The following is a 57,483-nucleotide window of genomic DNA, read 5'->3' as shown; positions in this document are numbered from 1 at the left end:
TCCGGATCAGCGACGACATCACCCTGCGGGTCGGCCGGTACGGCCCGTACGTCGAGCGCGCCTCCGCCGTCGAGGGCGAGCCCGGCCAGCGCGCCGACATCCCCGACGAGCTGCCGCCGGACGAGCTCACCGTCGAGCTGGCCGAGGAGCTGCTGGCCAAGCCCAGCGGTGACTTCGAGCTCGGCCAGGACCCGGTCAGCGGCAACCTGCTGGTCGCCAAGGACGGCCGGTACGGCCCGTACGTCACCGAGATCCTGCCCGAGGGCACGCCGAAGACCGGCAAGAACGCCGTCAAGCCGCGAACCGCGTCGTTGCTGAAGTCGATGGCGCTGGACACCGTCACCCTGGACGACGCGCTGAAGCTGCTGTCGCTGCCGCGCGTGGTCGGGACGGACCCGGAGGGCGTGGAGATCACCGCGCAGAACGGCCGCTACGGCCCGTACCTCAAGAAGGGCACCGACTCGCGCTCGCTCACCAGCGAGGAGCAGATGTTCACGGTCACCCTGGAGGAGGCCCTGGCCATCTACGCGCAGCCGAAGCAGCGCGGCCGGGCCGCCGCCGCGCCGCCGCTCAAGGAGCTGGGCACCGACCCGGTCAGCGAGCGCCCGGTGGTGGTGAAGGACGGCCGGTTCGGACCGTACGTCACCGACGGCGAGACCAACGCCACGCTCCGTAAGGACGACGAGGTCGAGACGATCACGCCCGAGCGCGGCTACGAGCTCCTCGCCGAGAAGCGGGCGCGCGGGCCGGTGAAGAAGACGGCGAAAAAGGCCCCGGCGAAGAAGGCCACCGCGGCCAAGAAGACGGCGACCAAGACCGCGGCGAAGAAGACCGCCACGGCCAAGACCGCCGCCAAGAAGACGACCACGGCCAAGACGGCGACCGCCAAGAAGACGGCGGCGAAGAAGACGGCCGCGAGCAAGACCGCCGCCACCGACGAGGGCTGACCTCTCGCCGGCGGCACCGGGCCCGCGTCTCCCCTCCGGAGGCGCGGGCCCGCGGCCGTCGAAGGAGGGGCCGGCGGTGTCGGTGGAGGGGCCCGCTGACCTCTCGGTGGAGGGCCGCCGTCTTCGAAGGAGCGGTCAACGAGCTGTGCGGGGTGCGTCACAACCCTGCAATGACAACGATCCGGAAGGCCGCTCACCCTTTTGCGGCAACCGCCGACCGCTACGCTGACCGTATGACGAGCGAGGAGCAGCCCACCCCCAGCGCCGCCGCGGCCGCCAGAGCCGGCACGCCCGAGCTGCCCGAGGTCGCGCCCGCCGGCACCCCCGGCGAGCGGGCCCGCGCGCTGCTGCGGCTGCGCCCCTACCGCCGGCTCTGGACCACCCAGCTGATCGGCGGCACCGCCGACCGGCTCGGCCTGTTGGTGCTGCTCGCGCTCACCGTGATCGCCGCCGCGCTCGGCGGGCAGTTCGGTGACCTGCCGCGCAGCCTCGCCTTCGCGGTCGCCGCCGTCATGGCCGTCCGGCTGGCCGCCACCGTCCTGGTCGGTGCCGCCCTGCTCGGCCCGGTGCACGGGCTGCTCAACGGGAAGCTCGACCGGCGCTGGACGATGCTCGGCGCCGATCTGCTGCGGGCCGTGCTGATCGGCGTCGCGCCGTGGTGGATCGTCTGGCTGGGCTCCGGCGCCAAGCCCTCCGGCACCGCGACCTACCTGCTGCTCGGCACCGTCTTCGTGACCGGTGCCGCCGAGCGGGTCTGGGCCATCGCCAAGGCCGCCGCCGCCCCGGCGCTGCTGCCGCCGGCCAACCCCTTCGCGCCCGCCGCCGAGCAGCGCCCGTCCGCCGCCAACCTGGACACCGTCCGGACGCTGGACCGGCGCACCGGCTGGGCCACCGTGCCGCTCGCGGCGGCCGCGCTCGTCGCCCTCACGCTGCTCAACAACATCTTCGCGGCGGCCGGCTCGGACTGGCTGCGCGCCCACCAGACCACGTTCGCCGCGCTCGGTGCGGCCGTGCTGTTCGCGGTCTCGGCCGTCCGGATCTACCAGCACGAGCTGCCCGGCGGTCCGGTCTCCGCCGCCCCGCACTCCCCGCTGCAGGGCCTGCGCGCCCCGACCGATGCAACCCCCGGGCCCGCGCTGAGCAAGGGCCGCACCGGCTCCGCCCCGTACTTCACCTTCGCGGTCGCCGCGGCCTACGCCTCGATGGCCGGGGTCGCCGCGCTCGCGCTGCTGACCGCTGCCGAGCACCGGGCCGGGCCGATCGGCTACGGCCTGCTGGTCCTCGCCGCGGCCGGCGCGCCCGCGCTCGGCGCCCGGCTCACCCGCGTCACCCTGCCCTCGCTCTCCCGTCGCCGGCTGCTCGCGCTCGCCCTGCTGGCCGAGGGCGTCGCGCTGATCCTGGCCGGCCTGGTGCTGGACTTCGTCCTCGTCCTGCTGCTGACCGTGCTGGCCGGCCTGGCCGCCGGCATCGTGATCTCGGCCGGCCGCACCCTGCTCGCCCAGGAGGTCGAGGAGGCCCGGCTCCCGAAGGTCGACGAGCACCTGTACGCGGTGCTGCGGGTCGTCGTGGGCGCCGCGCTGGTGGTCGTCCCGCTGATCGCCGCCGCCTACGGGGACGTCCAGTACGGGACCGTCGAGCCCGGCTCGTTCACCTTCATCCACGGCGGCGCGGCCCTCGCGGTCGCCACGGCCGGCCTGCTGACCCTGGTGCTCGCCGCCGTGGTGCTGCTCAGGACCGACGACCGGCGGGGCACCGCCCCGTTCGCCCGTGACCTGGTGGACGCCGTCCGCGGCGCGGCCGGGCCGGCCCCGCACCGCACCACCGGCACCGGCTTCTTCATCGCCCTGGAGGGCGGCGACGGCGCCGGCAAGTCCACCCAGGCCCAGGCGCTCGCCGAGTGGATCCGGGGAAAGGGCCACGAGGTGGTGCTCACCCGCGAGCCCGGCGGCAGCCCGGTCGGCCAGCGGCTGCGCGGGCTCGTCCTGGACGTCGGCAACACCGGCCTGTCGCACCGCGCCGAGGCGCTGATCTACGCCGCCGACCGCGCCGAGCACGTCGAGAACGTCATCCGCCCGGCGCTGGCCCGCGGCGCGGTGGTGATCACCGACCGGTACATGGACTCCTCGATCGCCTACCAGGGCGCCGGCCGTGATCTCGCTGCCACCGAGGTGGCCCGGATCTCGCGCTGGGCGACCGGCGGGCTGGTGCCCGACCTGACCGTCGTCCTGGACGTCGACCCCACCAGGGCCCGGGAGCGCTTCACGGAGGCGCTGGACCGGCTGGAGTCCGAGCCGACCGAGTTCCACCAGCGGGTCCGGTCCGGCTTCCTCGCCCTGGCAGCCGCCGACCCCGCGCGCTACCTGGTCGTCGACGGCAGCCAGCAGCCCGGCTTCGTGACCACGGCGATCCGTCACCGGCTCGACCGCGAGCTGCCGCTCTCCGACCAGGAGAAGGCCGCCCGCGCCGAGCAGGAGCGGCTCGCCCGCGAGGCGGCGGAGCGTCGTGCGGCCGAGGAGGCGCAGAAGAAGGCCGAGGCGGAGGCCGCCGAGCGCAAGCGGCAGGAGCTGCTGGAGCAGCTCCGGGCCGAGCAGGCGGAGAAGGAGCGACTCGCCAAGGAGGAGGCCGAGCGCATCGCCGCCGAGGCGGCGCGCAAGGCTGCCGAGGAGGCCCGCCGCAAGGCGGAGGAGGAAGCCCGCCGGCGTGCCGAGGAGGAGGCCAGGCAGCGCGCCGCCGAGGAGGCCCGGCTCGCCGCAGAGGCGGCCGAGCGCAAGCGGCTCGCCGACGAGGCGGCCGCCCAGGCGGAGCTCCAGCGGCAGCGGGAGCTGGCGCGCGAGGAGCAGCGGCGGCGTGCCGAGGAGGCGCTGCAGCGTGCCGAGGAGGCCCGGCTGGCTCAGGCCGCGGCGCTCGCCGCGGCGGCTGCGGCGGCCGAGAGCGCGGCCGACCGGGCCGACCGGGCTGACCGTCCGATGCCGGGCGATGCGGTGACCACCGAGCTGCGGATGGTGAAGGACCCGGACGACGCCACCCAGGAGATCTCCGAGCGGGACCGCCGGGCGGCGGTCCGGGCGGCGGAGGCGGGCGGTGCGGCCGCTGCCGGTAAGAGCGAGGCCGACGCGACGGCGAAGCTGCCGGTCGTTCCCGCCGCTCCGGCGGACGAGACGGCCGTGCTGCCCCGGGTGCCCGCGGCGGACCGGACCGAGGTACTGCCGCGGGTCGAGCCGGCCGGGCCGGCCGACCGGGTGCCGCCGGGCCTGTGGCGGGACGACCGGGACGACCGCGCCGGGCAGGCCGCGTCGGAACGGCCGGTCGACACCACCCGGGAGCTGCCGGTGGTCGAGGAGACGCAGCAGACCCCCGAACCGCGTCCGCGGCCGTCCTGGGCCGAGGAGACCCCGATGGACGACCTGCCGAGCCTGACCGACACCCTGCTCGGCTCGCGTGACGAGTGGGCCCGTTGGGATCACACCGGCCCGGCCGAGCAGGGCCCGCAGGACCCGCGCCTCGCCTACGGCGGCGACGCGGCCGGTCACGGCGGCGTGGACGGCGGCGGCCAGGCCGGCCAGAGCGGTCCGGACGACCAGGGCGGCAAGGGCAAGGGCCGACGCTGGCGGCGCCGGGGCTGACCCGGCCGGGGACGGAAGAGTCAGGACGGTCCGGGACGGACACCTCGGAAGCCCGGGACGGACGGCTCAGGACGGCCCGGGGGGACGGCTCGGGACGGGCTCCGGGAGAGACGGCGGGCGGTGCGGCCGGGGCGTTGCTCCGGCGGCACCGCCCGCCGTCGTACCGGGCACGTATGCTCGACCGCGGGGAGCGGAGACCGGGCCGGGCATGAGCACCGGGGCGGTCCGCACGAGGCAGTCCGTACCGAGCTTGGGAGCAGCAGTGGCCGTCTGGGACGACCTGGTGGGCCAGGAGCGGGTGGTCGAGCAGCTGACCGCCGCCGCCCGGGCGGCCGGGGCGACGGTCGCCGCCGGCCGCGGGGCCGCGCCGGAGCCGGGCGGCAACGCCTCGCTGATGACGCACGCCTGGCTGTTCACCGGGCCGCCCGGGGCCGGCCAGACCACCGCCGCCCGCGCCTTCGCCGCCGCCCTCCAGTGCACCAGCCCGGACCTCGCGCTCGGCGGCACGCCCGGCTGCGGGTTCTGCGACGGCTGCCACACCGTGCTGGCGGGCAGTCATGCGGACGTGAAGTACGTGCGCACCGACGGCCTGTCGATCGGCGTCGGCGACATGCGTGACCTGGTGCTGCGCGCCTCCAGCTACCCGACCGGCGGCCGCTGGTCGGTGATCCTGGTCGACGCCGCCCACCGGCTCACCGAGGCCGCCGCCAACGCCCTGCTCAAGGGCGTGGAGGAGCCCTCGCCGCGCACCGTCTGGCTGCTCTGCGCGCCCTCCGTCCAGGACGTCCTGCCGACCATCCGCTCGCGCTGCCGCCTGCTGGTGCTGCGCCAGCCCGCCGCCGAGGCCGTCGCCGACATGCTGGTGAGCCGTGACGGCGTCGACCCGGGGACGGCCCGGCTGGCCGCGCTCGCCGGCCAGGGGGACATCGAGCGCTCCCGCCGGCTGGCCGTCGACGACGAGGTCCGGACCCGCCGGGCCGAGGTGCTGCGGATCCCGCTGGAGGTCGCCGACATCGGCGGCTGCCTTTCCGCCGCCCAGCGGCTGGTCGACACCGCCAAGGCCGACGCCGAGGCGCTCGCCGAGACCCAGGACGCCAAGGAGACCGACGATCTCAAGGCCGCGTACGGCGCGGCCGAGGGAAGCAAGGCGCCGCGCGGCATGGCCGGGGCCGTCAAGGAGCTGGAGAAGCGGCAGAAGAGCCGTGCCACCCGCACCCGCCGGGAGACACTCGGCGTCGCCCTGCTCGACCTGCTGAGCTTCTACCGGGACGTGCTCGCCCTGCAGCTCGGCTCGACGGGCGCGCTGTCCAACGAGGACCAGCGGTCGGCGCTGGACCGGGTCGCCCAGGCCGGTCCACCGGAGGGCACGCTGCGCCGGATCGAGGCGGTGCTCGCCTGCCGGCAGGCGTTGGACCGCAACGTCGACCCGCTGCTCGCGGTAGAGGCGATGACGGTCGCGCTGCGGGCGGGTTAGCGCGCGACGCCTCGCGGCGGGCTGCGCGGCTCCACGGGCTGTACGGGCTGTACGGGCTGCACGGCGCTCAACGGGACTTCACGGGGCTCCGGGGGCTCACGGGGTCCGGGGGCTCGGGGACTCACGGGGCTCCGGGGTAGGGCTTCCCGCGCTAGTGGCGTGTCCCACCTTCGAGTGAACGGGCCGTACGCGCCGGGCACACCCACGTGTGACCGCCGGGTCGTCTTGCACGCTGGGGCCGACTGCGCCCCGACGCCGGGGCCGTCGCGTCCCGTCCGGCGCCGGGCCCCACCGGTCGTCCGGCCCTCCTCCCGAGGCGGTGCGTCCCATGGTCCGTTCGCTCCTCGTCGTTCCCCTGCTGGCCGCCGCCGGGGGCGGTGTCTGGCTCGCGCGCGGCGCCCTGCTGCGCTGGCGCGACCTGCGGGCCGCCGAGACCTACGAGCTCACCGGTGACCAGCGGCCGATGCTGCTGCGCGCGGCCGGCGCGATGGTGTGCGGGGTCTGCGTCACGGCGCTGACGCTGCTGACGGCCCTGGGGACGTTCGGCGGCCTCGGGTCCCAGGACCCGCGCTCCGGCTCCGCGGAGTTCGGTGCCGACTCCGACGCCGCGGTGGGCAGCGGCGCCGAAGGTGCGCGGCCGGCGGCTCCGCCGACCCCCGAGGCCGCACCGGTGACCGCCTCCGCCACCCCGGCCGGTGCCACCACCCCCGCCCCCGCGCCGGTGGCCAGCCGTTTCGACAGCGTCGGCCACCCCGCCGGCGGCGAGCTGCTGCAGTCCGCCGTGCTCGGCCCGGACGGCCACCCGCGCAACGTCCGGGTCTGGCTGCCGGCCGAGTACGCCAAGGACCCGAACGCGCGCTTCCCGGTGGTCGTGATGCACGCCGCCACCCCGCGCACGACCGCCGACGTCGAAGTCCCCGACGTCTTCGAGGGCCTCGGCTCCGCCGTCCAGACCGGCAAGGCCCGCCCGTTCATCCTGGTTGCCCCGGAGGCGCCGAACGGCACGGCGCACCCCTGCGAGCTGGTCGCCGCCGCCCCGCAGGCCGTCGCCGACGACGCGGCGCTGCGCACCACCATCGCCGCCACCTTCCGCACCCTGCCGCCCGGCCCGGCCTCCTGGGGCGCGCTCGGCGTCGAGGGCGGCGCACCCTGCGCCGCCGCCGCCGCCCTGGCCCGCCCCGACCTGTACGGCGCGGCGGCCGCGGTCTCCGGCCGGTACGACAACACCGCACTGGCCCAGACCGGTGCCGAGGCCCCCGCCAACGCCGCCCCCAAGCTGCTGCTGGCCGCGGCCAAGGCCGACAGCGCCGGCCTGGACGCGGCCCGCAAGCTGCAGGCCGCACTGCGCGGCGGCACCGGCGCGGCGGCCCGCGCCGACGTGCGGATCTCCGACAATGTGCAGGACTACACGGCGGACCGGGAACGGCTGCGGCTGGTCCGGCAGGCGGCGCAGTACCTGGCCGAGACGCTGGCCAAGGCGTCCTGAGCTGCGGCCGAGCCGCCCTGCGCGGTGCACCGGCGGGCACTACGCTTCGCCGTACCCGGGCGTCGGCAGCGGCCGCGGCCCCGTACCCGAGGGCCGAGGGGAACAGATGAGGGCGGAGCGGGAGCGGATGAGGCCAGAACGGGAGCGGCGCGGGACGGCGGTGGCCGCGGTGGTGGCCGCCGGGTTGCTGATCGGCGGGTGCAGCTCCAGCTCGTCCACGCCGCACGTCTCCTCCTCGGACACCGTCGCGCCCGGCTCGCCCTCGTCCCCCTCGTCCCCCGGCGCGGGGCCGGCCTCCCGCCCCGGGGTCACACCGCTGGAGCCGCTGCCGGCGGCCGTCCCCGCAGCGCTGGCGCCGTACTACGGGCAGCGGCTCGCCTGGCAGCCGTGCGACGAAGGCTTCGAGTGCACCACCTTCACGGTGCCGCTGGACTACGGCCACCCGGCGGGCGGGGACCTCACCCTGTCGGCCGTCCGTGCCCCCGCCGTCCCGGCCGGCTCCGGTACGGGCTCTGCCGGCCGGCTCGGCTCGCTGCTCCTCAACCCCGGCGGCCCCGGCGGCTCCGCGGTCGACTACGTGGAGGCCGTCGCCAGGACGTACGACAGCGGGGTGCGCGCCCGGTACGACCTCGTCGGCGTCGACCCGCGCGGCGTCGGCCGCAGCTCCCCGGTGACCTGCCTCGGCGGCGACCGGATGGACGCGTACACCGCCGCCGACATCACCCCCGACGACCAGGCCGAGATCGACGCCCTGGTCGCCGCCGACAAGGAGTTCGCCGAAGGCTGCCGGCAGCGGGCCGGCGACCGGCTCGGCCACCTGAGCACCGTCGAGACCGCCCGCGACATGGACGTGCTGCGCGCGCTGCTCGGCGACGAGAAGCTCAACTACGTCGGCAAGTCGTACGGGACCTTCCTCGGCGCCACCTACGCCGGGCTCTTCCCGAGCCGCACCGGCCGGATCGTGCTGGACGGCGCGATGGACCCGTCACTGGACGCGCTCACCGGCAACCGCACCCAGGCCGGCGGCTTCGAGACCGCCTGGGCGGCCTTCGCCAAGGACTGCGCCCAGCACGACGACTGCCCGCTCGGCCGGACCGAGCAGCAGGCCGGCGAGCAGCTCACCGCCCTGTTCAGGACGATCGACGCCCAGCCGCTGCCGACCACCGACGGCCGCCGGCTGACCGAGGCCCAGGCCACGACCGGTGTGATCCAGGCCATGTACGCCGACTTCCTGTGGCCCCGGCTGCGCACCGCGCTCGCCGACGCCAGGAGCGGCGACGGCACCGGCCTGCTCAAGCTGTCGGACTCGTACTACGAACGCGGCTCGGGCGGCTCGTACCCCAATCTGATGTTCGCCAACATGGCGGTGAACTGCCTGGACCTGCCCGCGCCGTTCACCGGGCCCGCCGGAGTCCAGCAGGCGGTGCCGCAGTTCGAGCAGACCTCGCCGCAGTTCGGCCGCGACATGGCCTGGATGGCGTTGCCCTGCACGTACTGGCCGGTGAAGGCCACGGGAGCGGCACACACCATCCGCGCCGCCGGAGCCGCGCCGATCGTCGTCGTCGGCACCACCCGCGACCCGGCCACCCCGTACGCGTGGGCGCAGTCGCTGGCCGGGCAGCTGGAGTCCGGCCGGCTGCTGACCTACGAGGGCGACGGGCACACCGCGTACGGCCGGCACGACGCCTGCGTGGACGGCGCGGTCAACCGGTACCTGCTGGGCGGGGAGGCACCGGAGCAGGGGAAGCGCTGCGGTTCGTAGGGCGCGGTGCCGGGGTGGGGGAGAGGGCGGTAATTTCCGCTTCAACTGTCGGCCGGTACGACGTTACGATGAGCGCCCCGCCACCCCTGTCACCCCTCACCGGAGCGCACCGTGCTCGGAGTCAACGACCTGGCGACGTACATCCTCGGCGCCCTCGTCATCATCCTCCTCCCCGGCCCCAACTCCCTGTACGTGCTGTCCGTCGCCGCCCGCAAGGGCGTCCGGACCGGCTACACCGCCGCGGCCGGCGTGTTCGTCGGCGACCTCACCCTGATCAGCCTCACCTCGCTGGGCGCCGCCTCGCTGCTGGAGGCCAACCCGGCGGTCTTCGCCGTGGTGAAGTTCGGCGGCGCCGCCTACCTGCTCTGGATCGGTATCGGCATGCTCCGCGCCGCCCGCCAGCTCTGGCGCGAACGCCGGGCCGCCGCCACCGCGGCCCCCGACGCCGCCGCACCCGCCGCGGAGCCCGCCGAGCGCCCGTTCCGCCGAGCCCTGGTGATCAGCCTGCTGAACCCCAAGGCCATCCTGTTCCTCCTCTCGTTCTTCACCCAGTTCGTGGACCCCTCCTACGGGCAGCCCGCGCTCTCCTTCGCCCTCCTCGGCGGAATCCTGCAGACCTTCAGCCTGCTCTACCTCTCCATGCTGATCTTCGCGGGCACCACCCTCGCCACCGCCTTCCGCCGCCGCAAGCGCCTCTCCGCCGGTCTCACCAGCGGCGTCGCCGTCCTCTTCGCCGGCTTCGCCGCCAAACTCGCCGTCTCCTCCGCCTGATCCCCCCGCCCCGGCAACCCGTTACGGATCACCCGCGAACCTGTGTAGACTGGCCCGCGTTGCGACCGCGCGTTGCAGCGGCGCCGCCTTAGCTCAGTTGGCCAGAGCAACGCACTCGTAATGCGTAGGTCATGGGTTCGAATCCCATAGGCGGCTCAGGAGTTGAAGGCCCGGTCGGTTCACCGACCGGGCCTTTGGCGTTCACGGTGTGCGCCGGGGGCGGTTCGGGCCGCCGCGTGGGTGGGGGTTTCAGGCCGCCTGGTGGTGCCTGGGGGCCGGTTCCGGCTCGGGCGGTGGGGGAGGGGTGGCCGGGCGGTTCGCGGTGGGCCGCAGCAGGGCGGCGACCACGGCCGCGCCTGCCAGTGCGGTGAGGGCCGCGACGAGCATGGTGTGGTCCAGCGCGGTGGCGAAGGCCGTCCGGATCAGGGACTCCGGGGTGCCGGCCGGGGTCTGGCCGGTGCTCAGGACGCGGGCGGCGGCGGCCGGGTCGGGGACTCCGGGGCGGCCGGCCAGTGTGGTGCGCAGCCCGTCGTCCAGGATCAGGCCGAAGACCGCGATGCCGAGGGCCTGGCCCAGCTGGCGGAAGGTGTTGAGGGCGCCGCCGGCCATGCCACCGCGCTCGGGCGGGACGGCGGACATTGCGCTTGCGGCCAGGACGGGGCTGACCGCGCCCACGCCGAGGCCGGTCAGGGCGAGGCCGGGCAGCAGGGCCGTCCACCCTGAGGAGCCGTCCAGGGTGCACTGGAGGAGGGCGCCGGCGCCGATCACGGCGAGGCCGCCGCCGAGCGGGACCGCGGCCGGCAGGGTGGCCAGCCGGCGGCCGGCCACGGCGGAGACGACGAAGGTGACGGCGCTCATCGGCAGCATGGTGAGCCCGGCGGCCAGCGGGCCCTGGCCGAGCACCGCCTGCAGCCAGAGCGAGGTGTAGGGGAGGTAGGAGAACGCGGCGGCGGAGTAGACCAGGCCGCAGAGCATCACGCCGGTGAAGGTCGGGCGGCGGAACAGCGCGAGGTCCAGCAGCGGGTGCGGGCTGCGTGCCTCGATCAGCAGGAACGCGGCGAGGGCGACGACGGCGAGTGCGGCGAGGGCGAGGACCGGCGTCGACGTCCAGCCGTCGGCGCCGCCCCGGACCAGCACCAGGACGAGCGCACCGGCCGCGACGGTGAAGGCGGCGGCGCCGGGCAGGTCGGTCCGGCGGGCGGCGGGGTCGCGGGACTCCGGCAGGGTGCGCAGGGTGAGTGCGACGGCGGCGACGCTGATCGGCAGGTTGACCAGGAAGATCGACCGCCAGCCCAGGTACTCCGTCAGCACCCCGCCGGCGATCGGCCCGATGGCGGCCGCCGCACCGCTGACGGCGCCCCAGACCCCGAACGCGACGGCGCGGTCGCGGCCCCGGTAGGCGAGGTTGAGCAGGGCCATCGCGGTGGCGAACATCGCCGCGCCGCCGGCCGCCTGGACCACCCGGGCGGCGACCAGCACCGGGCCGTTCGGGGCCAGTCCGCAGGCCAGCGAGGCCAGCGCGAAGACGACCAGCCCGGTGGTGTAGACCCGGCGGCGCCCGTGCCGGTCGGCCAGCGCGCCGAGGCCGAGCATCAGGGCGGCCAGCGCGAGTGCGTAGCCGTCCAGCACCCACTGCAGGCCGGCGAAGTCCATGCCCAGTGCGGTGCCCATGTCGGGCAGCGCCACGATCACGATGCTGACGTCGGTCAGCAGCATGAAGACCCCCAGGCTGACCGCGACCAGCGGCCACCACTTCCGCATCCCCGTACTCCTCGTTCCGTTGCCCGGCCAGGGAGGCCGGGGCTCCGCCACTCTGGGCCCGGGGTGGGATGCTGCGCCGGACAGCGGTGATGATCCGACGGATTTCGACACTCACTACAGTCCTACTGGTGGAAATCGTGATGCTGGACGATCTGGACCGCGCGCTGCTGCACGCCCTGCACGTGGACGGCCGGGCGCCGTACCGGCGGATCGCCGAGGTCCTCGGGGTGTCCGACCAGACCGTGGCCCGTCGTTACCACCGGCTGCGCGCCGACGGCGTCCTGCGGGTGGTGGGGAGGACCAGGGCCCGGATGCTCGGCGAGGTCGACTGGCTGACCCGGGTCCGCTGCGTACCGGACGCGGCGGCGGCGATCGCGGAGGCGCTGGCCCGCCGGCCGGAGACGTCCTGGGTGAGCCTGCTCTCGGGCGGCGGCGAGATCGTCTGCAACACCCGCTCCCCGGCCCGGCCGGACCGTGAGGAGCTGCTGCTGGGAAAGCTGCCGCGGACACCCCGGGTGCTCTCGGTCAGCGCGCACTACCTGTTGCGGACCTTCGTCGGCGGGACGGCGGCGTGGAGCGGGCGCACCTCGGCGCTGACCTCCGCACAGGTGGCCCGGCTGCGGTGCGCCTCGCGGGCCGCGGACGGGGAGGGCGCGGAGGCCTCGGAGGCTCCGGGCGCGCCGGTGGTGCCGGACGAGCTGGACCGAGGTCTGCTGGCGGCGCTGGCGGAGGACGGGCGGACGCCGCTCGCCGAACTGGCGGCCCGGACCGGGGGGTCGGAGGCGACGGTTCGGCGCCGGCTGGCCGCGCTGACCCGGTCGGGACTGCTCTATTTCGACGTGGACGTGGAGCCCCGGCGGCTCGGTTTCGAGATCGAGGCGTTCTGCTGGCTGACGGTGGCTCCCGGCCGCCTGACGGCCGTGGCCCAGGCGGTGGCGGACCACCCCGAGGTGGGCTTCGCCGCCGCGACCACCGGGCCGACCAATCTGGTGGCGGGCCTGGTCTGCCGGGACATCGAGGCGTTCTACGGCTATCTGACGGACCGGCTGGGGGGCTTGGACGGGGTCGGCGCGCTGGAGACGGCGCCGGTGATCCGGAGCGTCAAACGGGCTGGGCTGCTCATCCGATGATCAAAGGTATTTGCTCGGATTCTGCGCCACCCTGGCCGATAGTTTGTCTACTTATTATCCGACAAATTTTGACGCTTGTGATTCTTCTCTAAAATCCCTCGCATGACCGTCCGGGCACCGTTAGTATCGGAACGATTGCTTTCGGTGAGCGATCGGTGCTGGGCCGCGAAGGGGTAGCTGTGACTTGGAAGCTGCGCGCCGTGCTGCGTCATGTCGCCTATCCGACCCTGCTGGTCACCGTGGTGTCGATATCGGTCGCGGCCCTGCGCTGGCGGTGGGATCTCGGGCGCACGAGCCAGGTCTTCCTGCTCGGCACCATCGGCTGTCTGACGGCTCTGGAACGGTTGATTCCGTACGAACCCGCATGGCAGCCGAGCCTCGGCGAATGGGGCTGGTACGGCGTCTACTTCGTTCTGACGATGATCGGCGGGGCGCTGGCACAGCTGCCGGTGACGGCCGCGGTCGGGTGGCTGGCGCCGCCCCACCCGACGCTGCCGCTCTGGGCGGAGATCCCGGCGGCGCTGCTGCTCGGCTCGCTGGCCAACTACCTGATGCACCGTTGGAGCCACAGCAATCCGTGGCTCTGGCGGCTGCACGGGGTGCACCACGTGCCCGAGAAGGTCAACGTCGCCAACAACGGGGTCAACCACATCGTCGACGTGCTGGTCACGCAGGGCACCGTCCAGATCTCGCTCGCGCTGGCGGGTTTCTCGGCGGAGTCGGTGTTCGTGGTGGGCCTGTTCGTGGTCGCCCAGGGCTATTTCGTGCACGCCAATGTCGATGTCCGGCTCGGTGTTCTCAACCACGTCTTCGCGGGTCCGGAGCAGCACCGGCTGCACCACAGCGTCGACGTGGCGGAGGCCGGGCACTACGGCTCCGACCTCTCCGTCTGGGACCACGCCTTCGGCAGCTTCACCTGGCAACCGGGCCGCCGGCCGGCCGCGGTGGGTCTGCATCGTCCGTCCGAGTTCCCCCGGACGGACGAGGTGATCGCCAGTCATCTCCGCGCCTGGCGTCGGCCGGTGCGGCCGGTCCGGGCCGACGACTCCCCGGCCTGACCGCCCGCTGTCCCGGCGGCCCACGCCGAAGTCCACCTGTCCGCGCCCTCCCCGAGCTCCGGCCTGTCCCCTACCGGCCTGTCCCTATCGGCCTGCCTCCATCGGCCGTCCCTCCTGTCCCTCCCTACCGGCCCGCCCGTCTCTCAGGCCGGCCCGGCTCCGCCCTGCCCGGAGCCGGCCACGGCCGCCTTCCCCATGCCCGCGCGGCCTCCCACGCCCGTGCCGTGCGCGCGAACGCAGCGACACAAGGACTCGACCATGACGGATTCACGCCTCGCCGCCGTCCCCGCTCCCTCTGATTCCCCAACCGACTCCCCAGCCGACTCCCTGGCCCCCTCCGCCCCTGCCGCCACCGCCACCGCCCCTGCCGCCACCGCCACCGCCACCGCCGCCACCGCGGCCCACGCCGCCGATGCCGACGGCCCGGAGCGGATCGCGATCATCGGCATCGGCTGCCGGCTGCCGGGCAGCGCCAACGACCACCGGTCGTTCTGGCAGAACCTGGTCGACGGCAAGGACTGCCTCACCCCGACCCCGCGCAGCCGGTACGACGTGGCCACCCTGGGCAGCCGGGACAAGGCCAAGCCGGGCCGGCTGGTGGGCGGCCGGGGCGGCTACATCGACGGCTTCGACGAGTTCGACCCGGCGTTCTTCGGGATCAGCGGCCGCGAGGCCGACCACATGGACCCGCAGCAGCGGAAGCTGCTGGAGGTGGCCTGGGAGGCGCTGGAGGACGGCGGGCAGAAGCCGGCCGAGCTGGCGGGGCGTGAAGTCGGCGTCTACGTCGGCGCGTTCACGCTGGACTACAAGATCGTGCAGTTCTCGGACCTCTCGTTCGAGACCCTGGCCGCGCACACGGCCACCGGCACGATGATGACGATGGTGTCGAACCGGATCTCGCACTGCTTCGACTTCCGCGGCCCCAGCGTCTCGCTCGACACCGCCTGCAGTTCCTCCCTGGTCGCCGTCCACCTCGCCGCCCAGAGCCTGTTGCGCGGCGAGACCGACCTCGCGCTGGCCGGTGGCACCCTCCTGCACATCGCGCCGCAGTACACGATCGCCGAGACCAAGGGCGGCTTCCTCTCCCCGGAGGGCCGCTCGCGCACCTTCGACGCCTCGGCGGACGGCTACGTGCGGGCCGAGGGCGTCGCCGTGGTCGCGCTCAAACGGCTCTCCGACGCCCGGCGCGACGGCGACCCGATCCATGCCGTCATCATCGGCAGCGGGGTCAACCAGGACGGCCGCACCAACGGCATCACCGTGCCCAACCCGGACGCCCAGGTCACGTTGATCGAGCGGGTCTGCGCCGAGGCCGGGATCACGCCCGGCAGCCTGCAGTACGTCGAGGCGCACGGCACCTCCACCCCGGTCGGCGACCCGATCGAGGCGAACGCGCTGGCCCGGGCGCTGGCCATCGGCCGCCGGCCCGGCGACGCCTGCTACGTCGGCTCGGTCAAGACCAACATCGGGCACACCGAGTCCGCCTCCGGTCTGGCCGGGCTGATCAAGTCCGCGCTGGCGCTGAAGCACCGGCTGATCCCGCCGCACATCAACCTGGAACGGCTGAACCCGGCGATCGACCCGGCCACGCTGCCGTACCGGATCCCGACCGAGCCGACCCCCTGGCCCGCGCACGAGGGCCCGGCCCGGGCCGGCGTCAACTCCTTCGGCTTCGGCGGGACCAACGCCCACGTCCTGCTGGAAGCCGCCCCCGAGGCCGCCGCCCCCGAGGCCGCCCCGGAGAACGCCGCCGAGCCGGAGAACGCCCTGGCGGGGCGGCGGCCGGGCGGGTACACCGTCCTGCCGCTCACAGCCCGGGACGCGGCGGCGCTGCCGGAGCTGGCCGCCGGCATCCAGGGCGAGCTGGCCGGCGTCCGCGGCGGCACCCCGGCCCGGCCGGCCGACCTCGGCCACACCCTGGCCCACCGCCGCCAGCACCTCGATGCCCGGCTCTCCGTGGTGTACGACTCGCGGGAGTCGCTGGACGAGGCGCTCACCGCCTACCTGCGCGGCGAGCCGCACCCGCGGGTGCTGACCGGCCGGCGCCGTGAGGCCCGGCACCGCAGGCTGGCCTGGGTCTTCACCGGCATGGGCCCGCAGTGGTGGGCGATGGGCCGGCAGCTGTTCACGACCGAGCCGGTCTACCGGGAGGCCGTCGAGGCCTGCGCCGAGCACCTCGCCGAGCTGACCGGCTGGTCCCTGACCGAGGAGCTGGCCGCCGACGAGGCGCACTCCCGGATGTCCGAGACCTGGCTCGCCCAGCCCGCCAATTTCGCCGTCCAGGTCGGCCTGGCCGCGCTCTGGCGCAGCCGCGGCGTCCGCCCGGACGCGATCGTCGGCCACTCCACCGGCGAGGTCGCCGCCTTCCACGAGGCCGGCGTCTACGACCTGGCCGACGCGGTCAAGGTGGTGGTGCACCGCAGCCGGCTCCAGCAGAAGCTGGCCGGCACCGGCGGCATGCTGGCCGTCGCGCTCTCCGAGGCCGAGGCGCTCCGCCGGCTCCGCCCGTACGGCGACGCGGTCTCGGTGGCCGCGGTCAACAGTCCGGGCTCGCTCACCCTCGCGGGGGACGAGACGGTGCTGGAGGAGCTGGCCGCCGCACTCACCGCCGAGCAGGTCTTCGCCCGCCCGCTGACCGTCGAGGTGCCGTACCACAGCGCCCGGATGGAGCTGATCAAGGACGAGCTGCTGGAGTCGCTGGCCGACCTCAAGGCCCGCCCCGCCCGGGTGCCGCTCTACCTGACCGGCCAGGAGGGCACCGCGTACGGCACCGAGCTGGACGCCGCCTACTGGTGGCGCAACGTGCGCGACAGCGTCCGCTTCCAGCAGGCGGTGGAGCGGCTCGCCGACGACGGGTTCAGCCTCTTCCTGGAGATCGGGCCGCACCCGGTGCTCGGCCGCTCGATCCAGGAGACGGTGGCGGCCCGCCCCGGCGACGCCGACCGCCCCGAGGTCCGCACCCTGGCCTCGATCCGCCGCCAGGAGGACGAGCAGGCCGCCTTCACCGCCTCGCTGGCCGCCCTGCACAACCTCGGCGTCGAGGTCGACTGGTCGGTGCTCCAGCCCGCCGGGCGGCCCGTCCCGCTGCCGCGCTACCCCTTCAAGCGGGAGCGGCACTGGGTGGAGCCCCGGCCGGTCGAGCAGGTCCGGCAGGGCCGGCTGGACCACCCGCTGCTGGGACGCCGCCTCGACGGCGCCGAACCGGCCTGGGAGGCCCGGCCGGACGCCGAGGCGCTGCCGTACCTGGGGGACCACCGGATCCAGGGCCAGGTGCTCTTCCCCGCCGCCGGCTACCTGGAGATGGCCGTCCAGGCGGTCCGCGCGCTGACCGGCGGCACCGACGCCGCGCTGGCCGGCATCGAGCTGCGCAAGGCGCTCTTCCTGCCCGACGACGAGAGCCGCGCCGTCCGGCTGACCCTCTCCGCCGAGAACGGCACCTTCACCATCAGCACCACCGGCCGCGGCGACGGGCAGGAGCGCACCGTCCACGCCGCCGGTACCGTCCGCCCCGGGCAGCGTCGCCGCCCCGGCCACCGGCTGGACGCCGACGCCGTCCGCGGCCGCGCCGCCCGGCACCTGGCCGGTCCCGACTGCTACACCGCCCTGGCCGGGCTGGGCTACCACTACGGCCCGGCCTTCCAGGGCATCCACGAGGTCTGGATCGGCCCCGGCGAGGCGCTGGCCGCCGTCCGGCCGACGGCGGCGATCGCCGGGCAGGGCGCCGGCCACCAGGTGCACCCGGTGCTGATGGACGCCTTCTTCCAGACCCTGCTGACGCCCCAGCTGCTGGTGGACGGCCCGGCCGGCACCGGCATCAAGCTGCCGCTGGCGATCGACGAAGTCCGGCTGGACGCCGTCGGCGAGCGCCCGCTCTGGGTGCACGCCACCGTCACCCGCGACGGCGGGGACGAACTGGTCGGCGACATCGCCGTCTACGACGAGGACGGCGTGCCGCTCGGCGGGATCACCGGCTTCCGGGCCGCCGACGTGGAGAAGGCCGCCACCGCCGTCGGCCTCGCCACCATCGACGGCTGGCTCGCCGAGCCCGTCTGGACGGAGCTGCCGGACGAGCCTGGCACCCCCGACCTGCTGGCCGAACATCCCGACCACTGGCTGCTGTTCGCCGACACCCAGGGCGTGGCCGAGGAGCTGGCCGCCCGGATCACCGCCCGCGGCGGCAGCTGCACGCTGGTCCGCCCCGGCCCCGGCTACTGCCCCGCCGCCGACGGGCGGGCGGCCACCGTCGAGCCCGGCTCCGCCGCGGACCTCCGCCGGCTGCTGGCCGACCGCCGGGCCGGGGGAGCCCCCGACCCGGCCGCCGTCGTGCACCTCTGGAACCTCGACCGGCCCGCGCTGGCCGGCGCCGACCACGCCGCCGTGGCCGGCCACACCGGCACCGGCGCGTACAGCCTGATCGCGCTGGCCACCCTGCTGCCCGCCGAACTCCCCGAGGCCCGGCTGCACATCGTCACCCGCACCGCCCAGGCCACCGCCCCCGGCGAGCCGGTCGAGCCGCTCGGCGCCCCCGCCTGGGGCATCGGCCGGGTGCTGCGCCACCAGGAGCTGCCCGGCCACCCAGGCAAGCTCGTCGACCTCGGCCCGGCCGGCCCGCCCGCCGAGGAGGCGGCCGCGCTGCTGCGCGAGTTCGGGCTCGCCGACGAGGACGAGATCGCGCTGCGGGCCGGCCGCCGGCTGACCAGCCGGCTGCGCCCCGCCGAGGGCCTGACCGGACCGCTGCCGCCGAGCCTGCGCCCGGACGGCGCCTACCTGGTGACGGGCGCGTTCGGCGCGCTCGGCCGGCTGCTCTGCCGCACGCTGGTACGCCGCGGCGCCCGCCGGCTGATCCTGGTCGGCCGCAGCCCGCTGCCGCCGCGCGAGCAGTGGCGCGGTCTCGACCCGGAGAGCCCGGCCGGCCGCAACGCCGCCTTCCTGCGCGAGCTGGAGGCGCTCGGCGCCCTGCCCGTCCCGGTGCCGCTGGACGTCACCGACGAAGCGGCGCTGGCCGCCTGGCTGGCCGAGTACCGGGCGCTGGACTCGCCGCCGATCCGGGGCGTCTTCCACCTGGCCGGGCAGGTCCGCGACACCCTGGTGCCGGAGCTGGACCGCGAGGTGTTCGACGCCGTCCACGGCCCCAAGGTGCTGGGCGCCTTCGCCCTGCACCGCCGGCTCGCCGACGAGCCGCTCGACCACTTCGTGCTGTTCGCCTCGATCGCCTCGCTGCTGACCACCGCCGGCCAGACCAACTACGCCGCGGGCAACGCCTTCCTGGACGCGCTGGCGCACCACCGCCGGGCGCTCGGCCTGCCCGCGCTCAGCATCGACTGGGGCCCGTGGGCCACCGGCATGATCGAGGAGCTCGGCCTGATCGACCACTACCGCAACAGCCGCGGCATGAGCTCGCTCGCGCCCGAGGCCGGGATGGCCGTGCTGGAGCGGGTGCTCGGCCAGGACCGCGCGCAGCTTCTGGTCGCCACCGTGGTCGACTGGCCGGTCTTCCTCTCCTGGTACCCGGCCCCGCCGCCGCTGGTCGCCGACCTGGCCGCCGCCGCCCGGGAGAGCGTCCCGGTGCCGCGGCAGAGCAGCCTGCTGGACGCGCTGCGGGCGGCCGGGGAGGAGGAGCGCCGGGCGCTGCTCACCGCGCGGTTCACCGTGCTGGCCGCCGCGGTGCTGCGGGTTCCCGCCGAGCAGATCGGGCCGACCACCGGCCTGAGCGGCCTCGGCCTGGACTCGCTCCTCGCGATGGAGCTGCGGGCCCGGCTCAACACCGAACTCGGCACCGCCCTCCCGGTGGTGGCGCTGCTCTCCGACGCGCCGGTGGCCGAGCTGGTCGACCGGCTGCACACGGGCCTCGCCGAGCTGATCGAGGAGGACGGCACGAGCGCGGCCGGGGCCGGGATCGTCCGGTACGAGGACGAGTCGAGCCACCCGCTGACGCAGAACCAGAAGGCGCTCTGGTTCCTCAAGCAGCTCAACCCGGACGGCTTCGCCTACAACATCGGCGGCGCGGTCGAGGTCCGGGTGGAGCTGGAGCCCGAGCTGATGGCGGCCGCCTTCCGGGCGATGGTCGAGCGCCACCCCAGCCTGCGGGCCAACTTCGTGCTGGACGGCGGCCGGGCCGTCCAGCACGTCCGCGCCGTGGCCGAGCCGGACTTCGGTGTCGTCGACGTCGAGGGCCTGGCCTGGCCCGAGGTCCACGACCTGATCGTCCGGGAGTACCGCAAGCCGTACGACCTGGAGCGGGATCCGCTGGTGCGGTTCCGGCTGTTCCGGCGCGGCCCGGCCCGGTGGGTGATCATGAAGGCCGTCCACCACATCATCTCGGACGCGATCTCCACCTTCACCTTCATCGAGGAGCTGCTCGCCGTCTACGAGGGGCTGCGGCAGGGCCGGGCGCCCGGGCTGCCCCCGGTCGGCGCCCGCTACCTGGACTTCCTCAACCGGCAGAACGAGTTCCTGGCCGGCCGCGAGGCGCCGCGGATGCTCGACTACTGGCGCTCGCACCTGCCCGCCGAGGTGCCGGTGCTCGGCCTGCCCACCGACAAGCCGCGCCCGGCGGTGCAGACGCACAACGGCGCCTCCGAGTTCTTCGTCCTGGACGAGGAGCTGAGCGCCCGGGTGCACGCGCTCGCCCGCGAGCACAACGTCACCGTCTTCATGGTGCTGCTCAGCGCCTACTACCTGCTGCTGCACGCCTACTCGGGCCAGGACGACATCATCGTCGGCAGCCCGGTGACCGGCCGCACCGACGAGGAGTTCGCCGGCGTCTACGGCTACTTCGTCAACCCGCTGCCGCTGCACGTCTCACTGGCCGGCGCGCCCACGGTGGCCGAGCTGCTGGCGCAGGTCCGCACCACGGTGCTGGGCGGGCTGGACAACCAGGAGTACCCGTTCGTGCTGCTGGTGGAGAAGCTCGGACTCCAGCACGACCCGAGCCGCTCGGCGGTCTTCCAGGCGATGTTCATCCTGCTCCACCACAAGGTGGCCACCGAGAAGTACGGCTACCACCTGGAGTACATCGAACTCCCCGAGGAGGAGGGGCAGTTCGACCTCACCCTGTCCGCCTACGAGGACGAGGCGGAGCGCCGCTTCCACTGCGTCCTCAAGTACAACACCGACCTCTTCCTGCCGGAGACGACGGCCCGCCTCGCCGGGCACTACGTCAACCTGCTGGAGGCGCTGACGGTGGCCGGCCCCGACCGCCCGGCCACCGGGCTGGAGCCGCTCGGCCGGGAGGAGCGCGCCCTGGTCCTCCGGCAGTGGAGCGGGGCCGACCGGCGGGTGGCGCACGAGGAGCCGGTGCACGAGCTGATCCTGCGGGCCGCCGCGGCCGATCCGACGGCGCCCGCCGTCGCCGCCCCGGCGGAGTCCGGGCCGACCGCCCGGCTGAGCCACGGCGAGCTGGCCGAGCGCTCCCGGCGGGCGGCCGCCCGGCTGCGGGCGCTAGGGGCCGGGCCGGGCGCGGTGGTGGCGCTCTGCCTGGAGAAGTCGCCGGAGCTGATCACCGCCCTGCTGGCCGTCCTCCGCACCGGCGCCGCCTACCTGCCGCTCGACCCGGGCCACCCGGCCGACCGGCTCGCCTACATGGTCGGGCACGCCGGCGCCGGGCTGCTGATCGGCGACCCGGAGCGGCTCGCCGGGCTGCCGGTGCGGGTCGTGAGCCCTTCCGAACTCGACCAGACGGACGAGGAGTTCGAGGAGTTCGAGGACGCGCCGGCCGACCTCGACGCCCCCGCGTACGTCATCTACACCTCCGGCTCCACCGGCCGCCCGAAGGCGGTGCAGGTCTCCCACCGCAACCTCGCCTCGGCCTACCAGGCCTGGCGCACCGAGTACCGGCTGGAGAGCGAGGCCAGGGTCCACCTCCAGATGGCCAGCACCTCCTTCGACGTCTTCACCGGGGACCTCGTCCGCGCGCTGTGCTCGGGGGGCACGCTGGTGCTGGTCGGCCGCGAGCTGCTGTTCAACACCGCCCGCCTCTACGAGGTGATGCGCACCGAGCGGGTGGACGCCGGCGAGTTCGTCCCGGCGGTGGTGCGGACGGTGGTCGCCCACTGCGAACGGTCGGGCCTGCGGCTGGACTTCATGCGGCTGCTGGTCGTCGGCTCGGACGTCTGGAAGGTGGAGGAGTACCAGCGGCTGCACGCGCTCTGCGGCCCGCGGACGAGGCTGGTCAACTCCTACGGCCTCACCGAGGCCACCATCGACAGCGCGTACTTCGAGGGCCCGGCCGACGGCCTGGAGCCCAGCCGGATGGTCCCGATCGGCCGGCCGTTCCCGAACAGCGCCTTCTACCTGCTGGACCGGCACGGCCGCCCCGTCCCGCCCGGCGTGCCGGGGGAGCTGTGGATCGGCGGCTCCGGGGTGGCGCTCGGCTACGCCGGCGACGAGGAGCAGACCGCCCGGCGCTTCGTCACCCTGCCCGTCGGCGGGGAGGACGGCACCGAACCGGTCCGGCTCTACCGCACCGGGGACCTCGCCCGCTGGGACGCCTCCGGCGGGGTGCACCTGCTCGGCCGGGCCGACTCCCAGATCAAGGTGCGCGGCCACCGGATCGAGCTCGGCGAGATCGAGACCCAGCTCGCCGAATGGCCCGAGGTGGACCGCGCGGTGGTCACCGTCCGGCCGGACGGGAGCGGCGAGAACGTGCTCTGCGCCTACTGCGTGCCCGCCCCCGGCCGGACGCTGGACCGCCGCGAGCTCCGCCGCCACCTGGCCGGCTACCTGCCGACCTTCATGATCCCCGCCCACTTCACCGAGCTGCCCGCGCTCCCGCTCACCGCCAACGGCAAGGTGGACGTCTCCGCGCTGCCCGCCCCCCGGGCGGTCGCCGCCGAGCAGGCCGCCGAACCGCCGGTCACCCTCTACGAAGTCCGGATGGCGGAGCACTGGCGGGCGCTGCTCGGGATCGAGGAGCCCGGCCTCCAGCACGACTTCTTCGAGTGCGGCGGAAGCTCGATCAAGCTGATCGAGCTGATCCACGGCCTGCAGAGCGAGTTCAACATCGGCATCCCGGTCAGCCAGCTGTTCAAGGTCACCACCCTGCACGGGATGGCCAGGACGGTGGAGCACATCATCACCGGCCGGATCGAGGGCGCCCAGCCGTACCTCTGGTTCAACCAGGAGCAGCATCAGACCGTCTTCTGCTTCCCGCCGGCCGGCGGCCACGGCCTGGTCTACCGGCAGTTCGCCGCGCACCTGCCGGAGTACCGGATGGTCGCCTTCAACTACGTCGCGGGCGACGACAAGGTCGACCGGTACGCCGACCTGATCGAGACCATCCAGCCGGACGGGCCCTGCGCCCTGCTCGGCTACTCGCTCGGCGGGAACCTCGCCTTCGAGGTGGCCAAGGAGCTGGAGCGGCGCGGCCGGGCGGTGCCCCATGTGGTGATCGTGGACTCGCACCGGATCCTGGAGTCCTTCACCCTCGGCGACGAGCACGTGCAGGCCTTCGAGCGCGAGCTCGCCGAGCACCTCCAGCGGCACACCGGCTCGGACATCGTCGCCCAGGAGACCCGCGAACAGGCCCGGGAGTACCTGCAGTTCTGCAGCCGGACGCCCAACCTCGGGGTGATCACCGCGCCGGTCAGCGTGATCTCCGACGACGCCAAGGTGGCCCTCTACGCGGCCGGGGAGCGCGGCGCCTGGCACGGCAGCTCGGCGACCGGGACGGCGGTGTTCCGGGGCTTCGGCACCCACGCCGAGATGCTCGACCACGAGTACATCGCCCGCAACGCCGGGCTGGCCAGGGACATCCTCGCCGGAGGTGCCGCCCATGCGTCCTGAGGCCCCCCGTGCCGAGGCCCTGCGCCCCGGAGTCCTGAGCCCCGAAGACGTGAGCCCCGGAGCCGCGGGCTCCGAGACCGCCGGCACCCGCCTGCCGGCCCCCAGCAGCCCCCCACGAGAGACGGACCGCCTCATGCTCCGGCAGCACCGGCCGCTGGCCTACCCCTTCGAACCGCTCGGGCTCGAACTCCACCCGAGGTACGCCGAGTTGCGCGGCCGGTCGCTGGCCCGGATCCGGCTGCCGTACGGCGACGGCGCCTGGCTGGTCACCCGCTTCGAGGACGTGCGCGCGGTGCTCGCCGACCCGCGCTTCAGCCTCGCCGAGGCGATGGGCCGCGACCAGCCCCGGATGCGCCCGGTCGCCCGCACCGGCGCCGGCCTCTTCTCCACCGAGCCGCCCGAGCACACCCGGCTGCGCTCGCTGGTGGCACGGGAGTTCAGCGCCCGCCGGGTCGAGCGCCTGCGCGCCCGGGCCGGCGAGCTGGCCGGGGAGCTGGTGGACGCCATGGTCGCCGCCGGCCGGCCGGCCGACCTGGTCGAGGACTTCGCCGTCCCGATGCCCACCACCATCATCTGCGAGGTTCTCGGCATCCCCGCCGAGGATCACCGGATGCTCTGGCACTGGGCCGAGACGGTGCTCTCCGCCGTCGCCCCCGGCGAGGTGCTCGCCGTCGAGGGGCAGGCGTTCATCGAGTACATGGCCGGGGTGCTGGACCTTCGTGGCCGCGAGCCGGGCGAGGACCTGCTGACCGTCCTCGTCCGGGCCTGCCGCGAGCAGGGCCTGATCACCGAGGAGGAGCTGCTCTCGATCGCCTGCGACCTCCTGATCGCCGGCTTCGTCTCCACCACCAACCAGATCGGCAACTTCTTCTACCAACTCCTGGTCAACCCGGAGGAGTTGCGCTGCCTTCAGGAGCGGCCGGAGCTGATCCCGAAGGCCGTCGAGGAGCTGATGAGGTACGTCCCGCTGCTCACCGGCTTCAGTCTGCCCCGGTACGCCACGGCCGACGTCCAGCTGGGCGGGGTGACCATCCGGGCCGGCGACGCGGTGATGATCGCCACCGCCGCCGCCAACCGCGACCCGGAGGTCTTCGCGGAGCCGGAGCGCCTGGTGCTGGACCGCCCGGGCAACCCGCACATCGGCTTCGGCCACGGCGTCCACTACTGCATCGGCGCGCACCTGGCCCGGCTGGAGCTCCAGGTGGCCATCGAGACGGTGCTGCACCGGCTGCCCGGCGTGCGGCTGGCCGTTCCCGAGGGCGAACTGCGCTGGAAGGCGGACGCCATGGTCAACGGCCTGCAGGCGCTCCCGGTGACGTGGTGACGCGGCGACCCGGTGACGTGGTGACGCGGCGACCCGGTGGCGAGGTGACGCGGCGGGGCGGCGGGGCGGTGACGCGGCGAGGCGGTGACGCAATGACGGAGCGTCAGGAAATGCCAGGAGCGACGAGGAAGGCCAGGGAATTGGCACGGGACACAGCGACAGGACGCCGGGAGTCGATGATCATCATCGGCGGCGGCCTCGGCGGCCTCTCCACCGGCTGCTACGCCAGGATGAACGGGTACGGCACCCAGATCTTCGAGATGCACGAGATCCCCGGCGGCTCCTGCACCGGCTGGGACCGCAGCGACTTCACCTTCGACTGGTGCATCAGCTGGTTGCTCGGCAACGGCCCGGGCAACGAGATGTACCAGATCTGGCTGGAGCTCGGCGCCCTCCAAGGCAAGGAGATGCGGCACTTCGACGCGTTCAACGTCGTCCGCGGCCGGGACGGCCGGGCGGTCTACTTCTACTCCGACCCGGACCGGCTGGAGGCCCATCTGCTGGGCATCTCCCCGGCCGACGCGGCCCCGATCCGGGAGTTCTGCAACGGCATCCGGACCTTCCGCAAGGCGCTGGCCGTCTACCCGTTCCTCAAGCCGGTCGGCCTGATGGGCCGGGTCGAGCGCTGGCGGATGCTGGCCTCGTTCCTCCCGTACTTCACCACCATCCGCAAGTCGATCACCGTGCTGATGACGGACTACTCGCAGCGGTTCCGGGAGCCGCTGCTGCGGGAGGCGTTCAACTTCATCCTCTACGAGAAGCACCCGGCCTTCCCGGTGCTGCCGTTCTACTTCCAGCTCGCCTCGCACGCCAACCACGCCGCCGGGGTGCCGGAGGGCGGCTCGCTCGCCCTGGCCCGGTCGGTCGAGCAGCGGTACCGGAAGCTCGGCGGCGAGATCACCTACAACGCCAAGGTCGAGGAGATCCTGGTCGAGGACGACCGGGCGGTGGGCGTGCGGCTCAGCGACGGCCGGGAGTACCGGGCCGACATCGTGGTCTCCGCCGCCGACGGCCACACGACCGTGATGAAGCTGCTCAAGGGCCGCTACCTGAACGACACCTACCGCAGGCTCTACACCTCGCTGATCGACGAGCCGGGCCAGCTGTCGCCCGGGTACGTCTCCCTCTTCCTCGGGCTGCGCCGGCCCTTCCCGGAGGGGGAGCCCTGCACCACCTACCTGCTGGGCGAGCGGGAGACGGCCGGGCTGACCGGCATCCGCTGCCCCAGCATGAACGTGCAGTTCCGCACCCGGCACTACCCGGAGCTGGCGCCCCGGGAGTCCACCGTGGTGTTCGCCACCTACTTCTCCGACATCGGCCCCTGGCGGGAGCTGCGCGAGGGCCCGGAGCAGTCCTCCCGGGTGCGGCGCGGCGAGGAGCTGCACACCCTGCCCGTGAAGCACGGCCGGGAGTACATGGCGGCCAAGCGGAGGGTGCGCAACGGCATCGTCTCCTTCCTGGACGAGCGGTTCCCCGGCTTCAAGGACGCGGTCGCCGTCGCCGACGTCTCCACCCCGCTCACCCAGGTCCGCTACACGGGCGTCTACGACGGCACCTTCCCGGGCTGGAACCCGTTCGTGGAGGGCAGCGAGACCGTCGAGCAGGAGATCAAGAAGAACGGCCCGGTGCTGCCCGGGCTGGGGAACTTCTACCTCTCCGGCGTCTGGGCCACCATCGGCGGCCTGATCCGGGCGGCCGCCGCCGGCCGGCACGTCATGCAGTTCGTCTGCCGCGACGACGGCGTGGAGTTCACCGCCGACATCGACCTGAGCGCGCCGCCGCCCACCCATCTGATCCTCCCGGTCGGCCGGCCGCCGCAAGAACAGGCCGGACCGGCCGAGGAGATCCCGTCCACCAGCACCGTATCGACAGGGGCCCTGGCATGAAGATCGAGAAATGGGTGGTCAGCGAGCACCTCGAAGGGGTGCCGGACGTCAACCGGATCTACCGGAAGGTGGTCGAGGACGTCGAGATCGGCCTCCGTCCGGACGAGATGCTCTTCCGGACGAGGTACGTGTCGGTCGACCCGTACCAGAGCGGCCTCGCGCTGGAGACGCCGATCGGCGACCACATGGGCGGCGACTCGATCATGGAGGTGCTGGAGGCCGGGCCGGAGGCGGCGTTCCGGGTCGGGGACCTCGTCCAGGGCTTCGGCGGCTGGCGCAGCCACGTCGTCCACAACGGCGCCGAGGAGGTGTGGAAGACCGGCGTGTTCCCGATGGTCTTCCCGGCCTACCGGCGGCTCGACCCGGCCTGGTACGACGAGGAGCTGCCCGTCTCCACGGGGCTCGGCATCATGGGAGCGCCCGGGATGACGGCCTGGGGCACGCTCACCAAGTTCATGACCGTGCGCCCCGGCGACACCGTGGTGATCAGCGGTGCGTCCGGCTCGATCGGCACCCTGGTCGGCCAGCTGGCCAGGCGCGCGGGCGCCGGGCGGGTGGTCGGCACCACGGCCTCGCCGGGCAAGGCCGCGTACCTCAAGGAGCTCGGCTTCGACGAGGTGGTGCTGTACGACCAGGCCGACGACGCCGAGACGGTCCGCGAGGCGCTGCTGTTCGCCGCCCCCGACGGCATCGACCGCTACTTCGACAACCTCGGCGGGACGGTCACCGACGCGGTGTTCACCATGCTCAACGTGAACAGCCAGGTCGCCGTCTGCTGGCAGTGGGCGACCACGGTGAACGGCGAGCTGACCGGGCCCCGGCTGCTGCCGTACATCATGTTCCCGCGCACCACGATCCGCGGGATCTTCGCCCAGGAGTGGTTCAACGAGCCGGAGCTGGCGGCGATGCACGCGGACCTCGGCGGGCTGGTCCGGCGCGGCGAGATCCGCTACCACCAGACCGTGCACAAGGGCTTCGACGCGATCCCGCAGGCCTACCGCAGCCTCTACGTGGACCGCGAGGCCAACCGGGGCAAGGTGCTGGTCGAGGTCTGAGCCCGGCAGGCGGGAGGGGCCGGTCGGCACCTCCCGCCCCGGGGGTCACGCACCCCGGAGGGTCACTCGTCGTCGAGGTCCAGGCCGCCCGCGTCGCTGCCGTCCGGGGTGCCGCTGATCGCGTACCCCTGGCGGCGCGCCTCGTAGCAGGCCACCGTCGCGGCGGCGGAGACGTTCAGCGAGCCGACCCGGCCCAGCTGCGGGACGAAGACCACCTGGTCGCAGAGGGCCAGCGCGTCGGGGGTGATCCCGCGGTCCTCGTGGCCCAGCACGAAGGCGACCGCCGGGGTCAGCTCGGCGGCGAACATCGGCACCGCCTCGTCCGCCAGCTCCAGGCCGACCACCTTGAAGCCGTCCGCCTTGGCGGAGGCGACCGCCTCGGCCACGGTGGGGAAGTGCTCCACCTTGAGGTACTTGTCGGTGCCCATCGCGGCCTTCTGCGCGCCGGACGACCGCACCGACGGGGTGTCGCCGGTCAGGTACAGCTTCTCGGCGCCCATCGCGGCGGCGGTCCGGACCACCGAGCCGACGTTGAACGGCGACTGGAGGTTCTCCAGGATCAGCGCGAGCCGGAACTCGTTGCTGCGCCGCCACTGGCGGTGCAGCCGCTTCAGTTCGGTCCCGCGGAGCTGCTTCACGACGTCGTACCTCGTCCACTCTCGGGGCCCGCACCCTCGGGGCGGGGCCGCGCTTCCAGAATCCGGAACCCGCTGACCGAGGTGACCCGGCCGGTCGGGTAGCCCTGGTCGTTCAGCCACTTCTGCAGCGAGTCCGAGCCCAGGTTCTTCTGCACCACCAGGAACGCCGAGCCGTCCGGGGTCAGCCGGCCGAGCCACTGGTGCAGCAGCCGGCGCAGGGCGGCCTTGCCGATCCGGATCGGCGGGTTGGAGTAGATCGCCGCGAACCGCAGGTCCTCGGGGACGTCCTCCGGCAGCGACGCCTGCACATTGCCCAGCCCGAGCGACTCCGCGTTCAGCCGGACCAGCTCCAGCGCGCGGGTGTTCACGTCCACGCCCCAGACCGGCAGCCGCTTGCGCCGGCTCGCCCAGGTCAGGGTGATCGGGCCGTAGCCGCAGCCGACGTCCAGGATCGGGCCGCGGACCCGCGGCGGCGGGGCGTGCTCCAGCAGGACCCGGGTGCCCGGATCCAGCCGGTTGCGGGAGAACACCCCGGCGTCGGTGGTCAGTTCCAGGGTGAGGTCCGGCAGGGTGACCGTGATCGGACGGCGCTCGCTGGCGACCTCGGGTGCACCGGTGAAGTAGTGCGAGCCGGACATGATTTCCCCGTCGTTCGTAAGGCTTCGGGGCCACCGGGTGGGTGTGGGTAAGCCCTGCTGGTACGCGACTGATCGTACCCCCGGCGGCCCGGGCCCCGGCAGCGCGGGAGAAGGGGCCGTGCTGCCGGGACCGTGTCGTCCGTGCGGTCCGTGCGGTCCGTGTGGTCCGTGTGGTCCGTGTGGTCCGTGTGGTCCGTGCCGTCCGGGCAGCCCGCGCCGTCCGTGCCGTCGCGGGGGACCCGGCAACACGCCGGGCGGCGGGTGGCGCATCGCGCCCGGGCGGCCGCGGACGGATACTTCGAGTACCCGGGGCGGGCCCGTGGGAGCCTCCCAGCAGCGAGGACGGATGCCATGCCGCAGAATCACGAGGACTACCTGGACGAGGTCGCCGAGGTGGTGGAGCCGGACGACGAGGCCGAGGAGGGCGACGAGTACGACGAGCTGGCCGAGCGCCGCGCCCTCGGCGCCGACCCGGCCACCGAGGTCGCCGACGTCGCGGAACAGAGCCGGATCGTCCAGCTCGACGAGGACGAGTACCGGGAGTAGGGACGTGCCGGGGGTGGGCACGAACCGGGGGTGAGTGCGTGCCGGGGGCGGGCGCCTAGAGTGCGCCGCGCCGCTGGAGCCAGGCGAACGCCGCCCAGCCCGGCAGCACCGGCAGGACGAGGGTCAGCAGGCGGAAGAGCGCGACCGCGGCCAGTGCGCCGCCCTCCTCCATCGACGCGGTGTGCTCCATCAGCGTCACCAGTGCGCTGTCCACGGCGCCGGCCCCGCCCGGGGTCGGCGCCGCGTTGCCGACCGCGTTGCCGATCAGGAAGACCACCGCCACCGAGGCGAAGGCCGGCTCCCGGCCGACCGCCCGGGCGCAGCAGTACAGGCACGCCACCAGGCAGAGCGAGACCAGCAGCTGCCCGGCGATGCCCACGGCCAGCCGCCGGGGGCTGCGCAGCAGCTCCAGCAGCCGGGGCAGCACCTCGGAGGTCAGCGGCCGCAGCCGGGCGGTCAGCCACCGCCGGGCCGCCGGCACGGCGGAGACCCCGGCCAGCAGCACCACTGCGCCGGCCAGGCCGCTGACCACGGCCGGCAGCGCGTCCAGCTCGGAGCCGCCGGGCTCCATGCCCAGCAGGTAGACGAAGGCACCCAGCTGCAACAGGTGCAGCACCAGGCCGAAGAGCTGGCCCACGCCCACGCTGGACAGCGCCTGGGCGGTCGGGAGGCCGGCCCGCTGGAGGAACCGGGTGTTCAGGGCCACCCCGCCGACGCCGCCGGGCGAGACCAGCTTCACGAAGGCGCCGGCGACCTGGGCGAGGACGGCGTGGCGGAAGTCGAGCCGCTCGGGGACGAAGCCGACGAAGCCCATCGCCGCCGTGAAGTGGCTGGCCGTCGCGGCCAGCAGGGCGAGCACCAGCCAGAGCGGGTCGGCGTCGGCGATGGTGGCCACGGGGTTCTGCTCGCTCGCGAACAGCTGGGGCAGCAGCAGCCACCCGGCTGCCACGCCGCCGCACACGGCCAGCAGGGTGCGGGGGCGCAACCGCTCCAGCTTGACCGCCCGCGCCGGCGCCTGCGGCCGGGTCCGGAGGACCTCGGCGCGGATGGCGTCCAGCAGCTCGACGGGCGGTGGCGGGGGAGCGGCGGGCCGGGTCGCCGCGGCCCCGGGACCGGCCGGGCCGGCGGTGGCGCGCCGGGCGGCCGCGTCGCGTTTGAGGGCGCTGCGGGTGGTGCGGGCGAGCGCGATGGGCTGGAGCAGCGGCAGGGCCGCGCCGACGGCGTCCGGGCCGAGGACGGCCACCGCGCTGCGCACGGCCCGCTCGGCGCCGGTGCGCAGGGCGAGGGTGGTGAGCAGCTGGGCGATGTCGCACTGCAGGACGAGTTCGCTCGCCGCGATGTCACCGTCCGCGAGGTCGACCAGGTGCACCGCGCCGGTCTCGTCCACCAGCAGTGAGGAGGGGACGAGTGCGCGGTGCGAGATCTCGCGGCGCTGGAGCAGCGAGAGCTGGGTCCAGGCGTCGGTGAGCAGCGCGTCGGTCAGTTCGTCGTCGGCGAGCCGGTCCAGGGTGCGGCCGGGCAGGTACTCGTAGGCGACCAGGGCGGTGTCGCGGCCGAGTTCGACGGTGACGGCGATCCGGCGGGTCCGGACGCCGGCGGCGACGGCCGCGTACGAGACCAGGGCCTCGTGCTCCAGCCCGGTGCGCAGCGAGCGCAGGGCCCGCGGGTGCGGGGCGGTGCGCAGCCGCAGCCGGCGCCAGACGCGCTGGACCAGGGCGGCGGTGACGGCCTGGCGGTCGAGCAGCTGGACGTCGAGGTCGGGGCGGCCGGCCTCCTGGCGGACCAGGTAGCGGTCGGGGCCGGCCGGGCCGGCGCTGACCGGGCGCAGCCCCGCCCCGCGCAGGCTGCGCAGGAGCTCGGCGGGCCGGGGCCGGGGGTCGGGGGTGCCGACGGCGTAGCGGGTGCCGTGGGCGGTGGTCCAGCCGATCAGCAGGCCGAGCAGCACCGCGGTCGGGGTGGCGTACCCGGCGGCCAGTCCGGCGAGGCCGGAGACGGCGAGGAGGACCCGGGGGCCCCTGAGTTCGCGGGCTCCGGAAGCGGTGAGGAAGGCGAGGACCGGGGCGAGGTAGCCGTAGACCGGTTCGGTGTGGGCCGCGTAGCTGTAGACGGGCCCGGAGTGGGCGAGGCCGTCGACGGGCAGCGGCAGGGTGAGGGCGGTCAGCAGTGAGCGCGGGGCGGCGCCGTCGATCAACAGGTCCAGGGCCAGCGAGATCCCGTAGGCGAGGACGGCGGCGAGCAGTCCGTCGCAGAGGTGCTGGAGGGTGCGCCTGCGGTCGGTCGCCGGGATCAGGAGCCGGCGGACCGCCGAGTACGCCGGGACGAGCAGCAGGGCGGCGGTGGAGAGCCCTCCGGCGATCGCGGGGAGCGGGACCGGCACCAGCAGGACGGCCTGGGCGACGTCGGAGGCGATGCCGCTGGTCGTGGCGCGGGCGTACTCGGAGAGCAGCAGGGTGAGGGCGAAGGCGGTGAGGCCGACGAGGAGCCGGATCAGCGCGACCGGCTGGCGGATCCGGCCGGTGCCCGCCGGGCCGGTGCCGGACGATCCGGTGCCCGCCGGGCCGGTGCCCCCGGGGTGGGAGATGCCGGGGGCGCGGGTGTCCGGGCCGGAGGCATCCGCGGGGGGATGGGTGTCCGGTATGTCCGGCGGAGCGCCGGGGCCTGCCTGCCCCGGTATGCCGCCCGCCCGGGCACCGCCGGTGTCGCTGTCCGTTCCCCCCGTTACAACCGCCACGGTTGGCATGCTCCCACGGCGCCGTCCGGGCCCGCCGGGGAACCGGGCGGACGGCCCTCGTCAGGCCTGCCGGGTCGGCAGGGCGACCAGGTGGCGCAGGTTGACGTGCCGGGGGCGGGTGACGGTGTAGCCGATCAGGTCGGCGATGTCGTCGGAGGTCAGCGCGGGGATCGCGGCGAACATCCCGCCGAGCTGCTCGCGCAGCACCGGGTTGTCGATGTGCCCGCCCAGCTCGGTGTCGGTCAGCCCGGGCTCGATCGCGCTGACCCGGACGTCGCGCGGGCCCAGCTCGCTGCGGAGCGCGGCGGAGAGCTGGGTGAGTGCGGCCTTGGTGGCGCCGTAGACGGCGTAGTCGGGGAAGACGACGTGGGAGGCGATCGAGGAGACGTTGACCAGGTCGGCGGTCCGGCCCTCGGCGGCGGCCGCGGTGAGGTCGGCCGTGAAGGCGCGGACGATCCGCAGCGCGCCGGTGAGGTTGGTGTCGATCATGCGGGTCCACTCGTCGATCCGGCCGTCGGCGAGGGGGTTGGGCAGCATCACGCCGGCGTTGTTGACCACCAGGTCGACCGGGCCGTACGCGTCGTGCACGGCCTTGGCGGCGGCGTCCACCGAGGCCTGGTCGGTGATGTCGGTGGTGACGGCGATCGCCCGGCCGCCGGCGGCGGTGATCTCGGCGGCCAGCGCGTCCAGCCGCTCGGTGCGGCGGGCCAGCAGCGCGACCCGGGCGCCGCCGGTGGCGAGCAGGCGGGCGGTGGCCTCGCCCATGCCGCTGGCGGCTCCGGTGACGACGGCGGTGCGGGTGGCGAGGGCGGGGTAGCTCATCGGGTGCTCCTGAGTGGTTCCGTCGGGGCTGACGGGAGCAACTCTGCGCGCACCGCGGCCGGTCACCCAGGGCTGCGCCGCACCCGGGAAAGCCCTTCCTGGGACAGCGCAACCTGGGAAAGCCAGTACCACCCTCACGGCGGCCCTCCCGGTCTACGCTGCCGGGCATGGAGAACACCGTCGGGGACTTCCTCCGCTCGCGCCGTGCCCGGATCCGGCCCGAGGAGGTGGGTCTGCCCTCGCACGGCCGCCGCCGGGTGCAGGGGCTGCGCCGCGAGGAGGTGGCCCAACTCGCCGGGGTCAGCGTCGACTACTACGTCCGGCTGGAGCAGGGCCGCGGCGGCAGCGCCTCGGACGCCGTGCTGGACGCGGTGGCGCGGGTGCTGGGGCTGGACGAGGTGGAGGCCGCGTACCTGCGGTCGCTGGCCCGTCCGGCCCGGCCGGCCGCCGCGCCGCGGGGCCGTCGGCAGGTGCGGGAGGGCACCCGGCTGCTGCTGGACCTGATGCCCGGGGTACCGGCCTTCGTGCTCGGCCGCCGCATGGACGTGCTGGCCTGGAACGACCTCGGCGACGCCGTGAACGGTTTCTCCGCACGCTCGTCCGGCGAGGCCAACGCGGCCCGCCACACCTTCCTCGACCCGGCCGCCCGGGAGTTCTACCCGCAGTGGGAGGCGGTGGCGGCCGAGACCGTCGCCTACCTGCGGCTGGACGCCGGCCGGTACCCGCAGGACGCCCGGCTGGCCGCGCTGGTGGGCGAACTGTCGGTGCGCAGCGAGGACTTCCGGCGGCTGTGGGCGGACCACCAGGTGAAGCAGAAGACCCACGGCGTCAAGCTGATCCGCCATCGGCTGGTCGGTGAACTCGACTTCGGCTACGAGACGCTGGCCGTCAACGGCTCCCCCGACCAGCTGCTCGTCGTCTACACCGCTCCGCCCGGCTCTCCGACCGCGCAGAAGCTGGCCCTGCTGGGGAGCTGGACGGCGCAGGACGCCCCGGCCGGGGGAGCCCCGGCGCAGGACGCCCCGGCCGCCGCGGACTGACCCGGGGGCGTGTCCGACCTGCGGGGCGTGTCTTGGGCGGTGGGCCGGGGCGGCCGTCACTACCCTGCGTGCATGAGCGCCTGCGAAGACCTCACCGCGGCACCCCGGGACATCGAACCCCTCCCGCCGGCGGACGGCTGCGCCGACTGCCTGGCCCAGGGGCGCCGGGACTGGGTCCACCTGCGGGTCTGCCTGGACTGCGGCCACATCGGCTGCTGCGACTTCTCGCCGCAGCGGCACGCCACCGCGCACTTCCACAACAGCTCCCACCCGGTGATCCGCTCGTACGAGCCGGGGGAGGACTGGCGCTGGTGCTTCGTCCACGAGGTCATGGGCTGAGGGCGTCCTGGGGCGTACCCCGGAGGTTCCGGAACGGGCGAGGTGGCAGGGCGGCCGAGGTGTAGGGCGGCTAAAATCCGGACATAACGCCCGTGCGGTCCTCCCGGCCGACGCTCGTTCGGCCGGTGGCCGCCGAAGGGAGGCCGACGATGACCAAGTCGATGCCGAGCAGCACCCACAAGCTCCGCCGGGGCACCCAGGAGCTGCTGGAGCGCCGGGGCATGGCGATGAGCCCCAAGTCGCTGCCACCACGGCTGCGCACCAACGCGCCACCCGCGGCCAGCGCCGGGGCCGGCTCCGCCTTCCGGCACGGCGGCCGTGACGCCGAGGTGGCGGCGATGCACTCCGCCCCGGCGATGCACTCCGAACTGAAGGGCCACCGCCACCGCGGTGCGGAGAAGCACTCCGCGCACTGAACCACCGCACGCCTGATTCACCGTGCGCGCTGGACCACCGCACGCACTGGACCACCGCGCGCGGTGAGCCACCGCCCGCAGTGAACGACTGCACACCGGGCCATCGTGCGTGCCGAAGCACCCCGCGCGGACAACCACCGCGCGCGCTGGACCACTCCGCGCACCGGGCGGGACGCAGCCGTCGGGGGCGGGGGCCGAGCACGGGCCCCCCCCCCCGACGGCTGCCCGGGCGCCGGCCCCGGGATCACTCGGGGTCGGCTCCGGGGCGTCTGGGGGGCCGTCCCGGATGGCCGCCGCGCCGCACTCCAACAGACTCGTTCCCGGACAGAGCACGAGCCGCCGGACGAGCCACAGTTGGAGACCAGACCGATGAACACCGCTCAGCGCAACCGCCGTTGGACCGCCCTCGCCGTCTCGGGTGCCCTGCTGGCGGCCGTCGCGGCCGGCGCCGCGACGCCGGCCCTGGCCGCCGACCGGGCGCCGGGCAGCGCGAGTTCGGCCGACGCCGCCGTCCGCCTGGCCGGTCCGCCCGACCGCGAGGCGCTGGCGAAGACGCTCGCCGGCCTGCCGGACGACGGCATCACCGGCGCGCTGGTCCGGGTCGACGGCAGGGGCGGCCGGTGGGCCGGCACGGCGGGCGACGTCCCGGCGGACGCCCGGTTCCGGATCGGCAGCATCTCCAAGGTCTTCACCGCCACCGTGGTGCTCCAGCTCGCCGCCGAGCGGAAGCTCGACCTGGACGGCACCGTTCAGCAGTACCTGCCCGGGCTCCTCCCGGCGTCCTACCCGCCGGTCACCGTCGGCCAGTTGCTCGACCACACCAGCGGTCTGCCGGGCGGTGGCGGCCTCACCTCCGGGGACGGCACCGAGAGCTGGTTTGCCGCCCACAAGGCCGACTCCTGGACGCCCGCCCAGGTGGTCGCGGACGCCGTCCGGCAGCCGATGGGCTTCGCGCCGGGCACCGCGCAGCAGTACAACGGCATCAACACCTTCGTCGCCGGGATGGTCGTCGAGAATGTCACCGGCCACACCTTCGCCCGGGAGGTGCAGACCCGGATCGCCCGCCCGCTGGGCCTGCGCGACACCGTCGTCCCGGACCGCGACGACCTCACCCTGACCGGTCCGCACGCACGGGTGTCCGTGGACGTCGGCGGCCCGCAGGGCCCCCGGCAGCTGGTGGACGTCACCGAGCAGAGCCCTTGGCCGTGGGCGGAGGGCGGCATGATCTCCTCCGCCGCCGACCTGGACCGGTTCATGACGGCGCTGCTCCGTGGCCGGCTGCTGCCGCCCGCCCAGCAGGCCGAGCTGTTCGACGTCCCGGACGTGCCCAACCACCGCAACAAGAACTGCGAGATCGGCCCGACCGCCGGTCACGCCTGCTTCTCCAAGGGCCTGATGAGCGCCACCCTGCCCAACGGCGTCGTGGTCTGGGGCAAGACCGGCTCCCGCCCCGGCTACACCAGCGGCGTCTTCGCCACCAAGGACCTCAGCCGCAAGGTGGTCTACTCGATCAACCCGACCGGCATCTCCGGCGCCGAGTTCCCGAAGATGTGGGAGATCGTGACGACCTCCTTCGGCTCCGGCCAGAAGTACGGGGACCAGCCGGAGTAGGGCCGTTGTCGGTGGGCTGCGGTACGTTCGTGCCGATCACTGGCGGTGTGGCGGACACGGGGGGCACGCGATGGCCGAGCTGATGACGGAGGAGCCGGTCGAGTTCCAGCTGGAGCGCCACCGGACGGAGCTGACCGGCTACTGCTACCGCATGCTCGGCTCGGTCTTCGAGGCCGAGGACGCGGTGCAGGAGACGATGATCCGCGCCTGGCGCGGCCACCGGGGCTTCGAGGGCCGGGCGGCGCTGCGCTCCTGGCTGTACCGGATCGCCACCAACGTCTGCCTGGACGCGCTGAACGGCCGCAACGGCCGGGCCCGTCCGATGGACCTGGCCGGCCCGTCCACCGTGGCCACCGCGACCGGGAACCAGTTGCCCGAGGTGACCTGGATCGGCCCGGCGCCGGACGGCCGGGTCCTGCCCGAGACGGGGGACCCTGCCGAGGTGGCCGCCCAGCGCGAGTCGGTGCGGCTGGCGTTCGTCGCCGCGCTCCAGCGGCTGGCGCCGCGGCAGCGGGCGGTGCTGATCCTGCGCGAGGTGCTCGGCTGGAGGGCCGCCGAGGTCGCCGAACTGCTCGGCGTCACCGTGGCGTCCGTCAACAGCGCGCTCCAGCGGGCGCGCTCGGTGCTCGCCGCGGACGCCTCGGCGGCCCGGCCGGCGCCCGTGCTGGACGAGGACCACCGGGCGCTGCTCTCCCGCTACGTCTCGGCCTTCGAGGCGTACGACATGGACGGGCTGGCGGCGCTGCTGCACGAGGACGTCACGCTCAACATGCCGCCGTACGAGCTGTGGCTGACCGGGCACGCCGATATCCGCGAGTGGATGCTCGGCCCGGGCCACGGGTGCCGGGGCTCGCGGCTGGTCCCGGTGGAGGCCAACGGCAGCCCGGCCTTCGGGCAGTACCGGCCGAGCCCGGAGGGCGGCCACGAGCCGTGGGCGCTGATCGTGCTGGAGGTGTCAGAGGGCCGGATCACCGGGCTCACCAACTTCCTCGACACCGACGTGCTCTTCCCGCTCTTCGGCCTCCCGCCCCGGCTGGACGGGTAGTCCGGGCTCGACCGGCAGCCCACGCGGTCCGGGCTGTGCGGGCAGTCCCGGTTGGACGGGTAGTCCGGGCTCGACCGGCAGCACGCCGGTCAGGCCGGTGAAGGCGAGCAGCTCCCGCAGGGGGCCGCTCGCGTTCGTCAGTACCACCCGCACGCCGTGCCGGGCGGCCGCGAGCCGGAGCCGGGCGAGCGCGTCGACGACGGCCAGGTCGGGGGTGGTGAGGGCGCCGACGTCGCAGGTCAGCAGTGGGTCGGACGGGGTCTTCCGGTTGGTGTTCACGGAGCTTGGACCGCGCCGGCGGGCGTGGCTCATCGGCCCGCCGGGAGATTCCCGCAGGAATTTCCGGTGGGAGCGATGCGTGGCACAGTGGGCGGCAGTTGCCCCTGCCCCGGAGGAGGACCGCCGTGACGGCCGAGCCGTTGAAGTCCAAGGAAGAGTGGCTGGCGTCCCTGCCGCGGGTCTACGCGGCAGCCGGGTGCGTGCTGCGGGACGCGTCGGGGCGGATTCTGATCGTGAAGGCCGGCTACCGGGAGCACTGGCAGTTCCCGGGCGGCACCATCGACCTCGGCGAGGGGCCGGCCGAGTGCGCCGCGCGGGAGCTGACCGAGGAGACCGGGCTGGTGCGGCCGGCCGGTGACCTGCTGGCGATCTCCTGGACCCATCCCTCCGCCGAACTCGACCACCCGGCCGAGCATTTCCTCTTCGACTTCGGCACCGTCCCGGACGGCACCCCCGTGACCGTCCCGGCGGGTGAACTGGACGACTACCGCTGGGCCGGCGACGAGGAGGCACTCGAACTGCTCGGCCCGGCACGGTCCCTGCGGCTGCGGGCGGCGATGGAGGCGGCCGCCGACGGGCGGGTGCGGATCATCACCACCCACGTGTCCGGCTTCTGACGACGGGCCCGAGGCCCCCGGTCGCGCCGGGGGCCCGGGTGGGTCGGTCAGCCCTGCTCGGTGGCGCGCGCCGCGATGTACGCCGCGACGGCCTCCGAGGTGAAGGTCTCCGCCTCGGCCTTGTCCACGCCGAGGTCGGCGAGCGGGCCCGCACCGTTCTCCTGCTCCAGCAGTGCCAGCAGGATGTGCTCGGTGCCGACGTAGTTGTGCCCCAGCTTGAGCGCCTCGCGGAAGGTCAGCTCCAGCACCTTCTTGCCCTCGGCGTCGTAGGGGATCAGCCCGGGCGCCTCGCCGGAGGCGGCCGGAAGGGTCGCGGTGACCGCCGCCCGGACGGCGTCCGGGGTGAAGCCCTGGGCGGCCAGCGCCCGGACGGCCAGGCCCTCCGGCTCGGCGAGCAGGCCGAGCACGAGGTGCCCGGTGCCGATCTCGGTGTTGCCGGCCCGGCGGGCCTCCTCCTGCGACTCCATCACCACGTGCCGGGCCCGGGGGGTGAACCGGCTGAAGCCCTGGCTGGGGTCGAGGTCGGAGGGCGTGCCCGGGTCCTTGGGGACGAAGCGCTTCTGGGCGGCCTGCTTGGTGACGCCCATGCTGCGGCCGATGTCGGTCCAGGAGGCGCCGGAACGGCGGGCCTGGTCGACGAAGTGGCCGATCAGGTGGTCGGCCAGGTCGCCGAGGTGGTCGGCGGCGATGACCGCGTCGGAGAGCTGGTCGAGCGCGTCGCTGTGGACCTTCTTGATCGCGTCGATCAGGTCGTCGAGGCGCAGCGGAGTGGTCTGGGGGACGATGGGGTTCTCCATGCGTCAACCGTAGGTTGTCGACCCAAGGTGCGTCAACTATCGGTTGACGATGTTTGGAGTTGTGTTCCGAGGCGTGCCGCCCGGCGGCCGGCGCGTTTCCGGCGGTCGGTCGACCCGCGGGTCAGAGGGCCAGCTTGAACCCGTCGTGGCTGCGCTCGAAGCCGAGCGAGGCGTAGAAGCGGTGTGCCTCGGTGCGGCGCTTGTTGCTGGTCAGCTGGACCAGCGTGCAGCCGCGGTCGCGGGCCCGCCCGACGGCCCGGGTCAGCAGCTCGCGCCCGAGGCCGGCGCCCCGGCGGTCGGCGCGCACCCGGACGGCCTCGACCAGTGCGCGCTCCTCGCCGTGCCGGCCGAGCCCGGGGATGTAGGTGAGCTGGAGGCAGCCGAGCACCGTGCCGTCGCCCTCGTCCAGGATCATCAGCTCGTTGCGGGCGTCCTCCTCCACGGCGGCGAAGGCGCGGGCGTAGGCCTCGTCGACCTGCACGGTGGCGGGGTCGATCACCCGCTCCTCGTCGGCGAGCAGGGCGATGACGGCGGGCAGGTCCCGGCGGGTGGCGGTACGGAAGATCACGCCCGGAGTCTGCCAGAGCGGATCCGGCCTGCCGGGCCGGGGTCCGATGGTCGGGCGGGGGTCTGTCGGTCGGGCCGGTTCCCGTCCGCGGGGCCGGATCCCGGCCCGTCGGAGGCTCGGGTGACCGGCCTCGGCCGTCGGCTCCGGTGGCGGGCTACGAGGGCAGCAGCCGGGCGCGGACGGCGGCGAGGTCGGCCGGGTCGACGCCGGCGGCGAGCAGGTACCCGGCCGGGTCGAAACCGTCGAGGGTGGCGTGCAGGGCGGCCTCGGCGGTGGTGCCGGCCTCGGCGAGCACCGCGTCGATCCGGAGGTGCTGGTCCGGCAGGCCGAGCATTCCGTACAGCGGGCGGACGTTGGGCGCGCTGAGCAGGTAGTCGGCGACGATCTCGGAGGGCTCGACGCCCGCGAGCGCGAGCAGCAGCAGGGCGGCGAGGCCGGTGCGGTCGCGGCCGGCGCCGCAGTGCACGACCAGCCCGCCGGGGCGGGCGCCGGCGATGGTGGTGACCAGTTCGGCGGCGGCGTGCGCGCAGTGGTCCAGGTAGGGGCGGAGCGCGAGCGGGGTGCCGTCCAGCCTCCCGTACGTCTCCCACCAGGCGGAGCCGGCCAGTTCGTCCAGGGGGACGCGGATCAGCTCGACGCCGTCGGGGAGGGGGAGGAGCGGCTTGTACTCCTCGATGTTGCGCAGGTCGACGACGGTGCGCATGCCGTGGTCGAGGAGGGCGTCCCAGCCTTCGGCGGTGAGGCGGTCCAGGTTGTCGGCCCGGACGATCGCGCGGTGGGCGGTCCGGGTGCCGTCGGTGGTGCGGAGGCCGCCGAGGTCGCGGACGTTGAGGCAGCCGTCCCAGACCAGCGTGCGGTCCTCGGTGGTGGTCAGCGTGTGCGTCCGGCTCATCAGGATCCCCGTTTCTCGCGGGGGTCCGTTACCCCCTCGTTATATGAGGACTATCGGGATGGTCGGATGGTTCCTGAATTGTGCGACCCGGCGTCAGCAGCATTCCGGGAAAGCATTCCTCATGGATGGTCGGGTCAGCAGGCGGTCGGCTCGGCGGCCTCGGTGCGGACCAGCTTCTCCATCGGGTCGGCGGCGGTCCGGCCGAGCACCGAGCCGGCGACGATCGCGCCGATCAGGAGGACGGTGGAGAGCCAGGCCATGGTCGACACCGGCAGGGTGAAGGCGCCGACCACACGGGCCACGCACTCGGTCAGCAGGGCGGCGCCCCAGATCCCCGAGAAGAGGCGCTCGTAGCGGCGGAACGTGCGGGAGCCGGCCGCCCGGCCGTCGGCCAGCCGCTGCCACGCGGCGGAGCGGGCCCGGTCGCCCTTGGTCAGGAAGGGCATCAGCATCGGCGACATCAGCGGCCGGCCGATCAGCGCGGAGAAGAGGATCGCCAGCGCGAGGCTGCCGCTGAGCGCGCCGTCCTTGGCGAGCATCAGCCGGGCGTCGCCGGTGACGGTGGTGAGCGCCAGGCCCACGAGGTTGACGCCGAGCATCATCGACGCCCACAGGTTGAGCTTCCGCTCGCGGACCAGGCCGACGACGGTCCGGGCGGCCGGGACGGCGCCGCTCCAGGCGAGGGCGGCGAACTCGCTCATGCCGAACGCGGAGTGCAGCAGGTAGTAGCCGGCCAGCGGGGCGGCGACGTCCAGGGCGAGCGGGCGGAGGCCGGCGGCGACCGGGTTCGGCGCCTTGGCGGTCTCCCGGGTGGCGGCCGGGGCGGCCGGGGCGGTGGCGGCGGTGCTGGCGGCGGTGGTGGCAGTGGTGGCGGCGGGTGCGCTGAGGGTCTGGCTCATGGTGGGTTCCTCCCCGGACTGGCTGGTCGGCCTGCGGGCGGTGCCCGCGTCGTGCCTCCAGTTTTCCGGGCCGACCCTCCGTCAGAGCAGTGTCGTCCGTTGCGGGATCCGCATGACGGTTGTCACGGTCCGCGTCATGACAGCGCCGCCGGCCTGCGCGTTCACCCGTCATCGGGGTCGAAGGCCCAGAGCTCGCGGCCGCGCGTGTCCCCGCAGTGCACCGCGTGGAAGCGCTCGTCCCGCACGGAGGGGAAGCCGTGCGCGACGCCCTTCAGGACCGTCCGCGCGACCGCGTCCGCCCGGGTCCGGGCGCCGGTCAGGACGAGCTGCCTGTCGGCCGGCTCGGCATCCCGGAGGGCAAACGGGTGCTGTACGCCCCGACCTGGCGCGAGGTGGTCGCGCAGGCCTCTCGCGCAGAGCTCCTGGGCGGTCGTCGTCGCGGTCTCGGTCCCTGGCGGGCTCGTGACCCGGCGTGCCGGTGGGCACCCCTTCGGGTCGGGAGGTGGCGGTGGCAGCAGGGCGCGGCCGCGCCTCGGGGGCCGACGGCGGTCGCGGTGGCGGCCGCGGCACGGGACGTGCGCGGCCGTGCCGGGCCGGCCTGGGCATGGGTCCGTGCACGGGGCCGGGCACGGACCGGCCCCCGTCGGCGGCGGGGTCGCACGGTCCGGCGAGGGCGGTGGGGCGGGTCGGTCCGGCGGGGTGGGTCCGGACTGCTTCGCCCACCTGCAACGTTGGCAGGAGGGGACCGGCCGGGCTGCGGGCGAAGGCCGGTGACCTGCGGGACCTTGGGCCCGGCGCGGTGCCGCCCTTGGTCCGGAACGGCCGGCGGCCCGGCGCGGTGACGGCCTGGAACGGCCCGGTCACGGGGTGCCGCAGCCGCCCGGCCGAATCGGAGCCGGTCGCCCGGATGGCGCATGATGTGGCGGGTGCAGAGTGCAGATCGCCCCGGAGCGGGCACCGACAGCGCCGTCGGCCGGTCCGGACCGGTGCCGACGTCGGGCCCCCCGCCCGGCCCCCCGTCCGCCCCGTCCCCGGGGACCGCTCCCGCCGACCTGTCGGCGGCGGTGAGAGCCGCGCAGGACGGCGATGAGGAGGCGTTCCGGCTGCTGTTCCGCAGCGTGCAGCCGGGCCTGCTGCGCTATCTGCGGGTGCTGGTCGGCGGCCGCCCCGAGGACGCCCAGGACGCCGAGGACATCGCCTCCGAGACCTGGCTGCAGATCGCCCGCGACCTGCGGGCCTTCTCCGGCGACGGGGACGGCTTCCGCGGCTGGGCCGCCACCATCGCCCGCAACCGCGCGCTGGACCACCTGCGCGCCCGGCGCCGCAGACCGGTCGCCGACCTGCCGTTCGAGTACCTCTCCGAGCTGGCCGGCGGGGACGACACGGCCGGCGCGGCGCTGGCCTCCGTCGGCACGGCGGACGCGCTGGCGCTGATCTCCCGGCTGCCCCGCGACCAGGCCGAGGCGGTACTGCTGCGGGTGGTGATGGAGCTGGACGCGGAGAGCGCCGCGCGGGTGCTCGGCAAGAGGTCCGGCAGCGTGCGGATGGCCGCGCACCGGGGGCTGCGCCGGCTGGCCAAGGTACTGGAGCAGTCCGTCGCGGCGGGCGTGGGGATTCCGGCGCAGCAGCCGCCGGCCGGGTCGTCCGGGCAGCCGACCCGACCGGTGGCGGGGCAGGTCGGAAAGGACGAGAAAAAAATTCCTCCGCAGGGTGTGACAGAACGCCGGGCCGCGACGCTGAAGGACATGAGATGAGCACCAACCGATCCCGTCGGATCGACCGCGACACGGCCGAGCAGCTGCTCGGCGGCGCCGTAGGCGGACCGTCGGCCGGGCAGGACGCCTCGCTCACCGGACCGGACGCCGGCACGGGGGTCGCCCACGTGCTGGCCGCCGCGGCCGCCCCCGCGGCGGCGGGCGAACTGGCCGGGGAGGAGGCCGCCCTGGCCGCGTTCCGGGAGGCCCGTCTCGCGCCTGTACCTGCCGTACCCGCCGCACCCGCACCCGTCCGGAGACGATCGATGGCAACCGCCGCGCTGGCCAGGGCCTTCAGCACGAAGGCCGTTGCCGTCGTGCTCGGAGCCACGGCGCTCGGCGGTGTGGCGGTCGCGGCCGGCACGGGCAACCTGCCGTCCGCACTCGGCGGCGGGTCGGGCGGGCTGGACCGGTCGCGGGTCGTCCCGCCCGTCACCGGCACGTCTGCCGCTCCGGGGACGGGCTCCGGCACGCCGGGCAGCTCGGCGGGGCGCCCCTCCGCAGGCCCGTCGACAGGCGGTCCGTCCGCTGGTGGCCCCGCCCTGGGCGGTCCGTCCACCGGTGGGTCGCCGTCCGCGGGCGCGTCCGCCGGGCCGGGGAAGCCCTCGGCGCCGGGCGCGTCGTCCCCCGCGGAGACCCGGGGCGGCCAGCCCCAGGCCGCGGTGGTCACCCTCTGCCGCGGGTTCGCCGACCGGACGGGCAAGGGCGAGCGCCCGCGCCTGCTGGTCGCGGACCCGCAGTTCGGCGCGCTGGTCGCGGCGGCCGGCGGTCCGGACAAGGTGGAGGACTACTGCGGGGAGGTGCTCCGGCGCTTGAGCGACGACGACCGCCAGAGCACCACCCCGAAGCCCCGCAGCAGCAGCGACGGCGGCGGCTCCGGTGGCGGCGACGGGAAGAGCGGCGGTACCGGTACCAAGGGCAGCACGAGCACCCCGGCACTGCCCGCCGTACCGACACTCCCCGACGTCCGCCCCAAGCCGGACCGCACGGACAGCTCCACCGACCCCTCACCCAAGAGGTAACCCCCCAAGAACTCCGGATGGGCGGCGAGCGAATCCCCCCGGGCTCGCCGCCCATCCGGACCGGACCACCCGCTCCACCCGGCACTACCCGCAGTACCAGCACCACCCGCAGACTCCGGGTGGCCGGTCGGCTCCCCCGTGCCAACCGTCCGCCCGGCCGGCCCCGGCCGGACCGGCAGGCGCACCCCGGACGCGCCACCGGCCCGGCCGGGACCAACCCCTGCGGCCCGCCCGCCCGCAGTCGGGCGGGCCGCGCCCCGCACCACCAGACCAGACCTGGACCCGACCGTGACCGTCACCTTGTACGACCACGAGCCGGCGGCCGGGGATCCGCTGCCCGGTTCCCCGGCCGCCTTTCCTTCCGAAGAGGCCGCCGAGACCACCGTCGCCCCGGTGTTCGTGGACTCCTCCGGCCGCCGCCAGCGGCGGGTCCGCAGGCTCGGCCTGCTGCTCGCCGTCCCGGCCGCCGGTTACCTGGCGCTGCTGGCCAGCACGGTGCTCGGCGGCCCGACCGTCAGCGCGCCGTTCCTGCCGCTGCCGCCCGGGCCGAGCGCCGCCGCGCCCGAACCGGCCGACCCGGCGCCGTCCCCGGTGCCGACGATCACCGGCACGCCCGGGCCGGACAGCGTGCAGCCCGGGACGGTGCGGCCGACGGCGGTCGACCACCGCACAGCTGTCCCGGTGGCAGCCACCCCGCGGCCGTCCGCCCCGGAGGCCGGACCGTCCACGCCGCCGCCCGCCTCCGCGTCCGCCACGCCGGGCGGCAACAACGGGAACGGGGGCAGCAGCGCGGGGGGAGCCACCCCCACCCCCGGTCACGGCCGCCCCACCGACGCGCCGGGCAACTCCGGCAACGCGGGCGGCAAGCCCGGCAAGCCCTCTCCGACGCCCTGACGGCGGACGCCCGACCCCCGCCGTGGCCTGCGCGGAGCTTCGTGAAGCTCCGCGCACCCGGCCGTCGGCGTCCCCGGACCGGGCCCCTCCCGAAAGCGCCCCCGTGAGCACCTCCCGCCGTCGAAGAACCGGCCGTCCCGCCCCCGCCCCGCAGGCCCGCCGCGGCCGGCGGGGTGTCGTCCGCCAGGGCCCGCTGCGCACCCACTGGCTGCTGCTGACCGCGCTGCTGCTCACCCTCGGCGCCACCCTGCTGATCCAGGGCTACACCCAGCACCTCTACGACCACCGCCCCGACCAGGCCGCCCGCCAGGCCGGCTCGGCGGCCGTCCCCGAGCAGGTCCGCACCGGCGGCCCGGTGATCGACGCGGCCGGCCCGCAGTCGCGCACCGCCATGCCGAAGCCCGGCACCGTCGCGCTGACCTTCGACGACGGCCCGGACCCCCGCTGGACCCCGGAGATCCTGGACACCCTGCGCCGCAACGGCGTGCACGCCACCTTCTTCGTGGTCGGCACCCAGGCCGCCGCCCACCCCGACCTGGTCCGCCGGATCGTCGCCGAGGGCCACCAGCTGGGCGTGCACACCTTCACCCACACCGACCTCGGTTCCCAGCCCGCCTGGCGTCGTTCGCTGGAGCTGCGGGAGTCCCAGCTGACCCTGGCCGGTGCTGCCGGGGTGACCAGCTCACTGCTGCGCCCGCCGTACGCGTCCACCGCCGACGCCCTGGACGACCCGGCCTGGTCCGCCGTCCAGCAGGCCGGCCGCGAGGGCTACCTCACCGTGCTCACCACCCGGGACAGCGAGGACTGGCGCCGCCCGGGCATCGCGTCCATCGTGAACACGGTCATCGGCGAGCCCGGCAACCGGCAGGGCCAGATCGTGCTGATGCACGACGCGGGCGGCGACCGCATGCAGACCGTCGCCGCGCTGGACGGCCTGCTGCCCCAGATGAAGGGGCTCGGCTACCGCTTCACCACCGTCAGCGGGTCGGTCGGCCTGCCCGACCCGGTCCACCCGGCCACCGGGGCCGAGCACTGGCAGGGCCTCGCCCTGATCTGGGTGCTGCGGACCGGCGACTGGACGCTGACCGTCCTGGGCTGGCTGCTCTACGCGGCGGGCGCGGTCAGCGTGCTGCGCGCGGCCGCCGTCCTGGTCGCCGCCCGCCGGCACAAGAAGCTGCGCCGCCGGCGGCCGTGGGGCCCGCCGGTCACCGAGCCGGTCAGCGTGATCGTGCCCGCCTACAACGAGTCGGCCGGCATCGAGGCCGCCGTCCGCTCACTGCTCGCCTCCGACCACCCGGTCGAGATCATCGTGGTCGACGACGGCTCGACCGACGGCACCGCCGACCTGGTGGAGTCGCTGGACCTGCCCTACGTCCGGGTGATCCGGCAGGAGAACGCGGGCAAGCCGGCCGCGCTCAACACCGGTATCGCCGCCGCCCGCGCCGACCTGCTGGTGATGGTCGACGGCGACACCGTCTTCGAGCCGGACGCCGTCCGGATGCTGGTGCAGCCCTTCGCCGACCCGTCGGTGGGTGCCGTCTCCGGCAATGCCAAGGTGGTCAACCGGGGCGGGCTGCTCGGCCGCTGGCAGCACATCGAGTACGTGGTCGGCTTCAACCTGGACCGCCGGCTCTTCGACCTCGCCGAGTGCATGCCCACCGTTCCGGGCGCGGTCGGCGCCTTCCGGCGCTCGGCGGTGCTCGCGGCGGGCGGTGTCGGCGACGAGACGCTGGCCGAGGACACCGACCTGACCATGGCCCTCTGCCGGGACGGCTGGCGGGTCGTGTACGAGGAGCGCGCCAAGGCCTGGACGGAGGCGCCGGCCTCGCTGAGCGCGCTCTGGCGGCAGCGCTACCGCTGGTGCTACGGCACCCTGCAGGCGATGTGGAAGCACCGCGGCGCGATCCGGCAGCACGGGCAGGCGGGCAAGCTGGGCCGGCGCGGTCTCGGCTACCTCCTGATGTTCCAGGTGCTGCTGCCGCTCCTCGCCCCGGTGGTGGACGTTTTCGCGCTGTACGGGCTGGCCTTCCTCGACCCGCTGCGGATCGTCGGCCTCTGGCTGGCGTTCCTGCTGGTCCAGCTGCTGATGGGCGTCTACGCCTTCCGGCTGGACAAGGAGCGTCTCGGCCCGCTCTGGAGCCTGCCCCTGCAGCAGTTCGTCTACCGGCAGCTGATGTACCTGGTGGTGATCCAGTCGGTCTTCACCGCGGTGGCCGGCTCCCGGCTGCGCTGGCAGCGGATGCAGCGGTACGGCAGCCTGCGGGTGCCGGCCGTCTCCGCCGGGGTCGATGCTCCGCCGGAGCCCGTGGGGACAGGGGGCTATCGTGCACAGGTGCACGAGGCGGTCCGGGACCCCGGGCAGGGCACGTGAGGGGAGCGGTTCCAGTGATCGGACGGGCGCTTAACGGGCGTTACGAACTCGTCGAGATACTCGGCGTCGGCGGCATGGCCACCGTCTGGCGGGGCGTGGACCACGTGCTGGGCCGCCAGGTGGCCGTCAAGGTCCTCAACGGGGGCCTCGCCGACGACCCGCGCTTCGCCGAGCGGTTCAGCCGCGAGGCGCAGCACGCCGCGATGCTGGTGCACCCGAGGATCGTCATGGTCTTCGACTCCGGCGTGGACCAGGGCTCGCCGTACATCGTCATGGAGCTGGTGAACGGCCGCTCGCTGGCCACCGTGCTCACCCAGCAGCCCGGCCTGCCGGTGGAGCGGGCGGTCGGCATCGCGGCGGCCGTCTGCGAGGCGCTGACCGTCGCGCACGGCGCCGGCCTGGTGCACCGCGACATCAAGCCCGGCAACATCATGATCACCGACGACGGCGGGGTGAAGGTCGTCGACTTCGGCATCGCCCGGGCCGGCTCCTCCCACAACCTCACCCAGACCGCTTCGGTGCTGGGTACGGCGGCCTACCTCTCGCCCGAGCAGGCCACGGCGTCCGAGCTGGACGGACGCACCGACCTCTACGCGGTCGGCTGCGTGCTGACCGAGATGCTCACCGGCGCCACCCCGTTCACCGCCGAGACCCCGGTGGCGATCGCGTTCAAGCACGTCAGCGAGCAGCCGCTGCCGCCCTCCGCGAGACGGGCGGGCGTGCCGGCGGCTCTGGACGCCGCGGTGCTGCGGCTGCTCGCCAAGAACCCGGCCGACCGGCCGGCCGACGCGGCGGCGGCCCGGTCCGAACTGCTCTCCTGCATACCCGGGCTGGTGGTCGGCGACCCGACCGGCGAGCTCCTCGCGACCGCCTCGGCCGGTCAGGCCACCCAGCTCCTGCCGCCCGTCCCGGTGCAGCCGGTGGCGGCCACCTCGGTGATGGCGCCCGTCCCGTCGCGGCCGCCGTTCCACGCCGAGCCGCTGCCCGCGCCCGCCCGGGAGAGCCGCCGCAAGCCGCTGGTCTTCGGCGCGCTCGGCCTGGTGGGGGTCGCGGGTGCCGCGATGCTCGCGCTCACCGCCTTCGACGACCCGGGCACCTCGGCCGCCGCCCCTCCCGCCGCCACCAAGCCCTCGCAGACCGCGTCGGCCGCCCCGGTGTCCACGCCCGCCGCGACCACCCCCGCACCCACCACCCCGGCCGCGCTCCCGAGCCCGTCGGCCACCCCCACCCCGCCGCGCGGCCAGGCCGCGGCCGCGCAGCTGAACGCCCTGCGCCAGGCCGTCGCCCAGGCCCAGATCACCAAGGAGCGCGACCGCCAGGTCGACCTGCTGCACACCCTCGACGACGCCTCCGCCCGCCTCAACCAGGGCCAACCGGACGACGCGGTGCAGGAGTTGAAGAACGCCCAGAAGATCGTCCGGGACATGGCGAAGAAGCACGCCATCGACGCTCTGACGTCCGCGAACTGGAACACCCGGCTCGGCGTCCTGATCACCTCCCTCAACGCGGCGGCCGACCACAACCAGAACGACTGAACGCGGCCCACTGCTTCGGTGCGTCCTGTCGGACCCGCCCGGTACGGTCGGCCGGTGACACGCGAAGAAATGGAGTGGGCCGCCGCCGACGCCCGCCTTGCTGCCGTCGAACTCGGTGACGTCCAGGCCTGGTTGGCAGCCGCCGGCCCGGAGCCGGCGGGCCCGCTCGGTGCCGAGGTCTGGGTCTTCGACCGGCAGCTCAGCCGCGTCCTGCTGGTGCGGCACCGTTGGCGCGGCTGGGTCCCACCGGGTGGCCAGGTCGAGCCGGGCGAGACGCCCCGCACCGCCGCCCGCCGCGAACTCCTCGAAGAGGCCGGTCTGCGCGCCGAGTTGCTCCACCGGCCGGCCCTGGCAGCCGTTCGCTCCTATCACCCCGGCGCCCCAGCCACACTGAGCCTGTCCTACGTCGCGGTCGTGGACGCGGCGGTTCCCCTGGTGGCGGAGGAGGGCCAACCGGCGGCCTGGACGCCCCTGGACGAGGACTGGGAGAGCTGCTTCCCCGGTGACCGGGAGCGAATGCGCCGGCACGCCGGGTGGATCGCCCACGGCGCCACCGGGTGACCGTCCGGCCGCGGAGTGGGAAGTCGGCCGGTCCGACTTCCCGCTCGGAGGCCGGTGCCGGGCGGGTGGTCATCAGCCCGCAGCGCGGCTGGTGGCCTCCCACTCGGCCCAGTCCGCCTTGCGCCGGTCGGCGGCGTCCTGGGCGACGTCGTACATGGCGCTGCCGAGGACGAGGCGCAGGGGTGGCCGGTCGCTGTCGACGAGGGCGAGGACGGCGTCGGCGGCCTTGGCCGGGTCGGCGTCCTCGGCGTCGCCCCACATCTCGGCGAGGGCGGTGTGCAGGGGCTCGTAGGCCTCGTGGCGGGGCTGGGTGCGCATGGTGGTGTAGAGGTCGGTGGCGTAGCCGCCGGGTTCGACGATGGTGACCTTGATGCCGAACGGCGCGACCTCCTGGGCGAGCGCCTCGGTCATGCCTTCCAGTGCCCACTTGCCGGCGCTGTAGAGCCCGGTGGTGGCGAAGCCGATGATGCCGCCGACGCTGGAGATCTGGATGATGTGGCCGCTCTGCCGGGCCCGCAGGTGGGGGAGGACGGCCTGGGTGACCCAGAGGGCGCCGAAGAAGTTGGTTTCGAGCTGGGCGCGGGCGTCGGTCTCGGTGAACTCCTCGACGGTGCCGCTGGTCATGATGCCGGCGTTGTTGACGACGACGTCGATGCGGCCGAAGGCGGCGGCGGCCTTGTCGACGGTGGCCGCGACGGCTTCGCGGTCGGTGACGTCGAGGGGGAGGACGACGAGCCGGCCGGGGTGTTCGGCGAGGGTCGGGTCGAGGAGGGCGGTGCGGCGGGCGGTGGCCACGACCCGGTCGCCGGCGGCGAGCGCGGCGCGGGTGAAGGCGAGGCCGAGGCCGCTGGACGCGCCGGTGACGAACCAGACGCGGTCGGTGGTGTTTCGAGTCATCGCGATGGCCTCTCGGTCTCTGCCCACTAATTGAACGAGACGGTTCGTCTCGTGAGCTCCACTATGGACTGCTCGGGGGCGATCGTCAAGACGAGACGGTTCGTCTCGTTGAGGCCTCCTGTTAGCGTCGTGACCGGCTTTGACGATCACGGGAGGGGAGCGGACGTGCAGGAAGTGACGCGTCACCAGGTGGGCGAGGAGCGCATCGCCGCGGCTCTGGAGGACATCAGGGGCCGGGCCTTCGGCCGCTGGCACGGGCTGCGCTACGACAGCCTCTCGCTGAAGCGGATGCGGGAGATGGGCGGCGAGCTCCTCGACCACGCCGCCGCGTGCACCCTGGAGGACCCCGCGCTCGACGGTGCCCCCGCCCGGCTGGCCCTGCGGACCGCGGCGGAGTGCAGCCTCGGGGTGCTGAGCCTCGGGGCCTTCCCCGAGGGCGACTTCGAGGTCATCCTCCCGCTCGTCGACCAGAGGCTCTCCAGCGAGACCTTCGCCTTCGGGGACGCCGTGGACGAGGTGCCCACCGCACGGACCTGGGTGGACGCGTTCGCGATGGCCGTGATCACCGGCCTGCTCCGGGAGCCGGCGCGGCTGGTCGGCCCGCTGCTCACGGAGGACTACGCGCCCGCGATCCGCGACGGGGTGCCGTACTCGCGGCTGGAGTCGGTCTCCGAAGCGGCCGACCTCGCCGAGATGGACGCGCTCTGCGCGTACCTGCCCGACCTGGCGGGCACCTGGCCCCGGTCGCGGATCGCGTCCGAACCCCTGGTCAAGCCGGCCGCCGAGGCACGTGCGGAGGCCGCCCGCCGGCTGGACGCCGCCGGTGTGCTCACCCCCGACCAGCGGCTGCTGCGCGTCCTCCTCGACGACGACCGGCCGGCCTTCGACCAGGCCCTGGCCGACCGTCTCCGCCGGCACCGCGAGGAGGCCGGCCCCGACCCGGAGCCGCGGAGCCTGCTGCCGGTCGGCGCGATCGCGCTGGCCGCCGTCGCCGTCCAGGCGTGCGGCTGGTCGCTCGGCGTCCGCTCCGGCTACCTCCCGGAGGGGCTCCTCCGGGCCTGACGGCCGCCGCGGGCGGAAATCGCCGGCCGTCCGCTGTCACATCTCCCCGTTCCGGTCCGTCGGTGCTTTGACCAGGCGCCAATGAGCGAGGGAGACGCGGATGTTGAAGAACCTGATGTACGTGGCCGTCTACGTGACCGACCAGGACCGGGCCCTGGCCTTCTACACGGAGGGCCTCGGGCTGAACAAGCGCATCGACTACCCGGGCCCCGACGGCCGCTTCCTGACGGTCGCCGCGGGCGACGACCCGGTCGAGATCATCCTGTGGTCCGGCGCCTCGGGACAGGGTCCGGTGGTCGAGGCCGAGGGGGCGGTCGTCGTGGGTTCGGTCTTCATCGAATCCGACGACCTGGAGGCGGAGTTCAAGGTGCTCCAGGCGCGCGGCGTCCGGTTCGTCGAGCCCGGGCCGGTGCACTACCCCTACGGCGTCCGCATCACGGCGCTCGACCCCGACGGCAACCGGGTCGAACTCCGCCAGCGGAACCAGGGCTGACGCAGCGGCGGCCGGCCACGGGACGGCGCGCGGGAGGGGTGGGGCCAGACCCACTCCTCCCGCCCCGGGGAACGCGCACCGGTGGGTGGAGAACAGTCATGGCGAGGGGTGGGGCCCTGCGGCGTGCTGATCGCAGACAATCGGCCGCGACGGAAACGTTCGGCGCGTCGCCGCATCGTAAGAAGGGGAGTCCGTTCGCAGCGGACGATGAGTCGGAAGGCGGCACACCCACGCCTTTCCACTCTCAACATATAGCGCACGGGGGGCCTTGCGGCAAGGCCCCGGCGATGCCGCAGAATCTCCGACCGAGGCCGAAAACCAAGGAAGTTCGGAGTTGCTGAATGCGTGTTTTGCTGGTGGCGTACGGGTCGCGCGGGGACATCGAGCCGATGGTCGGCCTCGCGGTGCAGTTGCAGGCGCTCGGCGCCGAGGTGCAGGTGTGCGCGCCGCCGGACTTCGCGGAGCTGCTGGCCGGGTTCGGCCTCCCGCTGGCGCCGATCGGCCCGTCGGTGCGCGAGATGACGAAGGGCGCGGTGACCGGGGCGAAGCCGGCGCCGCCGGCGAGCATGCCGGAGCGTGCGGCCCGGATGGTCGCCATGACGTACGACGCGGCCTCCTCGGTGGCCGAGGGCGTCGACGTGGTGGTGGCGACGGGCCTGATCCCGGCCGCGGCCGCCGCGCGGTCGGTGGCCGAGAAGCTGGGCGTCCCCTACAGGTTCGTCTCCTACTTCCCGAGTTACCTGCCGTCGCCGCACCACCCGCCGCTCGCGTGGACGAAGCCGCTCCCGGCGGACGTGACCGACAACCGGGTGCTGTGGGAGCTGAACGCGCAGGACATGGACGAGCTGTTCGGCGGCGCGGTCAACACCCACCGCGCGTCGATCGGCCTGCCCCCGCTGGAGAACGTCCGCGACCACGTCTTCACGGGGCAGCCGTGGCTGGCGGCGGACGCGGTCCTGGGCCCGTGGCTTGAGCCGGCGGAGCTCGACGTGGTGCAGACCGGCGCGTGGATCCGGGAGGACGAACGCCCGCTCCCGGCCGGGCTGGAGGCGTTCCTGGAGGCCGGTGATGCACCGGTGTACGTGGGCTTCGGCAGCATGCCGGTGCGCGACGCGGAGGACGTCGCCGAGGCGGTCGTCGGGGCGGTCCGCGCGCAGGGCCGCCGCGTGCTCCTCGGGAGCGGCTGGGCCGGACTGGCGCTGACCGACGACCGGGACGACTGCTTCGTCGTCGGGGAGGTCAACCAGCAGGCCCTGTTCGGCCGGGTCGCCGCCGTCGTGCACCACGGCGGTGCGGGAACGACGACGACGGCCGCCCGGGCCGGCGCGCCCCAGGTGGTGGTGCCCCAGATGGCCGACCAGCCGTACTGGGCGGGCCGGGTGGCCGACCTGGGCATCGGCGCGGCCCACGACGGCCCGACGCCGACCACCGAGTCCCTCGCGGCCGCGCTGAGGACGGCGCTGGCCCCCGGGGTCCGTGACCGGGCGGCCGCCGTGGCCGGCACGATCCGCACCGACGGCGCGGTGGCGGCGGCGAAGATGCTGCTGGACGCGGTCGGCAAATCGTCCTCGGGCTCCTCCTCACGGTCGTCGGCGGCCTTCTCCACTGGCGCAGAGCCGGCCGGCCGTAGCCCCGCGGTCCCCTCGCTCGGTTGAGCGAGGAGCCGTTGGGTCATGTGGTGGGGGCGGCGTGGTGGTCGAACTCGCCGGCCTTGATGCCTTGGAGGAGTGCGGCGAACTTGGTGGGGGTGGTGCGGACGATGACGTCGGCGTCGTCGGATTCGCGGAGGTCGACCAGCCCGGCGGTGGTGCGTACCTCGACACAGTTGTCACTGGCGCCGGAGTAGCTGGACTTCTGCCATACGGAACCACTCACGATTGCTCTCCACTTCTTTCCGGCCACTGGTGTTTTCGGCTCCTCGCTCGGTTGAGCGAGGAGCCGTTGGGTCATGTGGTGGGGGCGGCGTGGTGGTCGAACTCGCCGGCCTTGATGCCCTGGAGGAGTGCGGCGAACTTGGTGGGGGTGGTGCGGACGATGACGTCGGCGTCGTCGGACTCACGGAGGTCGACCAGCCCGGCGACGGTTCGCACCTCGACGCAGTCGGCGTTCGCGCCGGAGTAGGTGGACTTCTGCCAGGTGGAGCTAGGCATGTTTGCTTTCCATTTCCTTCCTGATGGACCGAATGAAGTCTCGGGACTCGTCTTCGGAGAGGGCAGTTGACTCGGTCCGGAAGAGGACGGCCCGAAACCTTGCGAGGTGCGCTGGGGCGTCAAAGAGCTGGCAGCCGGGTGCCATGTCCGTCTGTGCAGTGTCCAGTTCGGGGATCGGCCCCTCGGCGTAGGTGAAGTTCTCACTTGCGCTGGGGAGAACGTCGACCGCGAACGGGACCACTCGAACGGAGATGTTCGGCTTCTCCGAGTCCTCGATAAGGCCGTCGAGCTGCTCAAGCTGGACCCGCGTTCCGCTGAACTGCATACGCAGTGCTGCTTCGTTGATGAACGCGGAGTATGGCGTCATGTCGTCCCGGACGACCCGTTGCCTTTGCAGGCGGAAGGCCGTTCTGAGTTCGATCTCGTGTTGAGGCAGGGGCGGGAAGGCGCCGGAGAACACGGCAGATGCGTAATCCCTGGTCTGAAGCAGTCCCGGGATGAAGGTGACGGTGTAGGTCGAGAGCCTGCGCGCGTGGCCCTCAAGCTCTGCGACCTCAAGGAAGTCCGTTGCCAGTGTCCCGCGGTACTCGTCCCACCAGCCGGCCTTTCCGCGTTCCGCGATGATGTCGGCGAGGGCCTCGATCAAGGGCTCGTTGACGCACATGCACGTTGCCGCGACGGTGCGCAGGCGCTCCACGCTGATGCCGGTTCTGCCCGCCTCCATCTGCGTGACGTGGGCAGGGCCGATTCCGAGAGCGCGGGCGAGCTGACTGCCCCCGAAGCCGGCCTGCTCGCGCATCTTCCGCAGCTCGACGCCCAGGCGACGCTGGCGGAGGGTCGGGTTGGGGCGTAGTGCCATGACGTCCTCTCTGCGGGTTCTGGAGTCAGTCTGCCGCGCTGGTGCTGGACGGGTCTATCGGGGTCTTGATCGTGCGCGTAGCCACGGTAGAGGGAACCTCTCGACAGTCGCCACAAATTTGTAGCAACGTGCGCTATCGTCATCCTCAGATCGATCCGATGGATCGTCAGTAACGCCTGTTTCCAGGGCAGTAGGCGCCTGCTGCCCGCGCACCGCAGAGCAGCCACGCGTGGCATCAACCAGCTCCGCCCTGGCCTGGCTCACGGCGACGATTCCGCCGGTGAACACCGAATCCCGCTCCACTCAGCCTCGTCCGGAGGTTCCTCATGTGTGCCGTCAACCCGCCCGACTGGTCCGCCGCCCGCGAGGAGCTGCGCGACGCCCTCGCCACCGCCTCCTGGCCCGACGACCTCATCGCCGACGCCGAACTCGCCCTCTGTGAGCTGTACGTCAACGCCTGGCGCCACGGCGGCAGCCCAGCGCCCCTGGTCGTGGTCCTGCTCCTGAACCGGACCCTGCGGGTCTCGGTCGCCGACGACAGCCCCTCCCTCCCCGAACCGGTCCAGTCCGCCGACCCCTACGAGCTGTCCGGCCGCGGCCTGCACCTCGTCCGCTCGCTAACCCACCGCTTCGGCACCGACCCGCGCAAGCACGGCGGCAAGGTGGTCTGGTTCGAGCTGGAGGCCGCCGCGTGACCGGCCCCCGCATCCCGCTCTCCCCCGACGACCCCCGCATGCACGACTACACCGACGCCCACGTCACCGCCCTCCTGCGCGAACTCCACGACCGCGGCGCCTGGTTCGGCATCCAGTGGGGCTTCGCCACCACCCACCACAGCACCGTCGACGGCCGCATCCTCGTCAACTTCGGCCACGCCCCGGTCGCCACCCTCCTCAACCTCCTCCACCTCCTCCGCGCCACCGAAAGGGACCAGCCGTGGGAGTCCTGATCCCGATGGCCACCCAGGCCGTCCACACCGAACGCACCACCCTCGCCTACCTCACCGTCGAGCGCGTCCCCGACGCAGCCCTCCAGCTCCGCGCCGCCGTCGACCTCGACATCCACGCCGCCCCCGGCGAACACCTCGCCCTCCCCCTCACCCGCGACCAGGCCCACGAACTCCTCCACACCCTCGCCGCCCACCTCGGCCACCGCGTCATCGGCATCCACCGATGAGAACCGGCACCGCGAACCTCCTCGTCGCCGCCGCCCTCCTCACCCTCCTCGCCCTCGCCACCGTCGCCCTCGGCGTCATCACCGCCCTCAGAGTCAACGACGAGGACGACCGGCAATCCCCACCCCCCATCACCCGACACGGCCGCTGGGAACTGCGCCAACTACCCGACGGCACCCGCGAATACGCCTGGATCGCCCGCCAGGCCGGCCACTACGGCCCCGAGATCCGCCACCGGGTCAACCCCGCCCCCGCTCCCGGTCGGCACCGCATACCCGGCTGAGCCGTTGGCGCGGAGGCCCCTGCCCGCCCGGGCGGGGGCCTCGCCGGTCTCCGGCCCCGGTGATGACCGTCCTCCCGCACCCCTTCGCCGGGCCGGTCGAAAGAGTCCGAAAAAACTTTTGAACTCACCTGCAACCCCCGGCGGGGATGCACGTCTATACGGATGAAGGCACGGAGAGCGAGACCGGCAAGGAAAGGCCGGGGGGCGCTACCGCTCGACGACAGCGGGCAGCCGGCCGTCTTCACCACACCATCCGCACCATGACCCTGGGGATTCACGTCATGCGCAAGTCCGTTATGCCCTCGATCGCGAAGAACGTCCGCTCGCTCTCCGGCCGCCGCCGCCTCGCCACCCTCGCCGCCACCGTCGTCCTCGCCGGCTCCGTCCAGCTCATCACCGCCGAAAGCTCCTGGGCCTGCGCGGACATGCGCCTCGGCGGCCCGCAGGCCGCCATGAGCGGCCCCGGCATCACCGAGATCGCGCCCGACGC

47 protein-coding genes and 1 tRNA gene (1 of these 48 only partly in view) are annotated in these 57,483 nt (G+C 74.3%); 34 read left to right on the top strand and 14 right to left on the bottom strand.

Annotated features, from left to right (window positions below):
- The 7 genes from topA to ACZ5WK_RS14750 form a co-directional block, all read left to right on the top strand.
- Positions 1-947, top strand: partial view of a type I DNA topoisomerase gene (topA, locus tag ACZ5WK_RS14780; protein ID WP_465547717.1) — the 3' end only. It extends 1,921 nt beyond the left edge of the window; only the last 947 of its 2,868 coding nucleotides appear in the window; the start codon falls outside the window, past its left edge; its stop codon occupies positions 945-947.
- Between the two features lie 233 nt (positions 948-1,180).
- Positions 1,181-4,570 (top strand): dTMP kinase, encoded by a 3,390-nt coding sequence (tmk, locus tag ACZ5WK_RS14775; RefSeq protein ID WP_465547716.1) that lies wholly within the window; start codon positions 1,181-1,183, stop codon positions 4,568-4,570.
- Between the two features lie 262 nt (positions 4,571-4,832).
- Positions 4,833-6,044, top strand: coding sequence for a DNA polymerase III subunit delta' (locus ACZ5WK_RS14770; RefSeq protein WP_465547715.1), 1,212 nt, complete (start codon positions 4,833-4,835; stop codon positions 6,042-6,044).
- A gap of 328 nt (positions 6,045-6,372) precedes the next feature.
- The gene (locus ACZ5WK_RS14765; protein ID WP_465547714.1) at positions 6,373-7,530 is read left to right on the top strand and encodes a hypothetical protein; all 1,158 of its coding nucleotides are present in this window, start codon (positions 6,373-6,375) and stop codon (positions 7,528-7,530) included.
- Positions 7,531-7,657: 127 nt separating this feature from the next.
- Positions 7,658-9,292 (top strand): alpha/beta hydrolase, encoded by a 1,635-nt coding sequence (locus ACZ5WK_RS14760; protein ID WP_465547713.1) that lies wholly within the window; start codon positions 7,658-7,660, stop codon positions 9,290-9,292.
- Positions 9,293-9,403: 111 nt separating this feature from the next.
- On the top strand, positions 9,404-10,063 hold the full coding sequence (gene leuE, locus ACZ5WK_RS14755) for a leucine efflux protein LeuE (protein ID WP_465547712.1): 660 nt from the start codon (positions 9,404-9,406) through the stop codon (positions 10,061-10,063).
- Between the two features lie 82 nt (positions 10,064-10,145).
- Positions 10,146-10,219, top strand: a tRNA-Thr gene (locus ACZ5WK_RS14750).
- 93 nt (positions 10,220-10,312) lie between these two features.
- On the opposite strand, the gene ACZ5WK_RS14745 is transcribed toward ACZ5WK_RS14750, so the two are convergent.
- Positions 10,313-11,824, bottom strand: coding sequence for an MFS transporter (locus ACZ5WK_RS14745; RefSeq protein WP_465547711.1), 1,512 nt, complete (start codon positions 11,822-11,824; stop codon positions 10,313-10,315).
- Positions 11,825-11,952: 128 nt separating this feature from the next.
- On the opposite strand from ACZ5WK_RS14745, the gene ACZ5WK_RS14740 reads away from it, so the two are divergent.
- From ACZ5WK_RS14740 to ACZ5WK_RS14715, 6 genes are all read left to right on the top strand, one after another.
- Positions 11,953-12,954, top strand: a complete 1,002-nt coding sequence (locus tag ACZ5WK_RS14740) for an Lrp/AsnC family transcriptional regulator (protein ID WP_465547710.1) — start codon at positions 11,953-11,955, stop codon at positions 12,952-12,954.
- A gap of 179 nt (positions 12,955-13,133) precedes the next feature.
- Positions 13,134-14,012 (top strand): sterol desaturase family protein, encoded by an 879-nt coding sequence (locus ACZ5WK_RS14735; protein ID WP_465547709.1) that lies wholly within the window; start codon positions 13,134-13,136, stop codon positions 14,010-14,012.
- Positions 14,013-14,270: 258 nt separating this feature from the next.
- Complete coding sequence (locus ACZ5WK_RS14730; protein ID WP_465547708.1) at positions 14,271-23,795, top strand: non-ribosomal peptide synthetase/type I polyketide synthase; 9,525 nt, start codon at positions 14,271-14,273, stop codon at positions 23,793-23,795.
- A 133-nt stretch (positions 23,796-23,928) separates the two neighbouring features.
- Positions 23,929-25,119, top strand: coding sequence for a cytochrome P450 (locus ACZ5WK_RS14725; protein ID WP_465547707.1), 1,191 nt, complete (start codon positions 23,929-23,931; stop codon positions 25,117-25,119).
- A 176-nt stretch (positions 25,120-25,295) separates the two neighbouring features.
- Positions 25,296-27,005, top strand: coding sequence for a phytoene desaturase family protein (locus tag ACZ5WK_RS14720; protein WP_465547809.1), 1,710 nt, complete (start codon positions 25,296-25,298; stop codon positions 27,003-27,005).
- Complete coding sequence (locus tag ACZ5WK_RS14715; protein WP_465547706.1) at positions 27,002-28,060, top strand: MDR family NADP-dependent oxidoreductase; 1,059 nt, start codon at positions 27,002-27,004, stop codon at positions 28,058-28,060. Before ACZ5WK_RS14720 ends, ACZ5WK_RS14715 begins: the two co-directional genes overlap by 4 nt.
- A gap of 62 nt (positions 28,061-28,122) precedes the next feature.
- Here the strand turns inward: ACZ5WK_RS14715 and ACZ5WK_RS14710 are convergent, their stop codons facing one another.
- Both ACZ5WK_RS14710 and ACZ5WK_RS14705 read right to left on the bottom strand, forming a co-directional pair.
- Positions 28,123-28,698, bottom strand: coding sequence for a TrmH family RNA methyltransferase (locus ACZ5WK_RS14710; RefSeq protein WP_465547705.1), 576 nt, complete (start codon positions 28,696-28,698; stop codon positions 28,123-28,125).
- Positions 28,695-29,336 (bottom strand): class I SAM-dependent methyltransferase, encoded by a 642-nt coding sequence (locus tag ACZ5WK_RS14705; protein ID WP_465547704.1) that lies wholly within the window; start codon positions 29,334-29,336, stop codon positions 28,695-28,697. Before ACZ5WK_RS14705 ends, ACZ5WK_RS14710 begins: the two co-directional genes overlap by 4 nt.
- A gap of 351 nt (positions 29,337-29,687) precedes the next feature.
- Here ACZ5WK_RS14705 and ACZ5WK_RS14700 point away from each other — a divergent pair, with 351 nt between their 5' ends.
- On the top strand, positions 29,688-29,882 hold the full coding sequence (locus ACZ5WK_RS14700; protein ID WP_396322016.1) for a hypothetical protein: 195 nt from the start codon (positions 29,688-29,690) through the stop codon (positions 29,880-29,882).
- Between the two features lie 55 nt (positions 29,883-29,937).
- On the opposite strand, the gene ACZ5WK_RS14695 is transcribed toward ACZ5WK_RS14700, so the two are convergent.
- Together ACZ5WK_RS14695 and ACZ5WK_RS14690 are read right to left on the bottom strand one after the other, a co-directional pair.
- On the bottom strand, positions 29,938-32,613 hold the full coding sequence (locus ACZ5WK_RS14695; RefSeq protein ID WP_465547703.1) for a lysylphosphatidylglycerol synthase domain-containing protein: 2,676 nt from the start codon (positions 32,611-32,613) through the stop codon (positions 29,938-29,940).
- A gap of 60 nt (positions 32,614-32,673) precedes the next feature.
- On the bottom strand, positions 32,674-33,435 hold the full coding sequence (locus ACZ5WK_RS14690) for an SDR family oxidoreductase (protein WP_396322014.1): 762 nt from the start codon (positions 33,433-33,435) through the stop codon (positions 32,674-32,676).
- Positions 33,436-33,602: 167 nt separating this feature from the next.
- Between ACZ5WK_RS14690 and ACZ5WK_RS14685 the strand changes: the two genes are divergently transcribed.
- From ACZ5WK_RS14685 to ACZ5WK_RS14665, 5 genes are all read left to right on the top strand, one after another.
- The gene (locus ACZ5WK_RS14685) at positions 33,603-34,475 is read left to right on the top strand and encodes a helix-turn-helix transcriptional regulator (protein ID WP_465547702.1); all 873 of its coding nucleotides are present in this window, start codon (positions 33,603-33,605) and stop codon (positions 34,473-34,475) included.
- Positions 34,476-34,547: 72 nt separating this feature from the next.
- Positions 34,548-34,814 carry a UBP-type zinc finger domain-containing protein gene (locus tag ACZ5WK_RS14680; protein WP_396322012.1) on the top strand — a complete coding sequence of 89 codons (267 nt, stop codon included), beginning with the start codon at positions 34,548-34,550 and terminating at the stop codon, positions 34,812-34,814.
- A 149-nt stretch (positions 34,815-34,963) separates the two neighbouring features.
- On the top strand, positions 34,964-35,230 hold the full coding sequence (locus ACZ5WK_RS14675) for a hypothetical protein (protein WP_396322011.1): 267 nt from the start codon (positions 34,964-34,966) through the stop codon (positions 35,228-35,230).
- Between the two features lie 369 nt (positions 35,231-35,599).
- Entirely contained in the window at positions 35,600-36,841 is a 1,242-nt protein-coding gene (locus ACZ5WK_RS14670) for a serine hydrolase domain-containing protein (protein WP_465547701.1), read from the top strand.
- A 70-nt stretch (positions 36,842-36,911) separates the two neighbouring features.
- Positions 36,912-37,886 (top strand): sigma-70 family RNA polymerase sigma factor, encoded by a 975-nt coding sequence (locus ACZ5WK_RS14665; protein WP_465547700.1) that lies wholly within the window; start codon positions 36,912-36,914, stop codon positions 37,884-37,886.
- On the opposite strand, the gene ACZ5WK_RS14660 is transcribed toward ACZ5WK_RS14665, so the two are convergent.
- Positions 37,797-38,165 carry an STAS domain-containing protein gene (locus ACZ5WK_RS14660; RefSeq protein WP_465547699.1) on the bottom strand — a complete coding sequence of 123 codons (369 nt, stop codon included), beginning with the start codon at positions 38,163-38,165 and terminating at the stop codon, positions 37,797-37,799. The genes ACZ5WK_RS14665 and ACZ5WK_RS14660 overlap by 90 nt on opposite strands.
- A gap of 125 nt (positions 38,166-38,290) precedes the next feature.
- Here ACZ5WK_RS14660 and ACZ5WK_RS14655 point away from each other — a divergent pair, with 125 nt between their 5' ends.
- The gene (locus tag ACZ5WK_RS14655; protein WP_465547698.1) at positions 38,291-38,782 is read left to right on the top strand and encodes an NUDIX domain-containing protein; all 492 of its coding nucleotides are present in this window, start codon (positions 38,291-38,293) and stop codon (positions 38,780-38,782) included.
- A 47-nt stretch (positions 38,783-38,829) separates the two neighbouring features.
- Here ACZ5WK_RS14655 and ACZ5WK_RS14650 read toward each other — a convergent pair whose 3' ends face one another.
- The 4 genes from ACZ5WK_RS14650 to ACZ5WK_RS14635 form a co-directional block, all read right to left on the bottom strand.
- Positions 38,830-39,579, bottom strand: a complete 750-nt coding sequence (locus tag ACZ5WK_RS14650; RefSeq protein WP_465547697.1) for a Clp protease N-terminal domain-containing protein — start codon at positions 39,577-39,579, stop codon at positions 38,830-38,832.
- Between the two features lie 121 nt (positions 39,580-39,700).
- Positions 39,701-40,147, bottom strand: a complete 447-nt coding sequence (locus ACZ5WK_RS14645) for a GNAT family N-acetyltransferase (RefSeq protein WP_465547696.1) — start codon at positions 40,145-40,147, stop codon at positions 39,701-39,703.
- A 154-nt stretch (positions 40,148-40,301) separates the two neighbouring features.
- On the bottom strand, positions 40,302-41,039 hold the full coding sequence (locus ACZ5WK_RS14640) for a tyrosine-protein phosphatase (protein ID WP_465547695.1): 738 nt from the start codon (positions 41,037-41,039) through the stop codon (positions 40,302-40,304).
- Between the two features lie 134 nt (positions 41,040-41,173).
- Positions 41,174-41,938 carry a VC0807 family protein gene (locus tag ACZ5WK_RS14635; RefSeq protein WP_465547694.1) on the bottom strand — a complete coding sequence of 255 codons (765 nt, stop codon included), beginning with the start codon at positions 41,936-41,938 and terminating at the stop codon, positions 41,174-41,176.
- Positions 41,939-43,002: 1,064 nt separating this feature from the next.
- Here ACZ5WK_RS14635 and ACZ5WK_RS14630 point away from each other — a divergent pair.
- The 6 genes from ACZ5WK_RS14630 (at position 43,003) to ACZ5WK_RS14605 (ending at position 50,075) form a co-directional block, all read left to right on the top strand.
- A complete protein-coding gene (locus tag ACZ5WK_RS14630; protein ID WP_465547693.1) occupies positions 43,003-43,692 on the top strand; it encodes an RNA polymerase sigma factor in 690 nt (229 codons plus the stop codon).
- On the top strand, positions 43,689-44,714 hold the full coding sequence (locus ACZ5WK_RS14625; protein WP_465547692.1) for a hypothetical protein: 1,026 nt from the start codon (positions 43,689-43,691) through the stop codon (positions 44,712-44,714). Before ACZ5WK_RS14630 ends, ACZ5WK_RS14625 begins: the two co-directional genes overlap by 4 nt.
- Before the next feature lie 288 nt (positions 44,715-45,002).
- The gene (locus ACZ5WK_RS14620) at positions 45,003-45,608 is read left to right on the top strand and encodes a hypothetical protein (protein WP_465547691.1); all 606 of its coding nucleotides are present in this window, start codon (positions 45,003-45,005) and stop codon (positions 45,606-45,608) included.
- Between the two features lie 103 nt (positions 45,609-45,711).
- Complete coding sequence (locus tag ACZ5WK_RS14615) at positions 45,712-47,979, top strand: bifunctional polysaccharide deacetylase/glycosyltransferase family 2 protein (RefSeq protein ID WP_465547690.1); 2,268 nt, start codon at positions 45,712-45,714, stop codon at positions 47,977-47,979.
- A 14-nt stretch (positions 47,980-47,993) separates the two neighbouring features.
- Entirely contained in the window at positions 47,994-49,514 is a 1,521-nt protein-coding gene (locus ACZ5WK_RS14610) for a protein kinase domain-containing protein (protein WP_465547689.1), read from the top strand.
- A gap of 54 nt (positions 49,515-49,568) precedes the next feature.
- On the top strand, positions 49,569-50,075 hold the full coding sequence (locus ACZ5WK_RS14605; protein WP_465547688.1) for an NUDIX domain-containing protein: 507 nt from the start codon (positions 49,569-49,571) through the stop codon (positions 50,073-50,075).
- Between the two features lie 72 nt (positions 50,076-50,147).
- Here the strand turns inward: ACZ5WK_RS14605 and ACZ5WK_RS14600 are convergent, their stop codons facing one another.
- Positions 50,148-50,972, bottom strand: coding sequence for an SDR family NAD(P)-dependent oxidoreductase (locus ACZ5WK_RS14600; RefSeq protein WP_465547687.1), 825 nt, complete (start codon positions 50,970-50,972; stop codon positions 50,148-50,150).
- Between the two features lie 165 nt (positions 50,973-51,137).
- On the opposite strand from ACZ5WK_RS14600, the gene ACZ5WK_RS14595 reads away from it, so the two are divergent.
- From ACZ5WK_RS14595 to ACZ5WK_RS14585, 3 genes are all read left to right on the top strand, one after another.
- Entirely contained in the window at positions 51,138-52,034 is an 897-nt protein-coding gene (locus tag ACZ5WK_RS14595; RefSeq protein WP_465547686.1) for an immunity 49 family protein, read from the top strand.
- Between the two features lie 100 nt (positions 52,035-52,134).
- Entirely contained in the window at positions 52,135-52,527 is a 393-nt protein-coding gene (locus ACZ5WK_RS14590; RefSeq protein ID WP_396321994.1) for a VOC family protein, read from the top strand.
- A 341-nt stretch (positions 52,528-52,868) separates the two neighbouring features.
- Complete coding sequence (locus ACZ5WK_RS14585) at positions 52,869-54,182, top strand: glycosyltransferase (protein WP_465547685.1); 1,314 nt, start codon at positions 52,869-52,871, stop codon at positions 54,180-54,182.
- 16 nt (positions 54,183-54,198) lie between these two features.
- On the opposite strand, the gene ACZ5WK_RS14580 is transcribed toward ACZ5WK_RS14585, so the two are convergent.
- The 3 genes from ACZ5WK_RS14580 to ACZ5WK_RS14570 form a co-directional block, all read right to left on the bottom strand.
- Complete coding sequence (locus ACZ5WK_RS14580) at positions 54,199-54,402, bottom strand: DUF397 domain-containing protein (RefSeq protein WP_465547684.1); 204 nt, start codon at positions 54,400-54,402, stop codon at positions 54,199-54,201.
- Positions 54,403-54,473: 71 nt separating this feature from the next.
- Complete coding sequence (locus ACZ5WK_RS14575) at positions 54,474-54,677, bottom strand: DUF397 domain-containing protein (RefSeq protein ID WP_465547683.1); 204 nt, start codon at positions 54,675-54,677, stop codon at positions 54,474-54,476.
- Complete coding sequence (locus ACZ5WK_RS14570; protein WP_465547682.1) at positions 54,670-55,536, bottom strand: helix-turn-helix domain-containing protein; 867 nt, start codon at positions 55,534-55,536, stop codon at positions 54,670-54,672. The genes ACZ5WK_RS14575 and ACZ5WK_RS14570 overlap by 8 nt, the downstream gene beginning before the upstream one ends.
- 326 nt (positions 55,537-55,862) lie before the next feature.
- Here ACZ5WK_RS14570 and ACZ5WK_RS14565 point away from each other — a divergent pair, with 326 nt between their 5' ends.
- From ACZ5WK_RS14565 to ACZ5WK_RS14545, 5 genes are all read left to right on the top strand, one after another.
- On the top strand, positions 55,863-56,231 hold the full coding sequence (locus ACZ5WK_RS14565; protein ID WP_465547681.1) for an ATP-binding protein: 369 nt from the start codon (positions 55,863-55,865) through the stop codon (positions 56,229-56,231).
- Complete coding sequence (locus ACZ5WK_RS14560; RefSeq protein ID WP_465547680.1) at positions 56,228-56,485, top strand: hypothetical protein; 258 nt, start codon at positions 56,228-56,230, stop codon at positions 56,483-56,485. The genes ACZ5WK_RS14565 and ACZ5WK_RS14560 overlap by 4 nt, the downstream gene beginning before the upstream one ends.
- On the top strand, positions 56,473-56,712 hold the full coding sequence (locus ACZ5WK_RS14555) for a hypothetical protein (RefSeq protein ID WP_465547679.1): 240 nt from the start codon (positions 56,473-56,475) through the stop codon (positions 56,710-56,712). Before ACZ5WK_RS14560 ends, ACZ5WK_RS14555 begins: the two co-directional genes overlap by 13 nt.
- Positions 56,709-56,993, top strand: a complete 285-nt coding sequence (locus tag ACZ5WK_RS14550; RefSeq protein WP_465547814.1) for a hypothetical protein — start codon at positions 56,709-56,711, stop codon at positions 56,991-56,993. Before ACZ5WK_RS14555 ends, ACZ5WK_RS14550 begins: the two co-directional genes overlap by 4 nt.
- 260 nt (positions 56,994-57,253) lie before the next feature.
- On the top strand, positions 57,254-57,483 hold a 230-nt coding region (locus ACZ5WK_RS14545; protein WP_465547678.1), incomplete at its 3' end, for a hypothetical protein.

This window comes from Kitasatospora sp. NPDC032757, from assembly GCF_055579305.1.
Note: the sequence above shows the minus strand (reverse complement) of the source record. Positions and strands in the feature narration are given on the sequence as shown.

What these genes read in the sequence shown, in the direction of transcription:
- tmk (WP_465547716.1), top strand. Translation starts at nt 1,181, where the DNA reads ATGACGAGCGAGGAGCAGCCCACCCCCAGCGCCGCCGCGGCCGCCAGA.
- ACZ5WK_RS14765 (WP_465547714.1), top strand. Translation starts at nt 6,373, where the DNA reads ATGGTCCGTTCGCTCCTCGTCGTTCCCCTGCTGGCCGCCGCCGGGGGC.
- ACZ5WK_RS14760 (WP_465547713.1), top strand. Translation starts at nt 7,658, where the DNA reads ATGAGGCCAGAACGGGAGCGGCGCGGGACGGCGGTGGCCGCGGTGGTG.
- ACZ5WK_RS14745 (WP_465547711.1), bottom strand. Translation starts at nt 11,824, where the DNA reads ATGCGGAAGTGGTGGCCGCTGGTCGCGGTCAGCCTGGGGGTCTTCATG.
- ACZ5WK_RS14730 (WP_465547708.1), top strand. Translation starts at nt 14,271, where the DNA reads ATGACGGATTCACGCCTCGCCGCCGTCCCCGCTCCCTCTGATTCCCCA.
- ACZ5WK_RS14725 (WP_465547707.1), top strand. Translation starts at nt 23,929, where the DNA reads ATGCTCCGGCAGCACCGGCCGCTGGCCTACCCCTTCGAACCGCTCGGG.
- ACZ5WK_RS14720 (WP_465547809.1), top strand. Translation starts at nt 25,296, where the DNA reads ATGATCATCATCGGCGGCGGCCTCGGCGGCCTCTCCACCGGCTGCTAC.
- ACZ5WK_RS14715 (WP_465547706.1), top strand. Translation starts at nt 27,002, where the DNA reads ATGAAGATCGAGAAATGGGTGGTCAGCGAGCACCTCGAAGGGGTGCCG.
- ACZ5WK_RS14705 (WP_465547704.1), bottom strand. Translation starts at nt 29,336, where the DNA reads ATGTCCGGCTCGCACTACTTCACCGGTGCACCCGAGGTCGCCAGCGAG.
- ACZ5WK_RS14700 (WP_396322016.1), top strand. Translation starts at nt 29,688, where the DNA reads ATGCCGCAGAATCACGAGGACTACCTGGACGAGGTCGCCGAGGTGGTG.
- ACZ5WK_RS14690 (WP_396322014.1), bottom strand. Translation starts at nt 33,435, where the DNA reads ATGAGCTACCCCGCCCTCGCCACCCGCACCGCCGTCGTCACCGGAGCC.
- ACZ5WK_RS14685 (WP_465547702.1), top strand. Translation starts at nt 33,603, where the DNA reads ATGGAGAACACCGTCGGGGACTTCCTCCGCTCGCGCCGTGCCCGGATC.
- ACZ5WK_RS14680 (WP_396322012.1), top strand. Translation starts at nt 34,548, where the DNA reads ATGAGCGCCTGCGAAGACCTCACCGCGGCACCCCGGGACATCGAACCC.
- ACZ5WK_RS14675 (WP_396322011.1), top strand. Translation starts at nt 34,964, where the DNA reads ATGACCAAGTCGATGCCGAGCAGCACCCACAAGCTCCGCCGGGGCACC.
- ACZ5WK_RS14670 (WP_465547701.1), top strand. Translation starts at nt 35,600, where the DNA reads ATGAACACCGCTCAGCGCAACCGCCGTTGGACCGCCCTCGCCGTCTCG.
- ACZ5WK_RS14665 (WP_465547700.1), top strand. Translation starts at nt 36,912, where the DNA reads ATGGCCGAGCTGATGACGGAGGAGCCGGTCGAGTTCCAGCTGGAGCGC.
- ACZ5WK_RS14650 (WP_465547697.1), bottom strand. Translation starts at nt 39,579, where the DNA reads ATGGAGAACCCCATCGTCCCCCAGACCACTCCGCTGCGCCTCGACGAC.
- ACZ5WK_RS14640 (WP_465547695.1), bottom strand. Translation starts at nt 41,039, where the DNA reads ATGAGCCGGACGCACACGCTGACCACCACCGAGGACCGCACGCTGGTC.
- ACZ5WK_RS14635 (WP_465547694.1), bottom strand. Translation starts at nt 41,938, where the DNA reads ATGAGCCAGACCCTCAGCGCACCCGCCGCCACCACTGCCACCACCGCC.
- ACZ5WK_RS14625 (WP_465547692.1), top strand. Translation starts at nt 43,689, where the DNA reads ATGAGCACCAACCGATCCCGTCGGATCGACCGCGACACGGCCGAGCAG.
- ACZ5WK_RS14600 (WP_465547687.1), bottom strand. Translation starts at nt 50,972, where the DNA reads ATGACTCGAAACACCACCGACCGCGTCTGGTTCGTCACCGGCGCGTCC.
- ACZ5WK_RS14590 (WP_396321994.1), top strand. Translation starts at nt 52,135, where the DNA reads ATGTTGAAGAACCTGATGTACGTGGCCGTCTACGTGACCGACCAGGAC.
- ACZ5WK_RS14585 (WP_465547685.1), top strand. Translation starts at nt 52,869, where the DNA reads ATGCGTGTTTTGCTGGTGGCGTACGGGTCGCGCGGGGACATCGAGCCG.
- ACZ5WK_RS14575 (WP_465547683.1), bottom strand. Translation starts at nt 54,677, where the DNA reads ATGCCTAGCTCCACCTGGCAGAAGTCCACCTACTCCGGCGCGAACGCC.
- ACZ5WK_RS14570 (WP_465547682.1), bottom strand. Translation starts at nt 55,536, where the DNA reads ATGGCACTACGCCCCAACCCGACCCTCCGCCAGCGTCGCCTGGGCGTC.
- ACZ5WK_RS14565 (WP_465547681.1), top strand. Translation starts at nt 55,863, where the DNA reads ATGTGTGCCGTCAACCCGCCCGACTGGTCCGCCGCCCGCGAGGAGCTG.
- ACZ5WK_RS14550 (WP_465547814.1), top strand. Translation starts at nt 56,709, where the DNA reads ATGAGAACCGGCACCGCGAACCTCCTCGTCGCCGCCGCCCTCCTCACC.